The 57,671-nt window shown below is 68.5% G+C and carries 45 protein-coding genes and 1 pseudogene; 29 read left to right on the top strand and 17 right to left on the bottom strand.

Annotation, left to right across the window (positions count from 1 at the left end; translation table 11 throughout):
• Window positions 1–339 (top strand): ACT domain-containing protein (locus C6Y14_RS33345; RefSeq protein ID WP_159074355.1); only part of this gene is annotated, 339 nt, incomplete at its 5' end.
• A 201-nt stretch (window positions 340–540) separates the two neighbouring features.
• Here the strand turns inward: C6Y14_RS33345 and C6Y14_RS33350 are convergent.
• The 6 genes from C6Y14_RS33350 to C6Y14_RS33375 form a co-directional block, all read right to left on the bottom strand.
• Entirely contained in the window at window positions 541–1,392 is an 852-nt protein-coding gene (locus tag C6Y14_RS33350) for a class II fructose-bisphosphate aldolase (RefSeq protein ID WP_107020617.1), read from the bottom strand.
• 119 nt (window positions 1,393–1,511) lie between these two features.
• Entirely contained in the window at window positions 1,512–2,462 is a 951-nt protein-coding gene (locus tag C6Y14_RS33355; protein WP_107020618.1) for a DMT family transporter, read from the bottom strand.
• Entirely contained in the window at window positions 2,459–3,466 is a 1,008-nt protein-coding gene (locus tag C6Y14_RS33360; RefSeq protein ID WP_107020619.1) for a BadF/BadG/BcrA/BcrD ATPase family protein, read from the bottom strand. The genes C6Y14_RS33355 and C6Y14_RS33360 overlap by 4 nt, the downstream gene beginning before the upstream one ends.
• Window positions 3,467–3,515: 49 nt before the next feature.
• Window positions 3,516–4,676, bottom strand: a complete 1,161-nt coding sequence (locus C6Y14_RS33365; RefSeq protein WP_107020620.1) for an SIS domain-containing protein — start codon at window positions 4,674–4,676, stop codon at window positions 3,516–3,518.
• The gene (locus tag C6Y14_RS33370; RefSeq protein ID WP_107020621.1) at window positions 4,673–5,968 is read right to left on the bottom strand and encodes a D-tagatose-bisphosphate aldolase, class II, non-catalytic subunit; all 1,296 of its coding nucleotides are present in this window, start codon (window positions 5,966–5,968) and stop codon (window positions 4,673–4,675) included. The genes C6Y14_RS33365 and C6Y14_RS33370 overlap by 4 nt, the downstream gene beginning before the upstream one ends.
• A gap of 177 nt (window positions 5,969–6,145) precedes the next feature.
• Window positions 6,146–6,934 (bottom strand): GntR family transcriptional regulator, encoded by a 789-nt coding sequence (locus C6Y14_RS33375; RefSeq protein WP_199854954.1) that lies wholly within the window; start codon window positions 6,932–6,934, stop codon window positions 6,146–6,148.
• A 443-nt stretch (window positions 6,935–7,377) separates the two neighbouring features.
• Between C6Y14_RS33375 and C6Y14_RS33380 the strand changes: the two genes are divergently transcribed.
• Entirely contained in the window at window positions 7,378–9,453 is a 2,076-nt protein-coding gene (locus C6Y14_RS33380) for a glycoside hydrolase family 36 protein (protein WP_107020622.1), read from the top strand.
• A gap of 229 nt (window positions 9,454–9,682) precedes the next feature.
• Here the strand turns inward: C6Y14_RS33380 and C6Y14_RS33385 are convergent, their stop codons facing one another.
• The 3 genes from C6Y14_RS33385 to C6Y14_RS33395 form a co-directional block, all read right to left on the bottom strand.
• On the bottom strand, window positions 9,683–11,524 hold the full coding sequence (locus tag C6Y14_RS33385; protein WP_107020623.1) for a GMC family oxidoreductase: 1,842 nt from the start codon (window positions 11,522–11,524) through the stop codon (window positions 9,683–9,685).
• Window positions 11,521–12,006 (bottom strand): hypothetical protein, encoded by a 486-nt coding sequence (locus C6Y14_RS33390; protein ID WP_199854955.1) that lies wholly within the window; start codon window positions 12,004–12,006, stop codon window positions 11,521–11,523. Before C6Y14_RS33390 ends, C6Y14_RS33385 begins: the two co-directional genes overlap by 4 nt.
• Before the next feature lie 276 nt (window positions 12,007–12,282).
• Window positions 12,283–16,317, bottom strand: a complete 4,035-nt coding sequence (locus tag C6Y14_RS33395) for a non-ribosomal peptide synthetase (protein WP_225891398.1) — start codon at window positions 16,315–16,317, stop codon at window positions 12,283–12,285.
• Between the two features lie 1,303 nt (window positions 16,318–17,620).
• Between C6Y14_RS33395 and C6Y14_RS33400 the strand changes: the two genes are divergently transcribed.
• From C6Y14_RS33400 to C6Y14_RS33445, 11 genes are all read left to right on the top strand, one after another.
• Entirely contained in the window at window positions 17,621–18,829 is a 1,209-nt protein-coding gene (locus tag C6Y14_RS33400; RefSeq protein ID WP_107020624.1) for a CaiB/BaiF CoA transferase family protein, read from the top strand.
• A complete protein-coding gene (locus C6Y14_RS33405; RefSeq protein ID WP_107020625.1) occupies window positions 18,826–19,626 on the top strand; it encodes an enoyl-CoA hydratase-related protein in 801 nt (266 codons plus the stop codon). The genes C6Y14_RS33400 and C6Y14_RS33405 overlap by 4 nt, the downstream gene beginning before the upstream one ends.
• Window positions 19,627–19,706: 80 nt before the next feature.
• On the top strand, window positions 19,707–19,865 hold the full coding sequence (locus C6Y14_RS44290; protein WP_159074356.1) for a hypothetical protein: 159 nt from the start codon (window positions 19,707–19,709) through the stop codon (window positions 19,863–19,865).
• 275 nt (window positions 19,866–20,140) lie between these two features.
• Window positions 20,141–20,920 (top strand): WD40 repeat domain-containing protein, encoded by a 780-nt coding sequence (locus tag C6Y14_RS45935; RefSeq protein WP_159074376.1) that lies wholly within the window; start codon window positions 20,141–20,143, stop codon window positions 20,918–20,920.
• Window positions 20,921–20,986: 66 nt separating this feature from the next.
• Window positions 20,987–22,060, top strand: coding sequence for an adenosine deaminase (add, locus tag C6Y14_RS33415; RefSeq protein ID WP_225891399.1), 1,074 nt, complete (start codon window positions 20,987–20,989; stop codon window positions 22,058–22,060).
• A gap of 10 nt (window positions 22,061–22,070) precedes the next feature.
• Window positions 22,071–23,150 (top strand): ABC transporter substrate-binding protein, encoded by a 1,080-nt coding sequence (locus tag C6Y14_RS33420; RefSeq protein ID WP_159074357.1) that lies wholly within the window; start codon window positions 22,071–22,073, stop codon window positions 23,148–23,150.
• Window positions 23,147–23,764: a helix-turn-helix domain-containing protein gene (locus tag C6Y14_RS33425; protein WP_107020629.1), complete on the top strand. Its 618-nt coding sequence runs from the start codon at window positions 23,147–23,149 to the stop codon at window positions 23,762–23,764. Before C6Y14_RS33420 ends, C6Y14_RS33425 begins: the two co-directional genes overlap by 4 nt.
• 91 nt (window positions 23,765–23,855) lie before the next feature.
• Complete coding sequence (locus C6Y14_RS33430; protein WP_107020630.1) at window positions 23,856–24,623, top strand: ABC transporter ATP-binding protein; 768 nt, start codon at window positions 23,856–23,858, stop codon at window positions 24,621–24,623.
• Between the two features lie 211 nt (window positions 24,624–24,834).
• Window positions 24,835–26,259, top strand: coding sequence for an ABC transporter permease (locus C6Y14_RS33435; RefSeq protein WP_159074358.1), 1,425 nt, complete (start codon window positions 24,835–24,837; stop codon window positions 26,257–26,259).
• An 86-nt stretch (window positions 26,260–26,345) separates the two neighbouring features.
• Window positions 26,346–27,596, top strand: coding sequence for an ABC transporter substrate-binding protein (locus C6Y14_RS33440; protein WP_107020632.1), 1,251 nt, complete (start codon window positions 26,346–26,348; stop codon window positions 27,594–27,596).
• Window positions 27,593–28,573, top strand: coding sequence for a Gfo/Idh/MocA family protein (locus C6Y14_RS33445; RefSeq protein ID WP_107020633.1), 981 nt, complete (start codon window positions 27,593–27,595; stop codon window positions 28,571–28,573). The genes C6Y14_RS33440 and C6Y14_RS33445 overlap by 4 nt, the downstream gene beginning before the upstream one ends.
• 131 nt (window positions 28,574–28,704) lie before the next feature.
• Here the strand turns inward: C6Y14_RS33445 and dmpG are convergent, their stop codons facing one another.
• From dmpG to C6Y14_RS33480, 7 genes are all read right to left on the bottom strand, one after another.
• On the bottom strand, window positions 28,705–29,718 hold the full coding sequence (dmpG, locus tag C6Y14_RS33450) for a 4-hydroxy-2-oxovalerate aldolase (protein WP_107020634.1): 1,014 nt from the start codon (window positions 29,716–29,718) through the stop codon (window positions 28,705–28,707).
• Window positions 29,715–30,662 carry an acetaldehyde dehydrogenase (acetylating) gene (locus C6Y14_RS33455; RefSeq protein WP_107020635.1) on the bottom strand — a complete coding sequence of 316 codons (948 nt, stop codon included), beginning with the start codon at window positions 30,660–30,662 and terminating at the stop codon, window positions 29,715–29,717. Before C6Y14_RS33455 ends, dmpG begins: the two co-directional genes overlap by 4 nt.
• Window positions 30,659–31,483: a 2-keto-4-pentenoate hydratase gene (locus C6Y14_RS33460; RefSeq protein ID WP_107020636.1), complete on the bottom strand. Its 825-nt coding sequence runs from the start codon at window positions 31,481–31,483 to the stop codon at window positions 30,659–30,661. The genes C6Y14_RS33455 and C6Y14_RS33460 overlap by 4 nt, the downstream gene beginning before the upstream one ends.
• Window positions 31,484–31,576: 93 nt before the next feature.
• Complete coding sequence (locus C6Y14_RS33465) at window positions 31,577–32,341, bottom strand: IclR family transcriptional regulator (protein ID WP_225891400.1); 765 nt, start codon at window positions 32,339–32,341, stop codon at window positions 31,577–31,579.
• 271 nt (window positions 32,342–32,612) lie between these two features.
• Complete coding sequence (locus C6Y14_RS33470) at window positions 32,613–33,248, bottom strand: TetR/AcrR family transcriptional regulator (protein WP_107020638.1); 636 nt, start codon at window positions 33,246–33,248, stop codon at window positions 32,613–32,615.
• Window positions 33,249–33,341: 93 nt separating this feature from the next.
• Window positions 33,342–34,655 carry a preprotein translocase subunit SecY gene (gene secY, locus C6Y14_RS33475; RefSeq protein WP_107020639.1) on the bottom strand — a complete coding sequence of 438 codons (1,314 nt, stop codon included), beginning with the start codon at window positions 34,653–34,655 and terminating at the stop codon, window positions 33,342–33,344.
• A 311-nt stretch (window positions 34,656–34,966) separates the two neighbouring features.
• On the bottom strand, window positions 34,967–36,508 hold the full coding sequence (locus C6Y14_RS33480) for an MDR family MFS transporter (protein ID WP_107020795.1): 1,542 nt from the start codon (window positions 36,506–36,508) through the stop codon (window positions 34,967–34,969).
• Between the two features lie 444 nt (window positions 36,509–36,952).
• On the opposite strand from C6Y14_RS33480, the gene C6Y14_RS33485 reads away from it, so the two are divergent.
• The 16 genes and pseudogenes from C6Y14_RS33485 to C6Y14_RS33560 form a co-directional block, all read left to right on the top strand.
• A complete protein-coding gene (locus C6Y14_RS33485) occupies window positions 36,953–37,639 on the top strand; it encodes a chorismate mutase (protein ID WP_107020640.1) in 687 nt (228 codons plus the stop codon).
• 405 nt (window positions 37,640–38,044) lie between these two features.
• Complete coding sequence (locus C6Y14_RS33490) at window positions 38,045–38,608, top strand: hypothetical protein (RefSeq protein ID WP_107020641.1); 564 nt, start codon at window positions 38,045–38,047, stop codon at window positions 38,606–38,608.
• 1 nt (window position 38,609) lies between these two features.
• Window positions 38,610–40,049 carry a dihydrolipoyl dehydrogenase family protein gene (locus C6Y14_RS33495; protein WP_107020642.1) on the top strand — a complete coding sequence of 480 codons (1,440 nt, stop codon included), beginning with the start codon at window positions 38,610–38,612 and terminating at the stop codon, window positions 40,047–40,049.
• A gap of 136 nt (window positions 40,050–40,185) precedes the next feature.
• A complete protein-coding gene (locus C6Y14_RS33500) occupies window positions 40,186–41,163 on the top strand; it encodes an alpha/beta fold hydrolase (protein ID WP_225891401.1) in 978 nt (325 codons plus the stop codon).
• A gap of 199 nt (window positions 41,164–41,362) precedes the next feature.
• Window positions 41,363–42,964: a GMC family oxidoreductase gene (locus C6Y14_RS33505; RefSeq protein WP_107020643.1), complete on the top strand. Its 1,602-nt coding sequence runs from the start codon at window positions 41,363–41,365 to the stop codon at window positions 42,962–42,964.
• A 241-nt stretch (window positions 42,965–43,205) separates the two neighbouring features.
• Window positions 43,206–43,430 (top strand): hypothetical protein, encoded by a 225-nt coding sequence (locus tag C6Y14_RS33510; RefSeq protein WP_107020644.1) that lies wholly within the window; start codon window positions 43,206–43,208, stop codon window positions 43,428–43,430.
• Between the two features lie 156 nt (window positions 43,431–43,586).
• On the top strand, window positions 43,587–44,387 hold the full coding sequence (locus C6Y14_RS33515; RefSeq protein WP_107020645.1) for an alpha/beta fold hydrolase: 801 nt from the start codon (window positions 43,587–43,589) through the stop codon (window positions 44,385–44,387).
• Between the two features lie 301 nt (window positions 44,388–44,688).
• Window positions 44,689–45,966, top strand: a complete 1,278-nt coding sequence (locus tag C6Y14_RS33520; protein WP_225891402.1) for an MFS transporter — start codon at window positions 44,689–44,691, stop codon at window positions 45,964–45,966.
• A 117-nt stretch (window positions 45,967–46,083) separates the two neighbouring features.
• Window positions 46,084–46,872 carry an alpha/beta fold hydrolase gene (locus C6Y14_RS33525; RefSeq protein ID WP_225891403.1) on the top strand — a complete coding sequence of 263 codons (789 nt, stop codon included), beginning with the start codon at window positions 46,084–46,086 and terminating at the stop codon, window positions 46,870–46,872.
• Window positions 46,869–48,500 (top strand): FAD-dependent monooxygenase, encoded by a 1,632-nt coding sequence (locus C6Y14_RS33530; RefSeq protein WP_107020647.1) that lies wholly within the window; start codon window positions 46,869–46,871, stop codon window positions 48,498–48,500. Before C6Y14_RS33525 ends, C6Y14_RS33530 begins: the two co-directional genes overlap by 4 nt.
• Before the next feature lie 20 nt (window positions 48,501–48,520).
• Window positions 48,521–50,623 carry a hydantoinase/oxoprolinase family protein gene (locus C6Y14_RS33535; RefSeq protein WP_107020648.1) on the top strand — a complete coding sequence of 701 codons (2,103 nt, stop codon included), beginning with the start codon at window positions 48,521–48,523 and terminating at the stop codon, window positions 50,621–50,623.
• 31 nt (window positions 50,624–50,654) lie between these two features.
• The gene (locus tag C6Y14_RS33540; RefSeq protein ID WP_107020649.1) at window positions 50,655–52,982 is read left to right on the top strand and encodes a hydantoinase B/oxoprolinase family protein; all 2,328 of its coding nucleotides are present in this window, start codon (window positions 50,655–50,657) and stop codon (window positions 52,980–52,982) included.
• Between the two features lie 25 nt (window positions 52,983–53,007).
• Window positions 53,008–54,447, top strand: a complete 1,440-nt coding sequence (locus C6Y14_RS33545; RefSeq protein WP_107020650.1) for an aldehyde dehydrogenase — start codon at window positions 53,008–53,010, stop codon at window positions 54,445–54,447.
• A gap of 55 nt (window positions 54,448–54,502) precedes the next feature.
• The gene (locus tag C6Y14_RS33550) at window positions 54,503–55,309 is read left to right on the top strand and encodes an alpha/beta fold hydrolase (RefSeq protein ID WP_225891422.1); all 807 of its coding nucleotides are present in this window, start codon (window positions 54,503–54,505) and stop codon (window positions 55,307–55,309) included.
• Between the two features lie 4 nt (window positions 55,310–55,313).
• Window positions 55,314–56,183, top strand: a complete 870-nt coding sequence (locus C6Y14_RS33555) for a VOC family protein (protein WP_107020652.1) — start codon at window positions 55,314–55,316, stop codon at window positions 56,181–56,183.
• A gap of 15 nt (window positions 56,184–56,198) precedes the next feature.
• A pseudogene (locus C6Y14_RS33560) lies at window positions 56,199–56,459 on the top strand (SDR family oxidoreductase); the annotation flags it as partial.
• A 180-nt stretch (window positions 56,460–56,639) separates the two neighbouring features.
• Here the strand turns inward: C6Y14_RS33560 and C6Y14_RS33565 are convergent.
• Window positions 56,640–57,263 carry a TetR/AcrR family transcriptional regulator gene (locus tag C6Y14_RS33565; RefSeq protein WP_107020653.1) on the bottom strand — a complete coding sequence of 208 codons (624 nt, stop codon included), beginning with the start codon at window positions 57,261–57,263 and terminating at the stop codon, window positions 56,640–56,642.
• Window positions 57,264–57,671 lie beyond the last annotated feature (408 nt).

Genomic DNA, 57,671 nt, shown 5'->3' on the forward strand with positions numbered 1-57,671 from the left:
CTCGGCGACGGCCAGGAAGTCTCGGTCTCCGGCACGCTCGCCGGCCCCAAGCACCACCAGAAGATCGTCGCCGTCGGTGAGTACGACGTGGACCTGGCACTCGCCGACCACATGGTGGTGCTGCGTTACGAGGACCGTCCGGGCGTGGTCGGCACGGTTGGCCGGGTCTTCGGCGAGGCGGGGATCAACATCGCAGGTATGCAGGTGTCCCGCTCCGCGGCAGGAGGCGAGGCTTTGGCGGTCCTCACCGTCGACGACACGGTCCCGCAGGAGGCGGTGAACGAGGTCGCCGGCGAGATCGGTGCCACGTCGGCCCGGTCGGTGAACCTCGTCAAGTGAGCGGGGTCGGCCCCGGGGCCGACCGTAACGGGTTCAGGCCACTGCTGATGTCGCGGGCGACCTCGACCGGGACATCCCGGCGGACGGGCATCCCAGGACTCTGTCGAGCCCGTCCAGCCATCTGTCCGCCTCGTCGTCGCATCGTTTGTCGTGCGTGAGCTCGTCGGGCGACATCGGGTGCGGGGAAAATCTTGGCCCCGCTCAGCCACTCACCACACCGAGTAGGACCCGGACCGTCTCCGCCATCGTCTGCCGACCCTCGGCGAGGTAGGGGCGGGGGTCGGTCAGGTCGGGGCGCTCGGCCAGCGTTTCGCGGATCGCGCCGGTGAACGCGACGTTGAGAGCGGTACCAATGTTGATCTTCACGATGCCCGCCTGCACGGCTTGGCGCAGATCGTCGTCGCCGACGCCCGACGAACCGTGCAGCACCAGAGGTACGGGCACGGCCTCCCGCAGGCGTTCGATGAGCGCGTGGTCCAGGGTCGCGGAGCGTTCGGTCATCGCGTGGCTGCTGCCGACGGCGACGGCCAGGGCGTCCACGCCGGTGTCCGCGACATAGCGTGCCGCTTCCTGCGGGTCGGTGCGCACCCCGGCCGCGTGGGCGCTCGCGGGGGCGTCGGGTTTGCCGCCCACATAGCCGAGTTCGGCCTCCAGCCACAGGCCCGCACCGTGGGCCCACTCGACCGCGGCGCGGGTGGCGGCGAGGTTCTCGGCGTACGGCAGCGCCCCGGCGTCGAACATCGCGGAGGAGAACCCCGCGTCGGCCGCCGTGCGCAGCAGCCGCATGTCCGTCACATGGTCCATGTGCAGCGCGACGTCGACGTCACAGGCCTTGCCGACCTCGGCCGCTGCCCGCGCGATCGGCTCGACCCGGCCGCCGTGGAACCGTACGGCGTTCTCGCTGATCTGCAGGATCACCCCTGGGGCGCCCGCCGCGGCTGCGCCGGCGGTGATCGCCTCGGCGTGCTCCAGCGTGATCACGTTGAAGGCGGCGACGGCCCGGCCTGCGGCGGCGGCCTGCGAGACGAGTTCGCGCGTGGGAACCAGGGGCATGAGGGTGTCCCCTCGCTTTCATGTCGGTTCGGTGGGTACGGGCCGGTGTCGGCCCGTACCGCTGTGTGTTCGGCGGCCGGTACGGATATGTGGTTCGGCCGGCACGGATACGCGGGCGATCAGGATTTCTGCGGAGCCGGACTCACGTGCGCCCCGCCGTCCGCCGCCCCCGGGGCCACGGAACTCTCGCCGCTCTTCTCGTCGCTGTAGACCATGAGGGTGGAGCCGGCGAGGGCCAGCACGATGCCGAGGGTGCCCCACACGTTGGGGAGCCTCTGGTAGACCGCCAGGGACAGCACGATGGTCAGCACCGGCGCCAGTGCGTTGGTGACGGGGGCGACCACCGTGGCCTTGCCCCGGCTGAACGCCATGACCAGGAACAGCGCGCCGATCGCGTTGAGGACCTGCGTCACCGCGGTGAGTGCGGGCGCCTGCCACGGGGCGTCGGACGGGAAATCGCCCATCATCACGAACGCCACCGGCACCAGCAGCAGTCCGCTGATGGTCATCCAGCCGAAGGTCGTCGCGTCGTTGACCCCGACTACCGCGGCCTTGCGCATACAGAACGCCTGTACGCCCCAGGCGACGCAGATCAGGACGGCCATCAGCAGCCACGGGCCGTGGGAGTTCGCGTCGTCCTTGCTGCTGGGAATGCTGAACAGCACGATCGCCGCCAGCGCCGCGACGACACCTATGAGGGCGAGCCGGTTGATCCGCTCACGCAGCAGAGCCATCGCCATGAGGACGGTGACCACGGGGGAGAGCGAGACCACGGGGAAGATCAGGTACGCCGGGCCGTTGGCGAGCGCGTGGAACAGCAGCAGCTGTCCGCCGGCGCCGGTCAGTCCCGCGATCAGTCCGTACCCCGCGGCGATCGGCCGGCGGTCGAACGTGTGGCCGCGCATCGCGAAGTACGCGGGGATGAGCATCGTGCAGGCCCAGATGATGTAGATCATCTCGTTGGGATAGCCGTACCTGCTGTTCGGCTCGCTGGAGAAGGCGCCCCACACACCCCAGAACAGGACCAGTAGCGCCGCGTACACGATCCAGCTCTTCGTACCTCTGTTCATCGGTCGTCCTCTCCTGAGGCAGGGGTCCGGGAGGCCAGCCGCAGCGTGTCGAGCGCGGGCTGGTCGAGCGGGGTTCCGGCGAGTTTCGCCGCGTACAGAGCAGCACCTACGACAGGCTCGTAGAGAGGGTGTCGCAGCTCGTAGTGGGCAGGACGATTTCTCAGTCCGGAATTTCTCAGTCCGGTGGTGAACGCCTCCAGAACCAGGTGGGCGCCGAAGGTGCCGCCGGAGTAGGAGACCGGTACGGTCTCGTCCGGGCCGAACTCCAGCCGCTCGCGGGTGACGTCGACGAGCAGGGCGAGTTCCCGGCCTGCGTCGGTGAGGATCTCCGCGGCGACCGCGTCGCCCAGAGCGGCCGCCTCGGCCACCGAGCGGCTGAGCGCGGCGATCCGGCTCCGGTCGCCCTGCCACTGGTTGTGGACGACGTCGATCACGTCGAGGTCGGACGCGAGATGCAGGTGGCGCCGGAACACCTCGGCCAGGGGGCCCTCGGGGAGCCGCCCGTCGCCCATCCGCGAGAAGGCGTTGAGGCCCCGGATCGCGATCCAGTGCGCCGATCCCTCGTCGCCGAACATCTCGCTCCAGCCACCGATGCGCACGCCTCGGCCCAGCCGCTCGCCGTACGTCATCGAGCCGGTGCCGCTGATGACGTTGATGCCGTCGACCGCGCCCAGCGAACCCGCCCAGCCGCAGACCATGTCGTTGTCACAGGCGTACCGGTCGTGCCCGAGCACCGCTCGCGGGGTCGCGTTCAGGACGGGCAGATCGCGGGCCGCCTCCCCGTAGCCGGGCAGTCCGAAGAAGGCGTACTCGATGTCGGCGGGGGCCAGCCCGGCCGCCGTGCAGACCGCTTCGACGCCTTCCTTCAGCACACGTTCGACAAGCTCGATGCCGTGGGAGAAGTAGTACGAACTTGCCGCCTGCGCTCGCGCCACGACCTGTCCGGACCGGTCGACCATGCAGAATGCGGTTTTCGTACCGCCGCCGTCGACACCTAGGAACATCGTTGTACCTCCGTCCGGCGCCCTCGATCCGCGCCGTCGATGCCTTTGATCAGTGGTGCAAGGAGTGCAAGGTCACGCCCTGCACCACGCGGTTGATCTCACCCGAGGGGAACGGGTTGTCGGGCCGCAGACCTCGGGCCAGGGAGGCGCGCAGGGCGATGAGCTGGGCGTACACCACGGCGGACAGCGCCAGGGCGACATCTTCGACGCCGTCGAGGCCCGGCAGCGGCCAGGCGGCGTCTGTGCCCTCCGTTCCCGCACCGGAGTCCGCGGAGACCGTGACGACGCTGCCGGCGGGCAGATTGCCGCACAGCTCCGCGTAGATGTCCTGGTCGTACTTGCGGGTGTACGGGTCGTTCGACATGTACACCACCACGACCGAACGGTCGTTGAGAACCGCCTTGGGACCGTGCCGGAACCCCAGGGCGGACTCCGCGACGGCCATGAGCGTCCCACCGGTCAGCTCAAGCACCTTCAGCGCCGACTCCTCGGCGAGGCCCTTGAGCGGGCCGCTGCCCAGGAAGACGATCCGCTCGGGCGCGCTCTCCAGGAGAGCGCCGACGGTGCGGTCGACAGCGCTGCTCCCGGTGATCGACTCGGCTGCCCGGGCCAGGCGTTCGGCGACGCCGTCGTAGGCGCTGCCGCCCAGGGCGAGCAGCGCCGCGAGCGTCATGCAGGTGAAGCTCGACGTCATGGCGAAGCCGTGGTCGTTGGACTCGGGCGGCATCAGCAGCACGTGCGACTTCGGCAGCTTCGCGTGTTCGCGCGCCAGGCGGCCCTGCTCGTGGCAGGTGATCACGAGGTGGTGCACCTCGGTGAGAACCTGGTCGGCCAAGGCTGTGGCGGCCACGGACTCGGGACTGTCACCCGACCGCGCGAAGGAGACCAGCAGCGTGGGCACGTCCTCGGCGAGACAACCGTGGGGGTCGGCGACGAGGTCCGTGGTGGCGACCGCGTCGACGCGCCGTCCCAGCCGTCGGGCCAGGGCGGGCTGGAGCACCTGGCCGGCGAAGGCGGAGGTGCCGGCGCCGGTGAGCACCACGCGCAGGTCGCCGCGGGCGAGAAGGGGGGGCAGGAAGGCGTCCAGCGAGTCCCGGGAGGCAGCGACGATCTTGTCGACCTCGCGCCACAACGCGGGCTGCTGGGCGATCTCGCGGACGGTGTGGGCAGCGCCGTCGTCCGAGGACAGCGTGCCAAAGGGCGTGGTCACACGTGCTCCTTCTGGTGCGGGTGGGAGGCGCGGTCGTAGTCGCGCAGAACATCGCGGACGTGGTCCACGGCCAGGTCGCGCGGCCGGGCGGCGAGCTCGCCGTGGCGAACACGGGCGTACTGGAGCGGAAGATGTGCGCTGAGCAGCGGCAGGGGGACGTCCAAGGCCGAGAGGTTGTCCAGCAGCCGGGCCTGGGCCTTTTCGATCTCGGGGTCGGGCCAGTAGTAGCGCATCCGGTCGCTGTAGCTGTAGCGGCGCGCTAGGCGCTGCTCGGCGGTGCTACCCGGGTAGTAGCCCTCCCACTTGGCCGGCTCGGCGAGCATCCGCCGCTCGACGACCTCGGCAAGCTCTGACCGCTCGGCGGCCGGCACCAGTTCGTCCTCGATCGCGGCCAGGGCGAACAGTGCCTCGCGCAGGGCGAAGGTCAGCCCGGGGCCCACCTTGAGGACCGCCCAGTGGTCCTCGACCAGCGCGCTGAGTGCCTCGGCGGTCTGGTAGTCGGTCGAGTGGGCCTCGTAGACCATGGTGGGCTCGTCGTCGAGGACCTTGCGCAGTTCCTCGGTCAGCTCCCGCCGGTAGTCGACGACCTGAAGATGGTCGAACTCCACGGCCGGCTGGACGACGAGGGCCATGACACGCGGCCAGACCTCGTCTATGCCGTGTCGGGCGAACGCCTTGCGGTGCTGCTCCAGAGTGGTGCGCGCCGCCTCGGGAGTGGTCGGGACGAGGGCGCCGAGCGTTTCGTGCGCGCCGCCGGGGGTGGGCACCTCGGTACCGATGACGTACCGGATCCGCTCGGCCCGCTCGGGGCCGGCCGTCTCCTCGGCCACCCGGATCAGCCGCGCGGCACGTTCGGCCACCACGTCGTCGGTCAGCGGTGCGGGGTCACCGGCGCACGCGAAGCTGCAGTCCAGGTGGATCTTGGTGAAGTCCGCCGCCACGTAGGCGGCGACCAGGGCGTCGGCCCGCTCCATCGCCTCGTCGGGCGTCAGGGACTGCCACCGGTTCGGTCCGAGGTGGTCGCCGCCGAGGATCACGCGGTCCAGTGGCAGACCACTTTCGGCGGCGATGCCGTACACGAGGTCACGGAAGTCCGCGGGCCGCATGCCCGTGTAACCGCCGAACTGGTCGACCTGGTTCGAGGTCGCCTCCACCAGTACATGACCGCCGGTCTCCCGTGCTTGCACCACGGCTGCCTCGATGACCAGCGGGTGAGCCGAACACACCGAGGTGATGCCCTGCGGCTGTCCGGCCTTCTGGCGCCGGACCACCTCGCTCAATGGGCTCTGCATTGCCAACCCCTCACACGACGCGTATCCCAAGCCTCTGTGCCGTCATGGCCCCTGCGGCTCTTTTCGGACAGTACTGGTCTTATTTAGGGTCGTCAATAGTCTTATTCTGGTATGCATCTGGTATTGAGTGGCCGACGGTCGATCCGTGGCGATCGTTCAAGACCGGTTGGTGAGCGTTTACGTCTGGTTGGTGATGGAGGCCCGGAACCGGTAGCGGTCCCCCCGGTAGACCTGGACGGTCAGTTCGATCGGGCGTGAATCCTGGTTCGACGTCAGCTGGGTCGCGACCAGCATCGGCATGGTCTCCCCGATCTCGAACAGCTCGATCTCCCGTGGCGTCGGGTGGCGGGCCTCGACCGAATAGTCGGCGACACGGGGCAGCTGCGGCGGGTCGGCGGCGCGCAGGGTGGCGTAGAGCGAGGCCGTGGTGAAGTCGGTATCGGCCAGGGCCGGGCAGGCCGCCAGGGGGAGCCGGTTGTGCTCAAGCACGACCAGCAGACCGTCCAGGAAGCGCAGCCGGTGGAGGTCGAAGAGGTCGGCGCCCGGAGCGATCCGGAGCTGCTCGGCCTCGTACACCGTGGCCGGGCGGACGGTCGAGGAGAGCACCTTGCCGGCCGTCGTCAAACCGTTGGCCTGGGCATAATCGGCGAACCCCTGGACCTGCGGGGCCGTCGAGGCGGGCGTCACGGTCGCCTCGGGGAGCAGGCCGAGCTCGGCGACGAACCACCCGCGCGACGACGACGGCCGCACGATGCCCCGCGACTGCAATTGCGCGAGGGCCGCTCGCAGCGTCACGCGAGACACGGCGTACCGGTCGACCAGAGCCCGCTCGGAGGGCAGCCGGTCGCCGGGGCGGGCGGCAGCGGCGCGCAGGTCGTCGAGCAGCTGCGTGGCGGTGCGCTCGTACAACGGGAGGACGTCGTCCCCGAACAGGCCTCTGGGCATCGGCGTTCTCGCATCGGTCATACCAGAAACATACCAATCCGATCGGCGGCGCGAATCCTTCGTCCAAGCAGCTCACCCGTTGACATGCCACTCGAATACCACTTACGTTCTCGATGCAGACCGCCCAGTGATGAGGAACCAGCGATGAGGAAGTCGCCCCCGGGCGACCTTCCGTTTCGTCGCGCCTCGGGCACCATCCGGTGATCGAGGCAGCGTCGGCGCAGCTCACCGAAGACGGCCGCGCACTGCCGCCGGAGGCGACCCGGCACCGGGGTGCCCATTCGGACGACACGTCCTCCCCGACCCCATCCGATCCACTGCGACAACCGGTAGCGGACCAGGCATCGACCAGCCCCGCAGGCGGTCGCTTCGTAGCGAGCACGCTGCTCGACTCCGACGATCCACAACGACGGACCAAAGGCGGCTGCCCCAGGCGGGCACGCACGACCGAAAGAGAGTTCGACATGACGGACATGAACCGGCGAAGCGTACTGAAGGTGGCGCTGGGAGGTGCCGGCCTGGCCGCCTTCCCCGCCGTGACCGTGGGCGCCTCACCCGCGGCCGCCGCACCGAACTCGGACCCGGACCTCGTCGGAGTCGGCGACACCTCCATCACCCTGGAGTTCGACGACCAGCTGCGCAGCCGCGTGGCGCTGAAGGGCGTCGACCTCACTCGCTTCGACGCCGGCGAAGCCCTGCTGGTGGGCGACAGGACCATCGAGGCGTTCGCCCACCGCGGACACCGGACCCGCACCACCCGGCACACCCGCCACGGCAGGGGCGTCCGGGTGACGATCGAGGGCACGTCCAAGGAAGGCGTGCACAAGACGGTCGAGCTGACCTCCTTCGAGCGTCTGGCCGGCATGATCGTCATGAAGGTGACCTACACCAACAGGTCCTCCACCGCGCTGAAGGTCACCGGATGGCGCAACGCAGCCCACGAACTCCTGGAACATCCCGGCGGCTTCCACACCTTCTCCGGCACCACGCACACGGACCGCCGCGACTGGGTGATGCCGGTGAAGGACGGCTACGTCCAGGAGAACTCGCTGGGGATGGACTCCTCCGACTACGGCGGCGGCACCCCGCTGGCGACCGTCTGGCGCCGGGGCGCGGGCCTTTCCGTCGGACACGTCGAGCCCGTGGCGACGGTCCTGCGCATGCCGGTCCGCAGAACGGCCGCCGGAGCGAGCATCGCCATCCAGAACGACACCGCCCGCACCTTGCGGCCGGGCCGTCGGCTCAGCACCAGCAGCACGTTCTTGACCGCCCTCCCGGGCGACCACTTCGTGCCGCTCCAGCGGTACCGCGACTACATGAGCGACATCGGCCAGCGGGCCCCCGAGGTCCCCGCCTCGGCCTTCGAGCCCATCTGGTGTGCCTGGGGCTACGAGCGCGACTTCGCCACCGAGCAGATCACCGCAACCCTGCCGAAGGCGCGCGAGATCGGCCTGCGCTGGGCCGCGCTCGACGACGGCTGGCAGACCAATGAGGGTGACTGGGACATCGACACGGCGAAATTCCCGCGCGGCGAAGCGGACATGCGGGCCTTCACCAAGGAGATACGGGACGCCGGCCTGCGACCGCGCCTGTGGTGGGCCCCGCTCGCGGCGGACCCCGACAGCAACCTGATCCGGGACCACTCAGACATGCTGTTGTTGGACCGCGACGGCAACAAGCAGGACGTCACCTGGTGGGACGCGTACACGCTCTGCCCCGCCTACCAGCCGACCGTGGACTACTTCGTCGAGCAGGCGAAAAGGTTCATCGGAGACTGGGGCTACGAGGGGCTCAAGATCGACGGCCAGCACCTCAACAGCGTCGCGCCCTGCTACAACCCGAAGCACCGGCACGCCCGCCCCGAGGAATCCACCGAGGGCGTGGCCCGGTTCTGGAAGGCGATCCACGAAGCCGCGCACGGGGCGAACCCCGACGCGCTCGTCGAACTCTGCCCCTGCGGCACAGCCTTCGCCTTCCACAACCTGCCCTACGTCGACCAGTACCCCAGCTCGGACCCGGAGTCCTCCTACCAGGTCCGCAGCAAGGGCAAGTCGATGAAGGCGCTGATGGGCGCGGGCAGCAGCTACGCCGGCGACCACGTCGAACTGAGCGACAACGGCGACGACTTCGCGTCCTCCTACGGGGTCGGAGCCGTCCTGTCGACCAAGTTCACCCTCCCCGGAACCGGCGCCCCCGACAAGGCGACCGACCTCACGCCGGAGAAGGAGGTCCTGTGGCGCAAGTGGGTGTCGCTGTACGAGAAGAACATGCTGCCCACCGGCGAGTACCGCGGTGAGCTGTACGACATCGGTTTCGACAAGCCCGAGGCGCATGTCGTGGCCAAGAAGCGGACCCTTCACTACGCCTTCTACGCCGACCAGTGGGACGGGACGGTCGAGCTGCGCGGTCTGGGCCGCACCCGGTACCGCCTGACCGACCCGTTCACCGGCAGGTCGCTCGGAATGGCCACTGCTCAGCACAACATTGTGAAGCTGTCCTTCGAGCGGTTCCAGCTCATCGTGGCCGAGCCCATCGGCTGATCGCCGATCGGCCGGCTGTTCCGCACGCGCCCGGTCGCGCCGGGCGGGAACAACTGGCCGGCGAGGGCGGCTTCGCGGAAGCCGCGCCACCAGCCTTCCTGCGGGTTGAGCCAGTACGCGCGGGGTGGCGTAGGTGCGGTTGAAGGCCTCCTGCAGCAGGGCCTGTCTCCTTAGCTCCTCTTCGCGTGAGACCGGGAACCGGCGCATGCCGCCGCTCCGGAACGTGGCGTTACGAGGCGGGTGGTGCGGGATGTTCGGCGGATGTGATGCGGCGTCGGACGAGGAGGTCTCGATGCATCTCCTCACTGCTGCGCAGGGCGAGTGCCGCCATGGTCAGTGAGGGGTTGGACGTGGCCACCGTGGGCATGCTGCCGCATCCGACGGCATAGAGGTAAGGGTGGTCCCAGCAGCGTTGCCATTCGTCGACCACGGATGTGCGAGGTGAGTCGCCCATGATGTGGGTTCCGGCTCCGTGTCCGGCTGCCCTGTAGGCGTAGGGGCGGCCTTCGAACTCGAAGTAGCCGGGCCAGTCAGGCCCCTGTTCGAAACGCGTATGGTCCTCTGCGCCCAGCAGATCGAAGAGCTGGTCGGAAACCGTCTTCGCGGCGACGATGCCGCGTTTGACGTAGTCGGACAAGTCGTAGTGGATGACCGGCCGCGGAGTGCCCAGCGCGTCACGGTGACGAGGATCGAGGGTCACGCGGTTCGCTGGGTCGGCCTCCTGTTCGATCTCGAACTGGAAAGCGAACTCGCGTCCGATCTGATCGCCGAGCGCCCGCCGCAGTTCTGTACCGAAGATGCCGCGGCCGTCGGACCCTCCGGTGCCCAGGAGTTCGGCGACCCGTTGCTCGGGCGGTCCCAGGGACCAGGTCCAGCCCCAGTTGCCGATCTCCACGCGAAACGGAGCGCGCCGGGTACGCGCGGCGCCGAAGCGGAAACCCTCCAGCCCGGAGGTCGAGCCGGGACCACGATAGGCACCGACCTGCTGGGGCATCAGGCCCCACGTCAGCAGGACCGGGTGGTCCATCAGGTTGCGGCCGACCTGGTCGCTGCTGTTGGCGGCTCCGGAGACGAGGAGGAGCTTGGCGTTCTCGATCGCGTGCGCGGCCAGGACGACGAGGTCCGCGTCGACGCTGTGGGTCACTGCTTCAGTGGTGCCGTCACGGTAGGACCGGTAGTCGACACCGGCCGCCCGCCCGTCGGCTCCGATCCGGACCCGCGTGACGACCGCCCGGGTGACGAGGGTGACGGACGAGCCCCAGCGGGCCTGGGTCTTGAGGGGCGTGTACTTCGCCTGGGACGGGCAGATCGGTACGCAACTGGCGTAGCCCTGGCACAACGTTCCCTGATCCGGCTGCCCCGGTCCCGGGGCGGGCCGGTAGCCGGCGCCGTCGTCGTAGGAGGGATGGGGCAGGCCGTTGCGGGCGTGTGGTGTCGTGACGACGCGCAGAGGGACCGGATCGTCCGCCCCGGGATCCCGAATGGTCCCGCCGTCCAGGGACTTCGTCATCACCTGGTCCAGGTAGCTCTGCGGGATGGCCCGCATGGGGAACCGGTAGCCGTCCGGGAACGGCAGGCCGACTTCCGCACGCTGCTCCTCGGCGTCGCCGGCCACCCCGATCTCCCGCTCGGCCGCGCGGTAGTACGGTTCCAGGTCGTCGTAGCCGAGGGGCCAGTTGCGCCCCTGCCCGAAGTCCCCGGCGCGGAAGTCCTCCGGGTGCATCCGGGGCGCGAGACCGGTCCAGGCCAGGCCGGTGCCGCCGTTGGCCCGCAGGTATCCGCTGCCGTACGGAAGCGGGCCGTTCTGCACGAAGTACTCGCCGACATCGGCCATCGCCGGCGACGGTGCCGCGGTACTCGTCCGGTAGGGCGAGTTGGGCACCTTGAGCAGTGCTGTGCGGTACGTCTCGACCGCGTCCGCGTGCCCCCCGTCCGAGCTGGACGCGCCGTGTCCTGCCTCCAGCACCAGGACCCGCCAGCCCTGGTCGCCCAGGCGTTTGGCCACCAGGGAACCCGCGAAACCTCCACCGACCACGACCACGTCCCACCGCGGCCCCTGCGGACCGTTCATCGCGCGATCACCGACTCGGTGTCACGTGCTCCCGTGGGCGCTGCCTCGGACTGGGCGGGTGTTACCTCGGACGGGGCGTCGGCCCAGCTCCCGTGCGCCTGTGCCGCCGCGCCGGGCGCGTTCCCGCCGAACGCACGCCATACGAGACCCTGTTCATAGGCCTGGGACGAGACCACGTACGGCCCGGCCTCCGGTGTGCCCGCTCCGTTGCCCGGGGGCAGCGAATCCGGCAGGCCGGGCCATGTCCCGACGTACCAGAGGTGGGTGATCGCCCGCGCCAGCTCCCGGGCGGAATCGTCCTCGAAGCGCGGCGGGCTGTCGGGGGTCCCCGCCACCGCGTCGGCGAGCCGGTCGAGCCGCTCGGCCCCTGCCTGATCCACGACGATCTGCCGGTACGTGTGCAACATGCCGGTCTCCTGCAACTCCCTGCAGTCGAAACCGGTCAGGTCCGCCGACAGGGCGGCGAACTGGTGGAGTTCCATGCTCTCGAAATCCTTTTTTCTATGGAGTCAGACAAGTTCTTCTCGTACGCGCGCGCCCTCGCGGGAGGGTGAGCCCGCGCGGGTGGGGCTCACGCCGGATCGCTGGGGCACGGCCGACGCCCGGACCGGTACCGGCGCCGTCGCGTCAGCGGCGTTCCGCCGTGGCGGCTCCACCGGATCGGACACGGCGAACGACATTCCGCGCGGCGATCGGCGCGTCCTGTGAGCCGGGGTTGTCGGCGCCGTGTGCCCCGGGAGCCCCGTCGCACATCGCCATCACCGCTCCGGTGTGCCGGGGAGGAGCGAAGGCCGGGCCTCGGCCGGACCGGTACCGCCTCCCGGGTGGGGGCCGAACCTGTTCAGTTCGGCCGTGATGACGGCGGCGACGCGCGGCAGTTCGTCGCTCTCCAGCATGTCCCAGTGACCGCAGTCCACCGGTTCCACCACGAAGCCGCCGCCTGCGCGGCGCTGCCAGAACGCGCGCAGTCGGGCGGCTGCCTCACCGTCCTCGTCGTCCTCCACGGCCATGGCCTGCATGAGCACCACGCGGGCCCGCGAGTCGGGCACCTCGTAGGCGAGGCCAGTTGCCTGGTGGTGGTTGTACACCGTGAGGTACCGGGCGACCTGGTCGTCGTCGATGCCCGGGTACATGCCGTTGAAGCGGATCAGCTTCTGCCGGAACTCCTCCATGCCGGTCGGCGTGAACGGGGCGTGCCGTTCCGCGTCCTCGGCGCCGCGGGTGTCGAGCAGGACGGCGCTCACCCTTTCGTGCCCGGCCGCCGCCAACTGGCGGGCCATCTCGTGGGCGATCAGCCCCCCGTAGGACAGCCCGCACAGCACCAGCGCCTCGTCCGGGCGGGGACCGACGAGCCGCAGGTACTCCTGGGCGATGGCCTCCACGGTCGGCAGGGTCGACTCACCCGGATTGATCCCCGGCGCCTGCAGGCCCAGCACGCCGACATCCTCCGCGAGCGCGGTGGACAACGGCAGATAGCAGAAGGCGGTGCCGCCGGCGGGGTGGACGCACACCACGCGCTGCCGGCCGTTTCCGGCGCGGAACTCGACCAGGCTGCTGTGCTTCGCGGGTCCGGTGGTCCCGGAGAGGGCGCCGCGAACGAACTCCGCGAGCGCCTCGATCGTGGGACGCAGCATGACGTCCCGGACCGGCAACACCACGCCGAGTTCCTCCTGCACGGCGTGTGCCATCTTGATCGCCGAGATCGAGGTGCCGCCGAGCTCGAAGAAGTTGTCCGCGACCCCGACGTCCGGGTGCAGCAGCACGTGCCGCCAGATCCGGTACAGGGCCATCTCGACGTGGTCACGGGGTGCGGCCGTGTTGACCTGCCCGGCACGGGTCCCGGCGGTCGCGCTCAGCACCGCTTCCCGGTCCACCTTGCCGTTGCGGTTCAGCGGCAGCCGCGCGAACTCGGCGACGACCGCGGGGATCATGTAGTCCGGCAGCCGTTCCCCCAGCGCGAGACGCCATTCGTGGGGTGTCCGGTCGGGCCCGGGGTCGCGTCCCACGCCGGCCACCAGGTGCGGGTCGCCCGGCGTCCGGCGGTCGGCAAGGACGACTGCCTCCCGCACCCCGGGCACCGCCAGCAGAGCGGCCTCCACCTCGCCGGGCTCGATGCGGAAGCCGCGCAGCTTGAGCTGGTCGTCGCTGCGGCCGACGTACTGGGCGTTGCCGTCCGGCAGCCAGCGCGCCAGGTCGCCGGTGCGGTAGAGGCGTTCTCCCGGCACGAACGGGTCCGGCACGAACCGCTCGTCGGTGAGGTCGGGTCGGTGCAGGTATCCGCGCGCCAGGCTCGCGCCTCCCGCGTACACCTCGCCGGGAACTCCCACGGGCACCGGGCGCATGCGGTCGTCCAGCAGGTACAGACGCGTGCCGCGCAACGGCCGCCCGATGGGGCACGACCGGGAGCGGGCCTGCGGATCGGTGTACGCGGTGGTGTAGAGCGTGGCTTCGGTCGGTCCGTAGCCGTAGCAGATACGAAGGCCCGGCAGTGCCTCGCGCATGCGGTGCAGCGCGGCTTCCGGCAGGGACTCCACGCCGGTGAGGAGCTGGCGCAGGCTCAGCCCGGCCAGCCGCCGGGACGGGTCCTCGTCGATCCACATGATGTAGGAAGGGGGCAGGAAGGCCTGGGTCACCCGCCGCTCCCGCAGCCAGTCCATGAGTGCCCCGGGGTCGCCGCGCAGCTCGTCGGGGACGAGGTGGAGCACCGCTCCCGTCGTCAGCGGTACGAGGAGTTCGTGCACCGAGGCGTCGAAGCCGATGCTCGACCAGGCCGACGCGGCCTCGCCCGCGGCGTCGCCCATGAGCTCGCGCCAGTGGTCGAGGAGATTGACGACGCTGCCGTGGGTCACCGCCACGCCCTTGGGGCGGCCGGTCGACCCGGAGGTGTAGATGACGTACGCCAACCGGGCAGGGTCCGGGTCGATCCGCGGCGCGGCCTCCCGTGTGCCTTCCGCCTCGACGGCGGCCAGGTCCTGCCAGAGTCCGCCGTCGGCCGGAGGGGCGGCGTGGTCGGTCAGCACCAGTGCCGGCTCGGCATCGGCCACCATGGCCGCGAGCCGTTCGGCGGGCTGCCCGGGGTCGAGCGGGAGGTAGGCGGCCCCGGCCTTGAGGATGCCGAGGACCCCGACGACCAGTTCGAGCGTGCGCCCGGCGTGCAGGCCCACCACCTGGCCGGGGCGGACACCGCGGGCGATCAGCGCGTTCGCCAAACGGTCGGCTCGCAGGTCCAGCGCCGCGTAGGTCACTTCCGCGTCCCCGGCGACCACCGCCGGCTGTCCGGGCCGGGTCCGCACCTGTTCCGCGAAACGCTCCAGCAGGGCGGCGGACGCCGGTGTCACCGGGTCGCCTCCCCAGCTGAACGTCGACAGGATCTCTCGCTGCTCGTCCTCGTCCAGCAGGGTGAGGTCGCCGACGTCCGCCGCGGGCTGCTCGGTCATCAGCCGGAACACCCGCAGCAGTTGGCGTGCGAACCGCTCGACGGTCGTCTGGTCGAAGAGCGCGGTGGCGTACTCGATCCCGCCGACCAGGCGCCGGCCCTCGTCGGCGACGACCGCCACCAGGTCGAATTTCGCGGCGACATGTGAGTCGTCCTCACGCACCTCGACGGTCACGCCAGGAAATTCGAGCTCCTGCCGCATGGAGGGAACCCAGGCGACCATCGTCTGGAACAGGGCCGTGTAGGCCGGACTCCGCGGCGGGTTGACCAGCTCCACGACCCGTTCGAAAGGCAGGTCCACATGGGCGAGGTCTTCACGCAGCCGCCGGTTCACGCGCTTCAGCGCCTCCCCGACGGTCGGTGAGCCGGACAGGTCGGCGCGCACGGCAAGGGTGTTGGCCAAGAAGCCGATGAGGCCACCGACATCGCCCTGTCGTCGGTTGGCCGTTGGGGTGCCGACAACGATGTCCTCCTGCCCGGAGAGCAGGGACAGCAGCAGCGACCAGCCGGTCAGGACCGTCGCGTACAAGGAGACCCCGTGCTGCTTCGCCAGGGCTCGCAGCGCCTGGGTGAGGTCCTCGTCGACGACCAGGGCCGCCCTGCCGCCCCGGAAATCCTGCTCGGGCGGACGGGTCCGGTCCGTGGGCAGGGGGAGCACGGCCGGGACCCCGCTCAGCGCACCGGTCCAGTACTCGGCGTGCGCGGCGGCCTCCTCTCCCGCCATCCAGTCCCACTGCCAGCGGGTGTAGTCGCTGTACTGCCACCGCAGTTCCGGCAGCGACACTTCCTGTCCTTCGTGCAGCGCGGCGTACATCGTGCTCAGCTCCCGCAGCAGCAGGGACTGGGACCAGCCGTCGAAGATGAGGTGGTGGGCCGTGAGCAGAAGGACGTGGTGGTCCTCACCCAGCACGACCAGGCGGCCGCGCGTCATGGCTTCCTCCCCGAGGCGGAAGGGAGTGCTGCCCACCGCCCGCTGGGCCTGTGCGAGGCGCTCGTCCGCGTCCGGCAGCCCTCTCAGATCCTCGACGGTGACGGGGAAGCCCGTCTCCGGGGGATCGACGACCTGAAGTGCCGAGCCCTCGGCCGGCACCAGCCGGGTGCGGAGCGCTTCGTGCCGGGCGGCGAGCAGGTGCAGCGCCTGGACGAGCAGGTTCGCGTCCAGCGGCCCCTTGAGATCGAAGTTCATGAGCCCGTGGTACGCGGCGCTGGCCTCTCCACCCATCCGCGCCAGGACCCACAACCGCTCCTGTGCCAAGGACAGGGGTGCAGGGTCGGACGCGGGGATGCCGGCGGGGCCTGATGTCGATGAGGCCGACAGGGTGGACGGGAGAATTCGGGGGGTGGCAATGCGGGGCACAAAGTCTCCTTCATGAGAAAGGAAGACGGCGAAACAGGCGTGGGACGCGGCGCGGGGACGGCCTGTGTCCGGTCGGCTGCACCGGCGACCGGGAGCATCGCGAGGGCGGCAGCTGAATGCGTGGTGGCTGCGTCGGGCCTCGGCGTGCCGGGCAGGATTCCGAGGCGCCCGTCCGGCGGCGGGCTTTCGTCGTGACTCAGGAACTTTTATCGGCGCGTCACCGGAGACGTGACGTCAGGGGTATCGGTCTCAAGTAACTGGACTAGCAATGCGTATGGCTAATCTTGAATTAATCGTTCGTCACGCAAAAGTACATCCCAGACCGCTTTAAAGGTCAACAGTGACGCAGGTCACACAAGTTCCTGGGGGTGAAATGTTTGGATCCGTCATGTCTCGAAAAAGGTTAAGGCGGCAATTCTGTCAAATATCACCACCCTTCCGTCATGAGGAACTGGGTGAGAGAAGTCCGATGCGCGCCGAAAAGGCATGCGGTCCGGCGATGTCGAATCTCCCGCCCTTGTCGCGGCTTGTCGAAACCCGTGCGCCCTCCGGCCCGTCCATACGCGGTGGGCTGCACCGTTTCGCCGGACTGAAGCCTTGACGGGGCGTAGATCTTCAATACGCTGAAGCGGCTTGAGATTCACGGAGGCGCTTATGGGCAAGGCCCGAACCGGTGCGGTCGCGGGTGCGGCAGCATCTCACGCGTCCCCTGTGGTGGACGTGTGGGCGCGTGTCGTGTTCCTGCGATTGCGCCTCGCGGGGACTGGACATCACTACCGGGGGAGAGGCCCGGTCGTCGCCGGCGGGCCGGGAGAGGGGCGGCCGACGCGGCGTACACCGGGCAGGTCCGGCGGGCGCATGCCTTCGACATTCCGGCGGGTCGGCTGTTCGGCATCACCCCAAGGGGCCAGCGGATTCCGGCGCCCCGGCAGAGTAAAAGGCGCCGTCCATAAAAGCGTCGCCCCCGGAGGGAGAGCGGAAATTTTCATCTCCGACTGAATGTATATCGGTCCGTACGGGTTCGTCCCGAAGGAGTCCGGCCGACTCTGCGGCGATTTCTGCTCCCCATGCGAGTTCCCACCGTCGGCAGCGGTTCACCGTCCGGGAAGCCGCCCTTGAGCACATCAGGCTCCGACCGCCCGGGCATGCACCGGCCCGGGTGTTGCCGCTTCTTCACGCACCACACACCGTTACGGATTCCCGGCCGATCCGGGCAACCCGGTAGAGGCTCCCGCATGAGTGTCCGCCGAGACCGAAAGGTCACACCCCAGTCCGTGAGGACCGCGGAAAGGACGTTACTTCGATGAGTACCGACACTTTGACGAGCACCGACGGCCTGCCCTTGGACGGCGTGACCGTCCTCGACTTCACCCAGGTCTTCATGGGTCCCAGCTGCACCCAGATGCTGGGTGACTACGGCGCCGACGTGATCAAGATCGAGCGCCCCGGAACCGGCGACCTCTCCCGGACGTCCTTCCCGGACCGGGACGGGCTGGACGGGCCGATCTTCCTCGCCATCAACCGGAACAAGCGCAGCGTCTGCGTCGATGTCCGCGCACCCGAAGGCAAGGAAGTGATTCTGAGCCTGGTCCGCACGGCAGACGTGGTGGTGAGCAACTTCCGCGGTGGTGTGATGGAACGGCTCGGTTTCGGCTACGAGGACCTGCGGACGATCAACCCTCGTCTCATCTGGGCCTCCGGCACCGGTTTCGGAAGCGCCGGCCCGTACAGCCACAAGGGCGGCCAGGATGTGATCAGCCAGGCCTACTCCGGGGTGATGTGGCGCCGCGAGTCCCCCGACCTGCCGCTGTCCGTCTACCCCACACCACTGGGCGACTACACCACCGGCATGCATCTGCTGCAGGGCATATTGCTCGCGCTGTTCACCCGGACCAGGACCGGGGAGGGCCAGAAGGTCGAAGTCAGCATGTACGACTCGATGCTGCACATGCAGATGCAGGAGGCCTGCGCGCAGCTGAACCGCGGCTACGAGGTCAACTGGGCCAGCATGCCGCTCAGCGGTGTCTTCCCGACCATGGACGGCGCGGTCTGCATGGTCGGAGCGTTCAAGGAGAACCCGCTACGCGCGGTCTGTGCAGCCCTGGGGATCGACGAGGACCTCTCGCTGCGTGAGGAGTACTCCACCATGGAGGCGCAGTTCCAACGACGCCCGCAACTCCAGGCGATCTTCCGGGAGCGGTACGCCGGCAACGTCACGGATCACTGGATCCGACGACTGGAGGAGCAGGACATCCTCTGCGCCCCCGTGCGCACTCTGGAAGAGGCCCTCGCGGACGAGCAGACCGCGGTCAACGGCATGATCGTCGATATGAACCACCCGGTGGCCGGCAAGGTCAGGGCGGTCGCCGCACCCATCCTCCTCTCCGGCGCCCGCATGGCCGTCCGCCACTGCCCCCCGCAGCTCGGTGAGCACAGTTCCGAAGTCCTCAGGGAACACGGCTTCGACGACGCCCGGATCGCTGCGCTGGTGGAGAGCGGTGTACTGCGGTGACCGCAACGCCCTCCGCGGACGAAGTGCGCCTGGAGATCGACCAGCACGTCGCCCGTGTGACCATCGACCGACCCCACGTGCTCAACGCCGTCGGCGCCAAGACGCTTCAGCACCTCAACGAGGCTTGGGAACGCATCGAGTCGGACCCCGAGGTCCGTGTGGTCGTCGTGACCGGCGAAGGCGACCGGGCCTTCTGCACCGGCGCCGACATGTCCGCCGAAGAGACCGGCAGGACCGGCTTGGAGTACTGGGACGCTCTCGACCCCAACGGTTTCGGCGGCCTGTCCCTGCGCACCACCCTCGACGTCCCGGTGATCGCCCGGGTGAACGGGTACGCCCTCGGCGGTGGCATGGAGATGGTCCTGGGCTGCGACATCGTGGTCGCGGCCGAGCACGCCCAGTTCGGGCTCACCGAGCCCCGTGTCGGACGCGTCCCACTCGACGGGGGAGTCACCCAACTTGTCCGCCGTCTGCCCCACACCCAGGCGATGAGCCTGCTGCTCACCGGGCGGCGGGCGAGCGCGGCCGAGCTCGCCGGGATGGGACTGGTCAACGAGGTGGTTCCGGCCGAGCAGTTGGACGAGGCGGTCGGCCGCTGGGTCGCCGGTGTTCTCGCGTGCGCTCCGACCTCGCTGCGCGCCATCAAGCAGATGGTGCAGCGCACCGCGCACCTGACCAGTCAGGAGGCGCGGGCGACCCGTCTGCCGGCGCTGATGGCAGCCCTGGACAGCGAGGACAGCCGGGAGGGCGTCCGAGCCTTCAGGGAGAAACGCCCACCGAACTGGCCCGGGCACTGAACCGCCGGCGATCAGCGGCAGACCACTGTGGGGGGGGGCGCCCGACTCTGCTCATAGTTTTCGCAGCTCACCGCGAGCCCGTGTTCCGTGCCGTGCTCACGCCGGACGAGAACACGCTCGCGACGGCCATTGCGGACCGGACCGTGCGGTTGCGGGACATCTCCGACCCTCGCTCTCCGCAGCGGGTCGCCGAATCGGCCGGGCACTCGGCGACGGTGGGTACGCCGGTACTGAGCTAAGGGCTGTCCCGTAACTCCCGGCGGGCGCACGACGACAGCTACGGCACCTCGCGGCGTTGCCGGATCGCCCGAATACACCCGGTATGAGGGCGACCCGGCGCCTTGCGATGTCCCGCATCTGACGCCGCGCGCTGATCCACCGGGAGTTACGGGACAGCCCTTAGGCCGGGCGAACCCCGGCGACCGGATCCGACGACGGACGCACCTTTCTGCGGCGGGTGAGCGATCCACGGCGGCCACGGCTGTTGACCCGTCCGCCAACCCGGGTGGGCGCCGTGTCCGGTGTCGTCCTGCGCGGTCACGTGGGCGGAATCCAGGGTGTCGCCTTCTCCTCGGACGGAGACCTGCTGGCGACCGCCGGTCAGGACGGCACGGCGCGTCTGTGGAGTGTCAGCGGGACCCGGGCCGCCGAGCCGTATGCGGTACTCACCGGTCATGGCGACAGAGTGCACGCCGTGGTGTTCGCCTCCGACGGGGTGACACTGCTGACCTCACGTCAGGACCGCACGTCGCGTCTGTGGCCTATCCGCCCGGAGCGGGCCGCCGCGCGGATCTGTGAGTGGGTGGGTCCGCGGATCGTTCGCATCGAACTTCCTTACCCCAGTGTCCAGTTGTGCTTAACCGCCGACTGTGGAACGCAGTGGCTTGTTTTGCCGCCACACCACGGCGTTCCGATCGCGGCGCCTCGAACCGCGCCACCGTCGGCGGGCGCGAACCGAGGACCGCATCCACGTCGAGCGAGCCACTGGCATCCGTGCGGCCCGCCCTGTCACCGCGCCGCGCCGCACGGCGCGAAAGCCGGTCGGATCGGGCGCTGGATCGCCGGCCCGTCCTGGCCTGCCCGCACGGATGCCACTGCGCGCCGCGACCGGTCAAGGTTGCGGACGGGAGACCGCGAGCACACAGGTCCGCGTCCTCCGAATCAGCGCCGCCCTGGCGACCACCTGGCCATTCTCGGGCTCCCACAGCCCTACGCCGCCACGGGCGGCTCCTCCGGACGTCTGTGCAGGACACGGTCCCAGCCAGGGCAAACGACCGCTGGGCCGAATATTTGAAACGTTCCATTGACACGCAGTTCAGTGTGTCTTAATTTCGTTCCATCTCGACGAGGAGTAGATGACGTGAGCGCAGAGAGCAACCCGACAGCATCGCCCACTCGGCAGCGTCTGAGCGCGGAGTACCTCCGCGCGCTGCCGAAGGCAGAGGTGCACTGTCACCTCGAAGGATGCGTGCCTCCGGAGACGGCTCGCCGTCTGGCCGAGGGTCACGGCGTCACCCTTCCTGCCGGAGCGCGCGACGGGGGTGACCGGTACCTCTTCCGCAACTTCGACGAGGGGCTTGAAATCTATGTCGCGGTATCGAAGTCGATGCAGACGCAGGACGACTTCAGGGCGGTCACCTACGACAGCCTTCTCACCGGCGCCGAAGGAGGGCTCCGGTACCGCGAGATCGCCTTCAATCCGCAGAACCACCCCGAACTGACCTACGCAGAGATGATGGACGGGATTCTCGCCGGCGTGCGTGAGGCCCGGGCGAAGGTGGGCGTCGAATCACGGATCGTCGTCGCGATCAATCGCGAACTGGGTGGCGAGGCGGCGCTCGAACTTGTCCGCGAGGTGCTCGCGCATCCCCACGACGAGGTGGTGGCGATCGGCCTCGACTCGAACGAACTGGCAGGACGGCCGTCCGAGTTCGTGGCCGCGTACGACCTGGCCCGCGAGGCGGGCCTCAAGCTGACGGCGCACGCGGGAGAGCACGGCGACTCCACCGAGATGGTGGAGTGCCTGGACCTTCTCCGGGTGGATCGCATCGACCACGGATACGCTGCGCTGCTCGACCCCGAGTTGCTCTCGCGCACCGTCGCTTCGCAGATCCCCTACTCGGCGTGCTGGTTCATCGACTATCCCGAGCTGGAGGTGGAGGGTCGACGCCGCGATGTCGCGGCGATGGCTGCAGCAGGTCTGAACATGTGTCTCAACTCCGACGATCCGGCGCTCATCGGGCCGGAGCTCCATGAGGACTTCATCGACGCGGCCGTGCATCTGGGATGGACCGTCGAGGACGCCGAGAAGTACGCGCTGGCCGGTCTCGACGCCTGCTTCGCGGACGATGTCACCGTCGCCCGCCTTCGCGCCGAGTTCACTGCCGAACTTGAGCGACTCCGCCCGGTCGCCTACAGATCAGACGACAAGTAAGGACAAGACCATGACCGATCAGCGGAATGGCCCCGGTGGCACGATGTCCCGCCGCGGGCTGCTGGGGCTCGGCCTTTCCACCACGGCGGGCTTCGCGCTCGCCGGTTGTGGAGCATCGACGGACACCGGGTCGGGCACCCGGACGGGCGGCGGTCTGGGTCAGCTCGACTACGCCTTCTCCTGGCTGTACGACGTGACACAGGCCGGTCCGTACATCGCAGACACGAGGGGGTACTACAAGAAGGTCGGCTTCCCGTCGGTCAAGTTCATTCCGGGCGGCCCGTCAGCGGTCTCCGTGCTGACCCAACTGGCAAATGGAACCGCGCAGTTCGGTGTCTCGTCACCGACGGAAATCGTCGCGGCGAACCAGAACGGTGCATCGTTCCGGGTCATCGGCGCGCTCTACCAGAAGACGCCGTCCTGCATCGTGTCGCTGCAGAGCAACCCCATCACGACGCCGGCCGGCCTGAAGGGGAAGACGATCGCCGTCGCCAACGCGGACAAGCCCGCGGTGGAGGCGTTCCTCGCAGTCAACGGCCTCAAGGCCTCGGACATGAAGATCGTGCCCTTCCAGTACGACCCCGCCCCCTTGGTCGCCGGTCAGGTGGACGGGATCATGGACTACTCGACGAACTCTCCCATCAGTCTCAAGCAGTCCGGTCACGATCCGGCCGTGATGATGTTCGCCGACTTCAACTACGCCACCATCACCCAGACCTATGTCGCCTCCACGGATCAGATTTCCAAGAACCGGAAGATGCTGAAGGCGGCTCTCCGTGCCGACATCATGGGCTGGAGAGCCAACATCGCGGACCCCGAGGAGGGCGCGACTCTGGCCGTGAAGAAGTACGGCAAGTCGCTGAAGTACTCGCTGGAGAACCAGCTGGCCTGCAACAAGGCGGAGATCGTCCTGATCAGGACCCCCGACACCGAGAAGAACGGCGTCCTGACGGTCACCGAGGCACTCCAGAAGGAGACGGTGGCAACGCTCGGACTCACGGGCGTCGACACGACCACGGACAAGCTGTTCGACATGTCCCTGCTGGCCGAGGTCTACGAGGAACACCCGGAATTGAGGAAGCTGACGTGACTGAACGCAAGAGCATCGGCGAGCAGGTCGAAGCGACAGCAGCGGCAGCCGAGGCCGACAACTTCGCGCGCGACGTCGGAGCGGCGGTACGTCATCGACGGCAGGAGCTGGGAATGGCGAGCAAGAAGCTCGCCGCCCAACTGGGGGTGTCGGCGTCCTTCATCACCCAGCTGGAGCAGGGTCAGTCCTCCATCAGCCTCCCTCGGCTTTACCGACTTGCCGAGTTGCTGGGCACCACACCGAACGGTCTGCTACCCGTCAGCTCCACCTCGATCCTGATCACCAGAGCCGGCACAGGTCAGGAGATGCAAGCGGCGAATCGCAAGGATGCCCAGCGGCCGCGGCTCCTGACCCGAGGTGGCTCGGGGCTGTCACTGAAGGCGCACCGCTATCTCATCGAACAGGCGGACCCGCCGCAGGACTGGTTCGAACACGAGGGTGAGGACTTCGTGTATGTGATCCGCGGGCATCTACGTGTCGAATTCCTGCGAGGCCGCCCGGTCGATCTCGGCCCAGGCGACGCGCTGAACCACGACGGTGACGTCCCCCACCGATGGGGACTCGGCAGCGACGAGCCCGCCGAAGTCCTCATCGTCAACAACTTCCAACACTGAGAGTGAGGGAGCCCGAATGCCTGCGCAGGTAGATCAATCGCATGCGAAAACGCCCGCTGGAATCGAGCTTCACGACGTCACGAAGACCTTCATGGCGAAGCGGCGGCGCGTCGACGCTCTCGGCGGCGTGAGTCTCACAGTGGACCGAAACCAGTTCGTCAGCCTGATCGGCCGATCGGGGTGCGGGAAGTCGACCGTGCTGCGCCTGCTCGCCGATCTGGACCGTCCGACCGACGGCACCGTATCGATCCATGGCCAGAGCCCCTCGGTCGCCCGTAGGAGCGGGCGCCTGGGAGTCGCGTTCCAGGACTCCGCGCTGCTGCCGTGGCGCACCGTCACGGACAACATACGGCTGCCGCTCGAAGTGGCGGGCCGGCGCCCCGACCAGTCAACCATCCAGGATGTTGTCGAGTTGGTGGGGCTGCGCGGTTTCGAGGGAGCGCGGCCGAACCAGCTGTCCGGCGGGATGCGGCAGAGGGTCTCGATCGCGAGGGCTCTCGCCTTCGAACCGGACGTCCTCCTGCTTGACGAACCCTTCGGCGCACTCGACGACATGACCCGGCAGCGGATGAACCTCGAACTCCAGCGGATCTGGACGAAGAGACCGGCCACCACACTGCTCGTCACCCATGGGATCTCCGAAGCGATCTTCCTCTCGGACGTGGTCGTCGTGATGACGCCGCGACCCGGCCGCATCCTGCGCACGGTCACGATCGACCTGCCGCGACCCCGGGTGCCGGAGATGACGCGGAGCCCGGAGTTCGGCCGTCTCGTCGACGAGCTGAGTGAGCTGCTCTTCGAGGAAGAGACGGCCGCTCGGGTCGACGCGGCCGAACCGCCTGCCGAGCGGAGCGCCTGAGATGACCTCGACGGACACACCTCATGGGCTCGCGGTGGCACCCGCGGGGCCGCCGCCGACGCGGCGGCCCGCCAAGGGGCCCCGGCGCGTAGAACGCGAGGTCCCGGGTGCCGTGTGGACACTGGGAGGAATCGCGCTCGCAGTCGGGCTCTGGTGGCTGGTCGCGGTCTCCGGGCTCCTCCCGTCCGGCTCGGTGCCATCGCCGCCGAGCGTGGCCGAGGACCTGATCGAGAATCTCTCGTTCTACCTCACCAATGCCGCCCCCACCCTCGTGACGGCGCTTGAGGGCTTCGCGATCGCTGTTGTCATCAGCCTCGTGTTCGGTGCTGTCGGATCGTTGACCGGGCTTCTTGAGCGCTCGGTCTCCCGCGTCGCTCTTGCGGTCTACTGCCTGCCGCTGCCGGCACTCCTTCCGTTGATTTCGAGCCTTGCGGGCGCGGGCCAGCCTACGAGGATCACGATGGCGGTCCTGTTCTCGTTCTTCCCGATGCTCATCGGGGTGATCGCGGGTCTGCGTGCGACGCCGGCGGACATGGCCGCGATCGTGCACTGCGCGGGGGGTGGCCGTCTGCAGATCCTCCGCAAGGTCGGACTCAGGGCGGCGCTTCCGAACATCGTGGCCGGCATGCGTATCGCCGGCCCGGGAGCGTTCCTGGGAGCGCTCGTGGCCGAGTTCAGCGGCGCCGACGACGGCCTTGGCGTGGTGCTCGTCGTCAGCCAGCAGAAGCTGCAGACCGCGCAGACCTGGGGCGTCGCCATCGTCGCCACCGTGATCGGCGGGCTCCTCTATGTGGCGATCACGGCCATGGGCCGCTGGCTGCACGTGGACCCCGTCGAGTCCCAAACCTCGTTCGGGGCGGTGCCCGGCGCCGGCCTTCTGCAGCGTGTGGCCGAGTTCCTCACGCCCGCCGTCGCGCTGATCGTGATCTGGGTCGCGATCATCCAGTTCGGGGGTGTGAGTCCCCTCGTGTTCAAGTCCCCACTCGACGTGCTGGACTACCTGGTCGGCAATCCGGCTGCGGCCACGCACCGCAGCGCGTTGACGACGGACTGGCTGGTCACCATGCGCGACATGGGCATGATCTTCGGAGTCGGCATGGCCGCAGCGATCATTGCCGGATGCGTCCTGGTGAGCTTTCCCGCCCTGCTGCGCCTGGGTCTTCCGCTGCTCCTCGCGTCGCAGTGCGTTCCGCAGATCGCCTTCATCCCGCTACTGGTCGCCATCTGCGGTCGAGGAACCGCGTTCATCATCGTCACGGGGCTTCTGGTGGTCTTCTTCCCAGCAATGATCGTCATCGTCACAGCGCTGGAGGAACGGTCGCGATCCACCCTTGACCTGGTCAGCGTCTACGGCGGTGGCCGCTGGGCGATCCTCCGGTTCGTCAGGATCCCCGGAGCCGTTCCGGGAATCCTGAACGCCGGGCGGATCAGCATCCCGCTCGCGCTTTTCGGCGCGGTCGTCGCCGAGTGGCTCGTCACCGGGAACGGGATCTCGGAGGCCATGACGACCGCCACGACGACCTTCGACTACACCCGGCTCTGGGCAGACGTGGTCGTCGTGACCGTGACCGTGATCGTGCTTTACGAGGTCGTCGCCGTCCTCCACGAACGTGCGCGCCGACGGTTCTCGGTCTGACGACACCCGTGTGCCCGGCGCCTTCCACCCCCGCCCGGCCGCACTTCGGCCCGTAGGCCGAGGCATCGCTAAGGAGACATCACAGAATGGTCCGTTTCATCGGCCCCGACAACGACGCGTACGTCGCGAGCGTCACGAAGCACATCAAAGAGTACGAGGAACTCACCGGCGAGAGCGTGACACTGGAGATCATCCCCGAGACGGATTACGTGACGAACAGCCTCGACGCGCTGCGCGGCCGGCTTCGCGGTGAGTCCGCGCCGGATGTGTTCGTGTCGGGACCCGTCTCGATGTGGAAGCTCGCAGGCGAGGGCATCGTCGAACCACTCGACGCGTATCTCGACAAGTGCGGCGACGACTACCGGCCGGAGGACTTCCTGCCGTCCTTGCTGGCTGCCAACCGCTGGTCGGGGGTGCGGGGGGACGCCCTCGGAACAGGTCCCCTGCTGGAGATCCCGGTCAACTGGGAGACGTACAACCTGGCGTACCTGCCGGATGTGCTGGAGCGAGCGGGTCTCAGCGAGCCGCCGTCGACGTGGGAGGAGTACTTCGCCGCGGCAGCGCGGATCGCGGAGAGCGTGCCCGGCGTCCGCGGTTTCGCCCAGCGAGGCACCGACACCTGGCACACCATGTACACCGGATACGCGACCCAGGTCTGGTCGTACGGTGCGACCGACTTCGACGACGCGGGCCGCAGCGCACTCGCCAGTCCGGCGATGCTCGCGGCGACCCGTGACTTCCTCGCGGCGGCGCATGTGTCGGGGCCGACACGGTTCCCCGGCGGGCACTGGCTCGAAGTCGCCCGCGACTTCGCGGCGGGCCGGTACGGCATGATCGTCGACTCGGACCACTACGTCGCCTTCTTCGAGGGAGCCGACTCGGCCGTTCGCGGGCGGGTCGCCTACACCAGGCCGCCGCTGGGGCCCGGTGGAGGGCGAGAGGCGAACATGTGGACCTGGTCGCTCGCGATGAACAGCGCCTCGAACGACAAGACCGGCGCGTGGAGGTTCATCGAGTGGGCCAGCTCGCCGGCCTTCCTCGCCCGGGCGGCGCTGGAGGGCAACATGAACCCGACCCGGCAGAGCACGTGGGACGACGACGCGTTCCGTGCCGCGGCCTCCGGGTGGAACGGCTTCGGTGACAACAGCCTGGAGATTCTCCGGACGACCGCCCGAGTGCTGCCGACTCCCATGCCGGAGTACCTCGATGTCGCGAGCATGTGGTCGGCGGCCATCGTGGAGGCGTACAGGCAGCCGGATGCCCTTGAACGTGTCTTCAGTGAGACCGCGAGCCGCATCGATCGGTTCCTGGGCGGGGATCGGACGAGCGCGTCGTGAGGGTCGGTGTGGTGGGCGCGGGCCGGCACGCGAACAGCGCCCTCTACCCGTCGATCCTTGAGGCCGGTCTTGATCCCGTCGCTGTCTGTGCCCGGACGCCGGAGCACGCCGCAAGCACTGCCCGACGTTGGGGCGCCGATGCCCACCACACCTCGGTCGAGGACATGCTCGCGGCCGGTGGTCTCGACGGGGTAGTGGTCGCCGTCCCGCCGAGCGCCTACCGGCCGATCCTCGCCCAGTGCATCGAGGCTCGGATCCCGGTCTTCTGTGAGAAGCCGGGCGGGCGATCCGCGGCGGAACTCCGGGAACTTGCCGGCCTCGCCGCCCGGGCACAGACCGAGGTCGTCGTCGGATACATGAAGCGGTTCGCGCCGGCGTACCGGAGTGCTCGGGAGGTGATCAGCTCCGACGAGTTCGGCTCACCCACTCTCGCGCATTTCACGTTCGCGATGGGGCGTGTCGACGAGTACCTCGCCGATCTTCATCACTATTTGATCGACAACCCGGTGCACATGATCGACCTGGCACGGTACCTGGTGGGAGAGATCGGCGAGATTTCCGCGGTCCTGAACGTCGTGCCGGCTGTCGGTCTCAGCGTGAGTGTCGTCGCCCGGGCGGAGGGAGGTGCGGCGTGCTCGTTCGACTTCTGCACCACCGCCTCCTTCGCACACCGGGGTGAGTTCGTCGAGGTCTACGGACAGGGAGACGCAGTCCAGGTCGACAACGTCGACACCTGCACGTACCGTCCCGCCGACGGTCCGGCGGAGGTCCGGCGTCCCAACTACACCCTGCCGACGCCGTCGAACTCCGGCTGGACCGTGATGGGGTTCGTCCCCGCGCTGCAGCATTTCCGCGATGTCGTGGCGGGCCTCGCCGACAACCGGTCCGATCTGGCGAGCGCCGCGCGGACGCTCGAAACCACCGAAGCCGTCTGGCATCGGCTGGAGCCGGCCTGGTCGGCACTGCGGGTCGAGTGACGGCGTTCGCGCCTTCTACCGGTCGATGACGCGCCGCTGGAGGCAGGGTTCCCCTCGGACCAGCAACCAAGCCGCAGAGACAGGGCAGGGCCGGGAGTCACCGCCCTCCCGGCCGTGCGTCGTGCGCGATGTCAGCTCGCCTGTACGAGCCCCAGCGCCACGTCCACGATCATGTCCTCCTGGCCGCCGACGAGCCCGCGCCTGCCGACCTCGACGAGGATCGTGCGGACGTCGACGCCGTAGCGCTCGGCCGCCGCCTCCGCGTGCCGCAGGAAGGAGCCGTAGACCCCGGCGTAGCCGAGAGTGAGCGTCTCGCGGTCGACACGGACCGGCCGGTCCTGCAGCGGGCGTACGAGATCCTCGGCCGCGTCCTGGAGCGCGAAGAGATCGCAGCCGTGCTTCCAGCCGTTGAGGTCGGCGACCGCGATGAACGGTTCGATGGGGCAGTTGCCCGCGCCCGCGCCCTGACCGGCGAGGGAGGCGTCCACGCGGGTCACGCCCTCCTCGACCGCGATCATGGAGTTGGCGACCGAGAGGGAGAGGTTCTCGTGGGCGTGGATGCCGATCTCGGTGGCGGGGTCAAGCACGTCGCGGTAGGCGCGCATCCGCTCGCGCACGCCGTCCATCATCAGCCGGCCGCCGGAGTCGGTGACGTAGACGCAGTGGGCGCCGTACGACTCCATGAGCTTGGCCTGCCCGGCCAGCGTCCTGGCGTCGGCCATGTGGCTCATCATCAGGAAGCCGGACACGTCCATGCCCAACTCGCGTGCGGTGGCGATGTGCTGGGCCGAGACGTCAGCCTCGGTGCAGTGCGTGGCGACCCGCACCGATCGCACCCCGAGCGCGTACGCCTGCTTGAGCTCCTCGATGGTGCCGATACCGGGCAGCAGGAGGGTGGTGAGACGGGCGTTCTTGACGTGAGCGGCCGCCGCCTCGATCCACTCCCAGTCGGTGTGGCTGCCGGGGCCGTAGTTGAGCGAGCCGCCGGCGAGGCCGTCGCCGTGGGACACCTCGATGCCGTCGACGCCGGCCGCGTCGAGCGCGGCCACGATCCGGCCCACCTGCTCGGGCTCGATGCGATGCCGGATGGCGTGCATGCCGTCCCGCAGGGTGACGTCCTGGATGAACAGCTTGTCGGTGCTCATGCGCCGGCTCCCTGAAGTTCGGTGGCGCGGGCGGCCATGGCCTCGGCCATCCGCAGGGCCGCGCTGGTCATGATGTCGAGGTTCCCGGCGTAGGCGGGGAGATAGTGGGCTGCGCCCTCGACCTCCAGGAACACGGACACCTGGTGGGTGGCCGCGGCCTGGGTGAGGGTGTGCACCGGCTGGTCCGCGGGGACGGGGGTGATCTGCACCTGTTGCTTGAGGCGGTAGCCCGGCACGTACGCCGACACCTCGTCGACCCGCTGCGCGACGGCTGCGCGGATCGCCTCGTGGGCCGCCTCGTCGGGCGCGTCCACGAGCGCGAGCACGGTGTCGCGCATGATCAGCGGCGGCTCGGCCGGGTTGAGGATGATGACCGCCTTGCCGCGCTCGGCGCCGCCGACCGTCTCGATGGCGTGGCTGGTCGTCTCGGTGAACTCGTCGATGTTGGCGCGGGTGCCGGGACCGGCGCTCTTCGAGGCGATCGAGGCGACGATCTCCGCGTACGGGACCGGCGCCACCCGGGAGATCGCGGCGACGATCGGAATGGTGGCCTGGCCGCCGCACGTCACCATGTTCACGTTGTCCGCGGCGACGTGGTCGGCGAGGTTCACCGCGGGGATCACCATCGGGCCGATGGCGGCGGGGGTGAGGTCGATGAGCTGCTTGCCGTACGGGGCGAGCGCGTGCGCGTTGGCGATGTGCGCCTTCGCGGACGTCGCGTCGAAGACGATCCTGATGTCCTCGAAGCCGTCCATGGCGATCAGGCCCTGGACGCCCTGGGCGGTCACGGGGACCCCGAGCCGCTCGGCGCGGGCGAGCCCGTCGGAGGCGGGGTCGATGCCGACCATCGCGCCCATCTCCAGGCTTTCCGACAGGCGCAGCACCTTGATCATCAGGTCGGTGCCGATGTTGCCCGAGCCGATGACGGCAACCTTGGTCTTCATGCGGAGGCTCCTTCGTCGCCGGAGGCGTGGAAGCGGACGGAGACGGAGCCGAGACCGGTGATCTCGGCGCTGAACACGTCTCCGGCCGCGGCGGGCACCATAGGACCGAGCGCGCCGGACAGCACGACCTGGCCCGCGCGCAGCGGATCGCCGACGTCACGCGCGGTGCGGGCGAGCCAGGCCAGGGCGGCCAGCGGATCGCCCAGACAGGCCACGCCGCTGCCCGTGGAGACGGTTTCTCCGCCCCGGTCGAGGGTCATGGCGGCCTCCACCGGCTCGAAGTCGGTGAGCGGCTTGGCCGGTGTGCCGAGGACGTAGAGCGCGGAGGATCCGTTGTCCGCGACGGTGTCGCCGAAGGTGATGTCCCAGCCGGCGATCCGGCTGTCCACGATCTCCAGGGCGGGGACGGCGTGCGCCACGGCGGCCCGGATCTGCGCGGCGTCGAGCGGCCCCTCGGAGAGGTCGGCGCCCAGGACGAACGCGATCTCCGCCTCGACCTTCGGCTGGAGCAGCGCGCCGACCGGTACGGACGCCCCGTCCGCGACGCTCATGTCCGCGAACAGCACGCCGAAGTCCGGCTGGTCGACACCCAGTTGGCGCTGGACGGCGGGGGAGGTGAGGCCGATCTTGCGGCCCGTGACGCTGCCGCCCGCTTCGAGGCGGCGCGCGGTCAGCAGCTCCTGGACGGCGTAGGCCGCCTTCACGTCGTCGCTGCCGATCAGATCGCGCACCGGGGGACAGGGAACACGGTCGGCGGCGGCGCGCAGCAGACGATCGGCCGCCTGCGCCACGGCGTCGTCGCCGGGAGAGAAGTCGTTCATGCCCACAGCTTGAACATGGGGGCCGTCCTGCGCCCAGCGATGAGTTCTGCCTCGCGGAACCGGTCCGCCGATCGGTGGACGCGCGGCAGCCGGTCAGTGCTCGCGCAGCTCCGCGCGGCGGCCGAGCGTCGCGGAGATCCCCGCCGCGGCTGCCCGCACACTGGTGGCGTGCCGGACGGGCTGGAACCGGTGCACCGGGCCCGTCACACTGACCGCCGCCACGATGTCGTCCGACGGCCCGAAGATCCCGGCGGCCACGCAGACGATGCCGACCGCCGACTCCTCGTACTCGAAGGCCACCCCCTTGGTCACGACGTCGGACAACTGGCGCGTCAGTACGTCGACGTTGGTGATCGTCCGGGGCGCCTTGCGCTCCAGGGGCCCGCGCAGCGCACTCTCCCGCACGTCGGCCGGGGCATGGCTCAGGAGCACCTTCCCGAGGGCCGTCGCGTGCAAGGGCATGCGCCCGCCGAGCCGCGACGGGGAGGGGGCCTGTTGGTGGCCGCCCATCTTCGCGACGTAGACGACCTCCGTTCCCTCACGGGTGCCCAGGTGGACGAGTTCGTGCGTGCGCTCGTACAGGTCCTCAAGAAAAGGAGTGGCCACTTCGAGCAGCCCGCGCTCGACCGACGCGCGCATCCCCAGCTCGAAGACGAGTCCCGACAGGCGGTAACGCTCCTGCACCCGGTCCAGGAGCCGGGCCGCCACAAGGTCGCCGAGCACCCGGTGCAGGGTGCTTTTCGCGAACCCCGTACGCTGCCGCAGTTCGGTGAAGCTCAGAGTGGTGTCCTCAATGCTGAAGGCCTGCAGCACGGCGAGGGCTTTGCTCAGGACGCCGCTCGGCGCGTCGTTGCTCACGAGGGTCTTCTTTCCGGGGCAGCGCGACGATCCGACTGTACGGGACCACGAACACCCCTCGCGGTTGCGCTGCGCAGCCAGCATCGCTTGATCAGGGGACGCGTACGCGCGCCCCGTGCGCCCTCTCGGCGCGGCTGGGTGTTGCGGCCCGCCGCGGAGCCGGCGCCCGCCTGATCGAGAGGTACTGACTGGCGGCGGGTGCAACGACGTTCGGGTACGGTGCGAGCCGTCGAAGAGACGTACGGCGAGCCCTGGTCGTCGAGATCCGGCTCTATGCCTTCTCGCGGCCCTGTCGGTCCGCCAGGCCGCGGATCAGGGACACGAACGGTGCGACGTGCGAGCTGTAGCTCATACCGTCGAAGCTGTTCGTCAGCGACAGTCCGTCGGTCATGGCCCGTCCCAGAACAGCCAGCTCCTCGATGAAAGCCTTGTCGCCCGCGACGTCGCCCGGTGCGAAGACAGGCGTCAGGACGTCCACCCATGAAGCGTGGGCGAAGTCGCGGATGCGGCGCACGGTAGCCCTCACGACCTCGTCGTCCTTCTGCGGTCCCACGCTGATCGCCAGCAGAAGGCGGAGGTAGTCGGGCCGCTCGTCGAGGGAGGCGCACGCGGCGGTGAACCAGGCCTCGAACCGGTCGAGGGGTTCGAGGCCGTCGAAGGAGGACGGATGGGCGAACAGCGCGTGCAGCTCGTTGAAAGTGCGGTCGAGCAACGCGGCCAGGACGCCCAGTTTGTTGCCGAAGTGGTAGTAGATGGAGCTGGCGGGCAACCCGGACTGCGCGGAAAGGTCCGAGATGGCCATGCCGTCATACCCTCGACTTGACACGAGGCTACGGGCCGCATCGAGGATGAGATCACGGCTGCTCAACCCGGCAGCGGCCGATACGGAGTTGTTTCCCTTCACCATGGGCCCATGATAGGTGCCGCGCGTTGTGTGGACGGACAGGCGTGCGGCTGGGCAGACCGTTGCCTGCACCGCCTCCTCGGCGGCCGAGGCGTCTCAGCGCAAGAAGCCCTCATAGTTGCGCTGTTGCAGCTGGCTCTCGATCTGCCTCACCGTCTCCAGGCCCACACCGACGATGATCAGAATGCTGGTTCCGCCGAACGGGAAGTTCTGACCCGCGCCCGTCACGGCCAGCGCGATGGTGGGGACAAGAGCGATCAGCCCCAGATAGAGCGCGCCCGGCCAAGTGATCCGGGTGAGCACGTAGTGCAGGTACTGGGCGGTCGGCCGCCCGGCTCTGATTCCCGGTATGAAGCCTCCGTACTGCTTCATGTTTCCGGCGACCTCGTCCGGGTTGAAGGTGATCGCGACATAGAAGAACGCGAAGAACACGATCAGCGCGGAGTACGTCGCTATGTAGACCGGGTGATCGCTCTTCGAGAGGTTCTGGGTGACCCAGGCCTTCCACCCTGAGTCGCTTTGTGAGAACTGGGCCACCAGAGAGGGCACATAGAGAAGTGACGAGGCGAAGATCACTGGGATGACACCCGCCTGGTTCAGCTTCAGCGGTATGTAGGTGGAGGTGCCGCCGTAGGAGCGGCGACCGATCATGCGCTTCGCGTACTGCACCGGGATACGACGCTGGGCCTGTTCCACGAACACCACCAGGCCGACCAGGGCCAGAGCGACGAGGATGACTCCACCGAACTCGATCCATCCGTCGGCCAGGGTGCCCTGCTTCTTGATCGCCCACAGGGCGGCGGGGGTCGTGGAAGCGATCGAGATGAACATCAGGATCGACATGCCGTTTCCGATGCCACGGTCGGTGATCAGCTCGCCGAGCCACATGACGACCGCTGTGCCGGCGGTCATGGTGATGACCATGGTCACGGTCACGAAGACGGAGCGGTCCGGAACGATCAGGCCGGCCGCTGAGCAGTTCTGGAACAGCGAGCCGTTGCGGGCGGTGGCCACCAGACCGGTGCCCTGAAGAACGGCGAGCGCCACGGTCAGGTAGCGCGTGTACTGGGTGATCTTCGCCGTGCCGGCCTGGCCCTCCTTCTTCAGGGCTTCCAGGCGGGGGATGACCACGGTCAGCAGTTGCAGGATGATGCTGGCGGTGATGTAAGGAAGGACGCCGAGGGCGAAGATGGTGATCTGCAGCAAAGCGCCGCCACTGAACAGGTTGACCAGCCCGAACAGTCCCTCGCTGCCCGAGGTTTGATCGATGCACTGCTGGACCGCTCGGTAGTTGACGCCAGGGATCGGTACATGGGTACCTATCCGGTACACCACGATGACGCCGAGGGTGAAGAGCAACCTCCTGCGCAGGTCAGGCGTTTTGAACGCGTGGGCTAGCGCGACGAACACGGTGCCTCCCGCGACCCTACGTGCTGGTGCCGTAATGCGGGTCAGAGATTTTCGAAGTACAACGGCACGTCGACGACCGCTACCGCTGTGGTGATGGGACCGACCGTCCGAAGAGGAGGGTGGTCTCGGCGCGCGCTGTCCTTTCCCTGCCGCAGCGCCGTGCGACCCGTAGGCCAGGGGTCGAATGAACGTTCTGCCTCGCAGCATTGTCAAGTCCTGCCGGATGCCTGTCAAGACTGAACGTTCTGTCTGAACTGGTGAGGAGTGTGTCCGAGATGCACTCGGCGCCGACCTCGCAGCCCGGAACGCGGTCAGGGCGTGCGGTCTGCCTCCGTGGCGGCCCGGACCAGACCGCTGGACGCGCTGAGTGGTACCTCCTTGATGAACAGGGTGACAAGGAAGGCGATCAGGGCGATCGGGGAGACGTACAGGAAGATGTCGCCGATGCCATGGCCGTAGGCGCCCTCCAGCCAGGTACGGACAGGGGTCGGCAGGGCGGCGAGGTCGGGCAGTCGGCCGCTGCCGGACGCCTTCGCCGCGGTGGCCTGGTCCTGCGGGCTGAGCCGGGCGATGGTGTCGAGGGCGTGATGCCCGATGCGGGTCGTGAGGACCGAGCCGAGCACCGAGACGCCCACCGCGCCGCCGAGTGAGCGGAAGAAGGTCACGGTGGAGGATGCGGCGCCGAGGTCGCCGGGGGAGACCTGGTTCTGTGTGCACAGCACGAGGTTCTGCAGGGTCATACCGACGCCGAGGCCTATGAGTGCCATGCAGGTGGCCGTGTACAGGTAGGGGGTGTCGTAGCGGAGTGCGCCGAGCAGGGCCAGGCCCGCAGTCATCAGAACGCCGCCGGCCAGAAGCCAGCCCTTCCACTTGCCGGTGCGGGTGATGATCCGGCCGGAGACGGTGGAGGAGATGAACAGGCCCGCGATGAGCGGGATCGTCATGATGCCCGACATGGTCGGGGACTCGCCCCGTGCGAGCTGGAAGTACTGGCTGAAGAAGACGGTGCCCGCGAACAGGGCGATACCGACGAACAGAGAGGCGAGGGAGGCGAGGGTGATGGTGGGGTTGCGGAACAGTCGAAGCGGGATGATCGGTTCCGCGGCCCTGCTCTCGACCGCGACGAACAGCAGTGTCAGCACGCCGGCCGCTCCGACCAGCGTGTATGTCTGCCAGGACAACCAGTCGTACTTGTTGTCGGCGAAGGTGACCCAGATCAGCAGGGTGCATACGGCGGCGGTGACGAGGAAGGCGCCGGCCCAGTCGACCTTCACCTGACGTTTGACCAGCGGCAGGTTCAGTGTGCGTTGCAGCACGACCAGTGCGACGAGGGCGAACGGGATGCCGACGAACAGGCACCAGCGCCAGCCGAGCCACGAGGTGTCGGTGATGACGCCGCCGAGCAGCGGGCCGCCGACGGTGGCGACGGCGAAGGTGGCACCCAGGTAACCGGAGTAACGGCCGCGCTCCCGGGGGGAGATCATCGCGGCGAGCACGACCTGCCCCAGGGCGGACAGGCCGCCTCCGCCCAGGCCCTGGATGACCCGGGCGGTGATCAGTGTGGTGGGGTTCTGGGCGAAGCCGGCGACCACGGAACCGAGGACGAAGATCACCAGTGCCGACTGGACCAGGATCTTCTTGCTGAACTGGTCGGCGAGCTTGCCCCACAGGGGTGTTGACGCGGTCACCGCGAGAAGGGACGAGGTGACGACCCAGGTGTACGCGCTCTGGCCGCCGCCGAGGTCGCTGATGATCCTGGGCAGGGCGTTGGTGGCGACGGTCGAGGACAGGATGGCGCAGAACAGGCCGAGGAGTAGTCCCGACAGGGCGCGCATGATCTGTGCATGGGTCATCGGCTCATCGGTGAATCCTCCCTCGTGGAGGGCGGGTGACTGCGCACCTGCGTTGGGGATGGTTGTCATGGACGGCGATTCCTTTACGGGGGTGATGGGTGTTCAGGGCCGGGGTACGGGCGGCGCCCAGCCGGTGCGTACGACCTCGTGCGAGGCGTGCTCGGGAATGGCTGGTCTCCAGCGCCGTTGCTTGGGGCAACCATGTGGTCGCGAGATCGCGCCGGACCGTGTTGTGAGTAGGCTAGCAGACGCCAAGATAGAACGTTCGGTATTGACAAAGTGCTCGCGTGAGGCCTAAATAGGAGGACCGAACGTTCTCCCAGGGTTCCTTGCGTCGGCATCGCCGAACGTGCTCTCGGGCTGTCCGGCGGCGGCCGTCCAGTCATGGCCGGTGGGCGAACTCGTCGCGCGTACGCCAGGAAATCTTGGGAGCCCCGAGAGCGGATGCCTCTCGGCTCCCTGACCGACTCCGTAAAAGAACTACTTGAGAACGAGGACGCTTTGACCTTCCGTCACCAGGTGAATCGTTGTGCCACGGTCACCGGACTACTCTTCGCCACCGCACTGCTGACAGCCCCTCAGGCTCTGGCATCCACCGCCCCCGTGCATACGGATTCTTCGAGCGATGCGGTGGCAACGGCTGAGTCGCTCGGCAGGCTCGGCCCACTGACCGACCTCATCATCGAGCGGCTCCAGATCGGTGACGACGTGGCAGCGTCCAAGTTCGGAACCAACTCGCCCATTGAGGACCCGGTGCGTGAGCGGCAGGTATTGGAGCAGGTTCGGGTGAAGGCTGCAGCCCTGGGGGTGAACCCGGATGCGGCGGCTGCCTTCTTCCAGGATCAGATCACGGCGAGCAAGATCGTCCAGAGAGGGTTGTTCGCCCGCTGGACCGCGCACCCCGAGGAAGCTCCTACGACACGTCCCGACCTCGGTCCGATCCGTGAGCGGCTCGATCAATTGACCACGGAATTGCTGCAGGAACTCAAAGGCACTGAGCAACTGCGTGACAAGCCCGTCACGTGCGCGGTGCAACTCTCGTTGGCCGCCGGTTCCGGGGCGGTACTGGAACGACTGGACGCGCTCCACCGCCAGGCACTCAGGACCGGGACGCACTCCGTGTGCCGTTAGGGAGCCGGTCGATCAAGTCCCGTGCTGCGGGGGGAATGAGCATCGCTCGCCCCCCGCAGCGCATGTGCAACGGCGGTCGTGGCAGGTCCGACCCGCGCGCGTAGCGAAGGCTCGCGGCGCCGGCCCCGGCCGTACGCACGGTGGCCCTGAGCCGGTTGCGGAAGTCCGGCAATGACGGGCACACATAGAGGTAGAACGTTCGGTCTTGACATCGTGCGACTCGGTTGCCATGATGATGAGACAGAACATTCAGTCCCGCAGAAAGCGTGTCCGTGGCTTCGCCGTCGGCAGCCGTCCGGCACACCACACCATTCAGCGGACCGATGTCATCCACCTGGTCGAAGCGGCCGGCAGCACTGCGTGCTGAACCCGCTTCACCTTCCCGTACCAATCGAAAGGTTCGTTGTGAGCACTGTTGCTGCTGCTCCGTCCGGTGTCGCCGGGACCGCTTCTGCTCTGCGGCGGTTGTACTTCGTCCGGTTCGCGTTCGCGATCGTCTGGGCTGCGGTGCTGCTTCCGATGGCATCGAAGATCAACCCGGCGGTGGCGACGCTTCTCGTGCTGTACCCGCTGTTCGATGTGGGCGCGGCCGTGTACGACGCGAAGGTTTCGAAGGGCACGGGGTCACCTGTGCTGCTGTATGTGAACGTCGCGGTCAGTTCCGCCACGGCGATCGGCCTGGCCGTAGCGAGTGCGTCGGGTATTCCGGCGGTGCTGCGCGTGTGGGGTCTGTGGGCGGTGGTGGCCGGACTGGTCCAGCTGATCGTGGCTGTTCCGCGCCGCAAGATGGGTGGCCAGTGGCCGATGATCCTCAGCGGCGGCATCTCGGTCCTGGCGGGCGGGTCGTTCATCGCCTCGGCCGGCGCCGACGACCCCTCGCTGTCCGGCGCGATCGGCTACGCCATTCCGGGCGCGATCTTCTTCCTCGTCTCGGCCCTGCGTCTGGGCCGCGCCTCGAAGGGTGAATGACATGGGCGAGAACGTCTATGACGTCATCGTGATCGGCGCCGGACCGGTGGGAGAGAACGTCGCCGACCGGGTGGTGCAGGGCGGACTGAGTGCCGCCGTCGTCGAGCGCGAACTGGTCGGCGGTGAGTGTTCGTACTGGGCCTGCATGCCGACCAAGGCGCTGCTGCGGAGCACGAGTGCGCTCCGGGCCGCCCGGCAGGTGCCGGGGGCGCGTGAGGCAGTGAGCGGTGAGGTGGATGTCGCGGCCGTGCTGCGCCGCCGGGACTCCTTCGCCTCGCAGTGGAAGGACGACGGACAGGCGTCCTGGCTCAGCTCGGCGGGCATCGCGCTGTACCGCGGTCAGGGACGGATCAGTGGCGAGCGAGCCGTCGAGGTGGTCGCCGAGGACGGTACGACGACGGCGTTGACCGCGCGCCACGCGGTGGTGATCGCGACGGGAACCGCCGCGCTGCTGCCGGACATCGACGGTCTGCGCGAGGCGGCGCCGTGGAGCAGCCGGGAGGCCGCTGCCGCGAGCGAGGTGCCCGGGCGGCTCGCTGTGATCGGCGGCGGTGTGGTGGCCTCGGAGATGGCGACGGCGTTCGCCGGGCTGGGCTCGTCGGTGACGGTGCTGGCGCGTGACGGTGTGCTGCCGCTCGCGGAACCGTTCGCCGGTGAACGGGTCACCGCGGCACTTCGGGAGGCCGGTGTCGATGTGCGTCTTGGCGCGGAGGCCGTGTCCGTGAAGCGTGACGGTGACGGTTCGGTGCACATCACGCTCGCCACCGGTGAGACCGTCGAAGCCGACGAGGTTCTCGTCGCGATCGGCCGTACGCCCAACACGCAGGACATCGGCCTGGGAGCGGTCGGCCTGAGGCCGGGCTCCTGGCTCGCCGTGGACGACACACTGCGGGTGATCGGGGAGGCTGGGGAGGCGTCGGCCGACGGCTGGCTGTATGCGGCCGGTGATGTCAACCGGCGTGTGCTGCTGACGCATCAGGGCAAGTACCAGGCTCGCGCCGTCGGCGATGTCATCGTGGCGCGCGCCAAGGGCGAAGCGGTTCAGGACGAGCCGTGGGGCAGGCACGTGGCCACCGCGGACGAGCGTGCGGTGCCGCAGGTGGTGTTCACCGAACCGGAGATCGCGTCGGTGGGCCTGACCGCGGCTGCCGCCGAGACGGCCGGCCTGCGGATCCGTGTCGTCGACCACGACCTGGGCGCTGTCGCGGGCTCGGCTCTGCATGCCGAGGGCTACCAGGGACACGCCCGTATGGTCATCGATGAGGACCGCAAGGTGATCGTCGGATTCACCCTCGTCGGCCCCGATGTGGCGGAACTGCTGCACGCCGCGACGATCGCGGTCGTCGGCGAGGTGCCGCTGGATCGCCTCTGGCACGCGGTTCCGGCGTTTCCCACCGTCAGCGAGGTCTGGCTGCGGCTGCTGGAAGCGTACGGGCGCTGACCAACCCGTCCCGTCGTGTCCTGTCCTCCCCGTCCCTCCCCGTCACGACCACGACGGGACGGGGAGGGACGGCCCCACCAGAGGGCAGCGCACGGCATGAGCCCAAGATCATCTCACGATGCAATGGAGTGACCTCATGGAAGCGGAACTCACGGGTCAGTTCGAGGACGACGACTCGGCACGGCTCACATCCGGGCGACGAGCGGTGAGCGGCGGTGCCAGCGTCTCCAAGGGCAAAGAAATGGAGTTGCTGCACCTCGGGGAGGGCCGTGTCCTTGAGTTCACAGTGCGAGGACCGGAGGACGGGCCGGTCGTTCTCTTCCACCACGGCATGCCGGGTTCCGCGGTTCCGATGGACTCCGTCCTCGACTCGGTAACCGGCAAGGGGTATCGCGTCGTGACCTACTCCCGCCCGGGCTATGGCGCGTCGACCGCGTCCCCGGGTCGCACGGTTGCCGACACCGCGGAGACGTGCCGCCTTCTCATGGATCATCTGGGCGTCCACGAGTACTGGGTGGCGGGGTGGTCCGCGGGTGGTCCGTACGCACTGGCCTCCGCCGTCGCCGACTCCGAACGGGTCTCCGGTGTGCTGTTGATCGCCTCGTTCGCACCGTATGACGGCGAAGGCCTCGACTTCGTGGAGGGCATGGGTGTGCAGAACCATGTCCTTTTCGGGAGCGGGGCCCGCGGAGAGCAGGAACAGCGCGCGATCGTGTCGCAGATGGCGGCGATCGTACGCGACAGCGATCCCGCCGAGCTCGCGGCCGGGATGGCGAGTCTGCTCCCCAAGGTGGACGCAGCCGAGCTCATCGGCGCCTACGGCGTGGACAACGCCGCGCACATGAACCACGGACTCGCGGTGGGGGAGGACGGCTGGCTGGAGGACCTGCGGGCCTTGACGGCTCCGTGGGGGTTCGACCCGGCCGACATCACCGTGCCCGTCGAATTGTGGCACGGTGCCCTCGATCAGATGGTGCCGGTCGCGCACGGGCAGTGGCTGACCCGGCGGTTGCCGACCGTCCATGGCCATATCGAGGGTGGCCACGGCCACATCTCGCTCGGTGTCGGAAGACTGGGACACAAGCTCGACCGGCTTCGATCCAGGACGTCCTGACCGCACTTCCCAGGACGTCCTGACCGCACCTCGACGTGACGCGCACCGCGAAGTCACGACATGTGGCTGTGCCGGTCGCGACCGATGAGCACCGGGGACTCACGAGGTGTGCACCTTCCGTGCTGCACGTGACTGCCAAGGCCGCGGCCGCAGGTTCTCTCCGCGGCGCCTCTCGATCCCGAGCCCGTAGGGAGCTGTTGTGTCATCCAAGAACGTTGCGGACTACATCATTGTCGGCGGCGGGCCCGCGGGATGGGCGTTGGCCCACCAACTCGGGGCGAATCCGCAGAACCGGGTTCTGGTGATCGAGGCCGGCGGCGGTTCCGATCTGAGTCCACGGCGTCCGGGCCCCACAGACTTCGTGCGGGCGTCGAGCAGCGGTCCGCAGTACATGAGGCAGTACGCCCACCGGCCGTTCGCAACCGAACGGATGGAACAGGGGCGCTCGGAGCGGGTCATGGACGGTCCGACGTCGGCTCACGGCCTGATCTGGGACCGGGGGAGAGAGGCCGACTACGAGACGTGGGAAGCAGCCGGCGTCGTCGGCTGGAACCGGTCCCGTTTCGAGCAGGCCTTCACCGCCATCGAGAAACGCGTCGCCGGTGTCACCGGAGGGCGCGATGTCGAAGGCCCCCAAAGGTCCGAGGCGCCGAACACGCCGGACATGGCGAGCGCATGGTGGATCGACGCTTTGTCGCGGCACGGCATTCAGGCGGCCGAAGACCTGAACGTACGTCACGAGCAGGCCGCCTATGCGTCGCTGTCGACCTGGAACGGCGCCCGCACAAGCGCACCCCGCTCGTTGCTGGGCAAGTACGGCCGACGGTCGAACGTCCGTGTCCGCACACACTGCGAAGTCCGTCGGATCCTTTTCGACGGCACGACCGCGATTGGTGTCGAGGCGAAAACCTCCCGAGGAACGGTCCGGTTCACTGCCCGCCGTGAGGTCGTTCTCTGCGCCGGAACGACGGGGAGTCCGCTGCTGCTCGAACGCAGTGGTGTAGGGGATCCGGAGGTGCTCACCACAGCCGGTGTGCACCTCGTCGCGGCGAATCCGGCCGTCGGCGACAACCTGCGGCAGCGCCGTGGAGCCGTCGTGGCAATCCGACTGAACGGTCTGTCAGGACGTGACCGACAGCCGGGGGCATCGGCCGCACGACCGTGGTCACCGTTCACACACCGCGTACGGCGATCCAGTGAGTCGATGGACAACGGCACCAGGGTTGTGGCAGCGCTGAGTTCGGACCGCGGGGCGTCGGATCCAGACATGACTCTGCTGTTCACACCGGCCCCGGTGACGGCGCACGACGGAATGCCGACCGGTACGGCCGGCGCGACCGTGGCTTTCTACCCGCACTCGCCCACCAGCACCGGGACCATCCACATCACAGGGCCGACCCTTGAAGACCCGCCAAGGCTCCTACCGGGTCACCTCTCCACCGGTCATGACAGAGAACTGACCTTCGCGGCCTTCGCCCGAGTACGTGAGATTCTGGCCACCGAACCGTTCGCCTCCGCCACGACCGAAACGCTACCCGGGCCAGGAGTCGTCGCCACGGCGGACATCCTGCGGTACGTGCTCGACCAGGGGTTCACCGGGAATCACGAGGTCGGAACATGCGCGCTGGGTCCCGCCGGGGTGGTGGACGACGCACTCCAGGTGCGCGGGACCCATCGGCTGCGAGTCGCTGACGCATCGGTGATGCCGACGCTCACCACCGGGGACACGACGGCACCGAGCATGGCGGTCGGCTGGATCGCGGGGGACATCCTGAGGAACGCGAATACACAAGGCAGATAGAGCAGATACACAAGCCAGATAGAGCAGACAGATACGCCTACCCTGGCCACCGCACCCGGTGGCCAGGGTAGGCGTATCTGTCTGCGCCTGACGCCTGACACCGCCTCTGATTGAGTGCGCCCGCTCTGCCTTGGTCACCGCCAGGCATGAGAGGTAGAACGTTCGGTCTTGACAATGTGCGGGACGGTCCTCTTTAATCAAGGGGACCGAACGTTCTCCCTGCTTGTTGGGTGTGTCCCTCATGACTCTGCGTCCCGAGATCCTTTTCTCGGGTGCGGCCCTGGCCCTCGTGGCCGGCGTCGCAGCCGTTCTGCCGGTTGTCGCACCTCAGCCGGCTCCGGCCCCTGTGACGGCCGTGGTGAAGTTGGCGGCCGGTGACCGGCTGACCGTGATGCCGGCTCCCGGCGCTGAAACCGACTCGGCGAGTCCGAACGACGTGATTCGGCGGCTGCTGCGGTTCCAGTGACTGGTGCGGGTCGCCCTTGAGTGACGTAATTCCGGCCGTATGCAATGCAGTTGCCGGTGTCCCACCCGAACGAAGCATGGATCGGTCGGCCCGGTGCAGCGCCGCTGACAAGCCGCGCCGACCTGCCCTGATCTCCTCATCCTGTAAGGACACATCATGCGAATCCGTATCTCACGTCGCGTCGCCCTCGCGGTCGGCGCACTTGCCCTGCTGGGCGCCGCCACGGCTCCGGGTACGGCGTTGGCGACCGGTGGCCGGTCCACCGACACTCCGAAGCCGACCGTCGTCCTCGTGCACGGAGCGTGGGCGGACTCCTCCAGTTGGGCACCCGTCATGGAGAGGCTGCGCAAGGACGGCTATCCCGTGCGGGCCATTGCCAATCCCCTGCAGGGGCTCACCGGCGACACGGCCTACGTTTCCAGCTACCTGGCAAGGATCTCCGGCCCCGTAGTCCTGGTCGGCCACTCCTACGGGGGCGCCGTGATCACCAACGCGGCCGCTTCCGACCCCGATGTGAAGGCTCTCGTCTACATCGCCGGTTTCATCCCCGCGAAGGGGGAGACGGTGGGTGAGCTGGCGGCGAAGTCGTCACCGCCCATCCCGCTGATCTCGACTCCCGTTCCGGACGGTACGGATGTGTCCATCGACCCGGATCACTTCCGGGAAGCTTTCGCGGCCGACGTCGACAGGACCACGGCCGCCGACCTGGCGGCGGCCCAGCGGCCCGCCAACACGAAAGCCGTCACCGATGCCAGTGCGGAGGAGGCGTTCCGCACCGTGCCCTCCTGGAGCCTGATCACTCGTCAGGATCACGCGATCGCTCCCGACGTGCAGCGCTTCATGTCCGAGCGAGCCGGTTCGCACACCGAGGAGGTCAACGCCTCCCACGCCGTGATGATCAGCCGACCCGGCGCGGTCACGCACGTGATCGAGGACGCTGCCCGCAGCACCCGTTGACGAAGCAGCGGCGCCGCCTCGTCGCCCGGACGTGTGGCGAGGGGTCGGACGGTGTCGGCCGGCGGACGCCTGACGGAAATCTAGCCAGCGCACCCCGTCGTCTGTAGAGTGAGCGTTACATACAGGCGAAGGTCATGAAACAAGTGCGCGCATCAGCACGCTTTCGCCCAGCTCAGAGGGCCGTCCGACAGGCCCTCATCAAGCGTCGCAACGAAGCGAGGTTTCCATGAGCATTCTTGAGCACGTCAAAAACGCGCCAATGAGCCGCGTGCAGATCCAAGCAGTCGTGTTGTGCCTTGCAATGAATCTGCTCGACGGGTTCGACCTCCTGGCGACCTCGTTCGTCGGTCCGGCGATCACTCGTGAATGGGGCCTGTCCCCGTCACAGGTCGGCGTCCTGCTCAGCAGTGGCCTGGCGGGTATGGCGGTCGGGGCGCTCTTCCTCGCCCCGCTCGCCGACCGTGTCGGTCGCCGCCGCCTGACCCTCGCCGGTCTTGCGATGGCCTCGGTGGGCATGCTGGGCGCCGCTGTCTCACAGAACTTCGGCCAGCTCCTCGCCTGCCGGCTGGTGACCGGCGCGGCCGTGGGAGTCATGGCGGCCAGCTTGCCCGTGCTCGCCTCCGAATACGCGAACCACAGACGCAGAGGGCTGGTCGTCGCGCTGATCACGACCGGCTACGGTCTGGGCGCGGTCGCGGCCGGTCTTGCGACGAGCTTGCTGCTCAGCCCGTACGGATGGCGATCGGTGTTCGTCTTCGGAGGCGTCGCCACGGCAGCCCTCTTCGCCCTCGGCCTGCGCTTCCTCCCCGAGTCCATGGACTACCTCATCGCGTGCCGCCCCCGGGACGCGATGACCAGACTCAACCGGATCCTCGTCTCCATGGGCCATTCCCGGGTCGACGAACTGCCCCAAAAGGCCACGGTGTCGCGGAAGGCGGCGGTCGAATCCTTGTTCCGTGGGCACAACGCCCTGCGCACGGTGCTGATATGGGTCGCTTTCACCGCGGCGATGACGGCTTTCTACTTCGCGAGTTCGTGGACCCCCACTCTGCTGCTGAAGGCCGGTATGTCCAATCAGCAAGGGATCAACGGCGGAGTGCTGTTCAGTCTCGGCGGGGTGATCGGCGCGGCGTCGCTCGGGATATTGGTGTCCCGGATCGAGCCTCGACGGCTGACTGCCGCCTACTTCTTCGTCGCGGCAATCGCACTCGTACTCTTTTCGATGACGCTCGGCTCCCTGGGCGGTGCACTCGTGGTCGCCGTGCTCGTCGGATTTCTCCTCAACGGCTCGGTGTCGGGCATCAACGTCATCATCCCGACCCTCTATCCCGCCGAGTCCCGCGCCACGGCGCTCGGCATGGCTGTCGCGGTGAGCAGGCTCGGTGCCGTGCTGGCCCCACTGCTCGCGGGATTCCTGCTGGACGCCGGATGGGCTCCCGGTTCCATGTTCCGTGTCTTCGCGATACCGGCCCTGGTCGGTGCGTTCGCGACCGTTCTCCTTCTGCGCGCAGACAGGATTCGCGGCAATGCGGAAGCCCCGTCGACCACACCCGAAGTCCCCAAAGGTGTGACGGCGTGAAGAGAGTGGGCCTTCCCGGAACGGAGGTCCGCGACCGTATGAGACGTAACGTGAGAGCAATACAGGAGGCGGTCGATGTCGGCCATGTCGAATAAAGCTGCCCCATCGAATGAGAATGTGAATTCGAATGCGGACTTTGACGCGGGACCCGGCACCGCACTCATCCTGCTGCACGGAGGCGGACCGGGCGTGGACGCCCGGAGCAACTGGGCCACGGTCCGTTCCAGGCTCTCGGCCGCGTTCCACTGCGTCGCTCCCGACCTGCTCGGTTTCGGAACACACATCTCCGCCGGCGAGGCGGCCGACGGCAGGATCCAGGGGCCGCACGCCTGGGCACGGGCAAGGGCCCGGCAGATCCTCTCGGTGCTCGACGACCACGAGCTGGAGCGGGTCCATGTCCTCGGAAACTCGGCCGCCGGCGGAGCCGCGGCACTGGCCCTCATGGCCGAGGCGCCCGAACGGGTCGACCGCGCAGTCCTCATGGGCGGGGCGGGCACCGGACCTCTGCCCCGGGCCATCCCCTTCTACGACCGACCGACGAGGGAGTCCATGCGTGCCACCCTGAGCCGCCTGGTGGCGGACGAGGAAGACCACCGCGACCACCTCGACGACCTCTCCCTCCTGAGGCTGGAGCAAGCCCTGCGCCCCGGCGCCGAAGAAGCCTTCCGCTCCATGTTCACCGAGGCGGCCGAGGGGCCGCCCCCCGTCGACCTCACCACGATCCGCACCCCGGTCCTCGCCTTGCACGGGGAGCTCGACCGGGTCTCACCGGTCGCCGTCTCCGAACGCCTTGTCGAAGCCCTGCCCTCAGGACGCCTCAAGGTCGTGCCGGGAGCCGGCCACTGGATCCATGTCGACCGACCGGACGAGTTCTGCACCCTGGTAGGGGAGTTCCTGAACGCATGAACCGACACAGCCTTCACCAGGAGGACCCGCCCGCTGTCCTCATCGTCGGGGCCGGGCCCGCGGGCCTCACCCTCGCGATCGATCTCGCCCGCCGCGGCGTGGCGTGCCACATCGTGGAGGCGACCGAGCACCGTGCCGTCAATCCCCGGTGCAACACGACCTCCGCGCGGTCGATGGAGATCTTCCGACGGCTGGGCCTCGCGGACGAGATCCGGCAGGCCGGTCTCCCCAAGGACTATCCGACATCCATCCAGTACCGGACGACGCTGGTGGGCGAAGAGATCTTCCGTATCGATCTGCCTTCCGCGGGCGACGTGCTGGCCGGCGCGGGCAAGGACAGCTGGCCCACGCCGGAGCCGCAGCACAGGGTCTCGCAGCTCTACCTGGAACCCGCCCTGGAACGGCACGCGAGCACCCTGCCCGGGGTGACCATCGAGCGCGGAACACGCCTGGTCGAACTGCGGCAGCACGAGGACCACGTCGAGGCGGTCGTGGACTCCGGCGGCACCACCCGGGCGCTTCACTGCGCCTACGTGGTGGGCTGCGACGGGGCCCACAGCACGGTCCGCCGCCAACTCGGCATTCGCTACGAGGGCGTCGACGCCATCCAGAATTTCGTCTCGACCTTCGTCCGCTCTCCCGAACTCGGGCGGCTGGCCGCACGGGATCGCGCGTGGACGTACTGGACCTACGGGCGCCGGATCGCTTCGCTGATCGCCATCGACGGGGGCGAGTTGTGGCTCAACCACGTCGCTTTCCCGCCGGACCACGACACCGGCCAGGAGGACCCCGAACAGCTCCTACGGGAGTCGGTGGGGGCACCCGTCGAGCACGAAGTGCTGGGAGTGGTCCGCTGGACCGGTCGCCGCCTCGTCGCACAGAAGTACGGCGCGGGGCGTGTCTTCCTGGCCGGCGACGCCGCCCACATCTGGATCCCCGTCGGCGGGTTCGGGATGAACGCAGGCATCCAGGACGCGGCAACGCTGGGCTGGATGCTGGCCGCGGTCCATCACGGGTGGGCGCCCCCGGACCTGCTGAACGCGTACGAGCTGGAGCGCAAGCCGGTGGGTGAGCAGTTCGCCGGCGCGGTGGGGGCGGCGGCGCGCAGTTCGTTCGCGGACTTCTCGCCCGACATCCATCTGCCGGGTCCGGAGGGTGAGCGGGCGCGTGCGGAGTTCGCCGGCCGACTCGCGGACACGGAACCGAACCGGTATTCGCCCGACGGCTTCAGTTTCGGTTACCACTACGCCGACTCACCGCTGGTGATCGGAGCGGAGGACCAGGCCGCGATCACCATGGGCTCCTACCAGGAACGGGCACAGCCCGGCTTTCGGCTCCCGCACGTATGGCTCGATGACGGGCGGTCGGTGCTCGACCTGCTCGGGCCCGAATTCACCCTGCTGCGGACCGACCCCGGCGCCGACGTGCGGCCCTGGACCGACGCGGCGCGTGAGCGGGCGATCCCTCTCACCGTCGTCGACCTGCCCGGGCACTGGTCCGACCGCTATCCCACGGCACTCCTGCTCGTACGTCCGGACCAGCACGTCGCCTGGATGGGCGACGCGGACGCGGTTCCCGAAGAGCTTCTGCACACAGCCACCGGGCGGGTCGCCGCCCACCAGCAGTAGAGATCACCAGGAGAAGGCACATGTCATACGCACTGGGCATCGACGTGGGCGGCACGTTCACCGACGCCGTCGCCTCGGACGGTGCCGGCCGGATCGTCTCGGCCAAGACACCGACGACTCCGCCGCACCGCGAAGTCGGTGTCATGCGCGCGATCGAGGAGATCGCGGGGGAGTTGGGCATCGACATCGGTGAACTGCTCTCGCAGACCGACTACATCGCCCACGGCACGACCGCGTCCATCAACGCTCTGGTCCAGGGGACGGTGGCCGATGTCGGGCTCATCGCCACCAAGGGACACCGGGACTCGATCTACATCATGAACGCCGAGGGGCGCACGCTCGGACGGTCCGCCCACGAGATCCAGGACACCCTGCGACAGCGCAAACCCGCGCCGCTGATTCCGAAACACCGGGCACTTGAGGTCACCGAACGCATCGACCATGCCGGAAAGGTGCTGGTCCCCCTCGACGAGGATGAGGTACGCGATGTCGCACGATCCCTCGTGGACCAGGGCGTCGAGGCGATCGCGGTCTGTCTGCTGTGGTCGTTCAAGAACGCGTCCCACGAGCAGCGCATCCGCGAACTGATCCACGAGATCGCCCCGGACATGTACGTGACCCTGTCGTCGGAGGTGAGTCCGCGCATCCGTGAGTTCGCCCGGACCTCCACCACGATCATGAACGCGCAGATCGGACCGCGGCTGCGCATGTACTTGACCCCCCTGCAGAAGCAGTTGGAGGACCACGGGCTCAAGGGACCGCTCCTGGTCATGCAGAGCGAGGGCGGCACGATCACGGCCGACCGGGCACCGGAGCACGCCATCACCACGGTCGGAAGCGTCCTGTCCGGTGGTGTCATCGGTGGCATGCGCATGGCCGAGCAGCTGGGTCACCGCAATGTCATCACGACCGACGTCGGCGGGACGACCTTCCTGGCAGGGCTGATCGTCGACGGGGAGCCGGTGATGGCGCCGGGTTCCGTCGTCAACCAGTTCCCGATCAATGCCGCGACCATCCGCGTGCACACGATCGGGTCAGGCGGCGGGGCGCTCGCCTCCGTGGACGCCGGCGGCAACCTGAGGCTGGGCCCGCAGAGCGCCGAGGCCGTCCCAGGACCCGCCTGCTACGGCAACGGCGGAACCCGCCCCACCAACACCGACGCGAACCTGGTCCTCGGCATCCTCAGCCCGCACGGGCTGCTCGGCGGCCGGAAGCCGCTGCGGATGGACCTGGCGCGGGAGGCGATCCGCGAGCACGTGGCCGACCCGCTCGGCCTCACCGTCGAAGAGGCCGCCATCGCCATCCACGAGGTGCAGAACGCGCAGGCGGGCGACCTCCTGCGCCGGTCCGTCGTACAGGCGGGCTACGACCCCCGTGACTTCGTGGCCTACGCCTTCGGCGGTGCCGGACCCGCCCACTGCGCCGGTTACTGCCAGGACCTGGGAGTACGCGAGGTCGTCGTGCCGCTCGGCCCCGTCGCCTCGGCCTTCTCCGCCTACGGGCTCGCGGCCTCGGACATCGTCCTGAGCGCCGAACTCTCCGACCCCTCGTCCTTCCCGGTCGACCACACGGTCCTGGAATCCCACTACGCCCGCCTGGAAGCCGATCTGCAGCGCGCGCTCGACCGGCAGAAGGTGAAGTTCCAGGAAGTGGTCATGCAGCGCGAGATCGACCTGCGCTATTCGATGCAGGTCAACGAACTCGCGACCACCATCCCCGACAACGGGTTCACCGAACGCACCGGTGACGAGATCCTGGAACGCTTCGAGGAGCAGTACGAGCGCATCAACGGCAGCGGCGCCGGCTACCGCGAAGCCGGCGTGCAGGCCATCACCTACCGCGCGCGTGCCAAGGCGAGCCTCGACTTCCCCGTCGTACTGCCCGACATCGCACCGGCGAGCACCTCCGACCCCGCCGAGGCACTGCGGGAGGAACGGCACGTCTGTCTCGACTCGCAGACCGGTTACGTGCCCACCCCCGTCTACGACTACGCCCGGCTGCGCGCAGGGCACGAGATCACCGGTCCGGCGATCGTCGACGTACCGACCACCGTGGTCGTGGTTCCCGCCGGCGTGACCGGTCGCGTCGACCGTCTCGGCAACCTCGTGCTCAGTTACCAGTAGTCGCCAGTTGTCACGAGTAAGGACAGCTCTCATGCCATCGAAGATCCCCGGGGCGGACGAGTTCACCAGCCGTCCCCTTCCGCGCGAGGAACTGCTGCGGCAGATCTCGCCCTCCCTGCAACTGCACCAACTCGACGGCGAACAGGCCGACCAGGTCAACGCCCTGACCTACGAAGTCGTCCGGCACCGCCTGTGGGCCATCACCCAGGAGATGGGGGAGACACTGCGGCGGATGTCGGGCTCCCATGTCGTCACCGAGTCCAACGACTTCAACTTCTCCATCTGTGACGAACTCGGCGAACAGGTCCAGGTCGGCGCCTACAACGTGGGCCTCATCGGATCCATGGACCTGGCCATCGTCTGGACGCTGCGCAACCGCAGTGACAACCCGGGCATCGAAGAGGGCGACATGTTCCTCTGCAACGACCCGTGGATCGGCGGCGGACTCCACCAGAACGACGCCGCCGTCCTGGCCCCGATCTTCCACGAGGGCAAGCTGTTCGGCTGGACCTCGGCCATCGCCCACCAGGTCGACCTCGGGGGGCCGCGGCCGGGATCCTTCAGCCCGTCGGCCCAGGACGTGTTCGGAGAGGCTGTTCCCACACCGCCGATCAAGGTGGTCCGGGGCGGGGTGCTGCAGCGCGATGTCGCCGACGCCTGGGTCCGCAGGTCACGGCTTCCCCACATGGTGGGCCTCGACCTGCGTGCCAAGATCGCCGCCAACAAGAACGCGGCGGAGCAGATCCTCCGGCTCATCGCCAAGTACGGTGCCGACACCGTCAAAGCCGTGATGCGCCGCATGATGGACGACGCCGAACGCCGACTGAGGGCCAAGCTGGAAACCCTGCCCGACGGAACCTGGACCGCGATCGGCTACCAGGAACAGTCGCAGACCGGGGACCGGGACCTGCACGCCATCAAGGTCGCGATGACCAAGGAGGCCGACCGGCTGGTCTTCGACTTCCGGGGAACGGCCGAGCAGACCGGCATCATCAACTGCCCCTACCCCGGACTGCGGGCCGGGATCGTCTTCACCATGCTGCCCCTGCTGGCCGGGACCATCCCCTGGGCGGCGGGCGGACTGATGCGCTGCTTCGAGATCATCACGGACGAGGACACCATCACCAACGCCTCGTTCCCGGCAGCCGTCGGGAAGGGGCCCTTCGGGCCGGCGTGGGGATCGGGCAACCTGGTCGCCGAGGTCATCGCCAAGATGCTGGACGCCGAACCCGACCACCGCAGCGACGTGCAGTCGATCTGCAACGGCACCACCGACCTGTGCGTGGTGTCCGGCGTCGACGTCCGCGGAGGCGGCAGCAAGGGCTTCGTGTCGCCCATCTTCGACGTCATGGCCGGCGGCTACGGGGCGCAGGTGCACCACGACGGCGTCGACACCGGCGGCCGGCTCATCATCCCCTCCGCGCGGGCACCCGACGTCGAGATGACCGAGTACCTGTACCCCCTGGTCGCCCTGTGGCGACGGGAGCAGACCGACTCCGGCGGGCCGGGCCGGCAGCGGGGCGGCATGAGCGGCTCGGTCTGCTATGTGCAGCATCCGGACCAGAGCGGGACCATGTCTCTGGTCATCTCCGGCACCGGCAAGGTCGCGAACCAGAACGTCGGCCTGGCCGGGGGATACCCCGGCAACTCCCAACTCGACCTGGTGGTACGAGGTATCGGCGCGCCCCAGCTCGCCGGGGCGACGGCCATCCCCGCCGACCTGGACGCGCTCGGCGGTGACATCGAGGTGCTGCCCTGTGAGGGGGAGTCGAACCTAGGCCCGGACGACGCGCTGTATCTGCACTGGCAGGCGGGCGGCGGCTACGGCGACCCGCTGCTCCGCCCGGCCGAGGGCGTCCGCGACGACGTACTGCAGGTACGGGTGTCGGCACACGCCGCACGAGACATCTACGGCGTCGCCTTCCACGAGGACGGTGAAGTGGATGTGCGTGCCACCGACGAGATCCGCGCGAAGCTGCGCCACCGCCGCGCCGCCGATGCCGGCCTGCCCGACGCCCGGCTCGAACCGATCGGCACGCCGGACCTGAGCGAGCTGCGCCGGCTCGACGACAACCTCGCGGTCCGGACGTCGTCCGACGGCACCGGGACGGTGGTGTGCGCCCACTGCACCACCGACATCGGACCGCTGGCCGAAGGCGTGTTCATCGAGGGGCTGGCCCGCCGCGACTCCGCACCGGCCGAGGCCGGTCCGCACATCTGGCACGACCCGTCGGTCTACGTCGACGCGGAGATCGTCTTCCGCCAGCTGTTCTGCCCCGGCTGCCTGACCACGGTCAGCTCCCGGGTCGTACCAGTCGACCATCCGCTGCCCTACGACGACTACCGGCGCTGGGCCTGAGAGCACCGGCAGAAGGAGACAGAACGTGAACCCGCACCACCATTCCCTCTTCATAGGGGGCCAGTGGGTGACCCCCGCGTCCGAGGAAAGGATCACCGTCCTCGACGCGAGCACCGAGGACGTTCTCGGCAGCGTTCCGAACGGCAGCGAAAAGGACATGGACGCGGCCGTGGCCGCCGCACGCGCGGCCTTCGACGATCCAGACGGCTGGGCCGCCTGGGAACCGGCACGCCGGGCGGACGCCCTCCACCGTCTTGCCGAGGCACTGGAGCGACGCGCCGAGGCCATCACACGCATCGTCAGCGCCCAGAACGGTATGACGATCTCGCTCTCCGAGCAGGTCGAGGGCGCCCTGCCGACCGTCCTGCTGCGCTACTACGCCGATCTCATCCGCGACGACACGGGCGAAGAGGTCCGCGACGGCATGCTCGGCGCGCCCGTCCACGTGCGCCGTGAACCCCTCGGCGTGGTCGCCGCCATCGTCCCCTGGAACGCTCCGCAACTCCTGTCCGCGACGAAATACGCGCCCGGCCTGGCCGCGGGATGCACCTTCGTGCTCAAACCGTCCCCGGAGACCGTGCTCGACGCGGTCCTCTTCGCGGAGGCCGTCGAGGAAGCGGGTCTGCCGCCCGGCGTCGTCAACGTCGTCCCGGCCGGCCGCGAAGTCGGCGCGTACCTCGTCTCGCATCCCGGTGTCGACAAGGTCGCCTTCACCGGTTCCACCGGGGCGGGCCGCCAGATCGGCGCGGCCTGCGGCACCCTCCTGCGTCCGGTGACGCTGGAACTCGGCGGCAAGTCGGCGGCCGTCATCCTCGACGACGTCGACCTCGGTTCGGCGATCGCCGAACCGTTCTTCCAGGCGACGCTGCTGGCGAACGGCCAGGCCTGCTTCGCCAGCACCCGCGTACTCGCGCCGCGGAGCCGTTACGACGAGGTCGTCGACGCCGTGTCGTCGCTGGTCGGCGGCCTGACGGTCGGAAGTCCTCTGGATCCCACAACGCAGATCGGTCCCATGGCGACCGCACGCCAGCGCGACCGGGTCGAGGGGTTCATCAGTCAGGGCAGGGCGGAAGGCGCCCGGCTCGTCGTCGGCGGTTCACGCCCCGACTTCGAAAAGGGCTTCTACGTCACACCGACCGTGTTCGCCGATGTGGACAACGCGCAGGTCATCGCACGCGAGGAGATCTTCGGCCCGGTGCTGTCCGTCATCGCGTACACCGACGAGGACGACGCGGTGCGCATCGCCAACGACTCGGAGTACGGGCTGGGCGGCTCCGTGTGGACGGACGACGACGAGCGCGGTATGCGCGTCGCGCGCCGGATGCAGACGGGAACGGTCGGTCTGAACCACTACACGGTCGACCCGGCGGCACCGTTCGGTGGGATCAAGGCCAGCGGACTGGGCCGGGAATTCGGCCCCGAGGCATTGCGCAACTACCAGCAGATCAAGTCGATCTACCGATGAGTCGTTCAGGGTCACATATCGAGCGTTACAGAGAGGTGGGATCGGCGTGACGAGCATGATGGACGTCGGAGACACGCGACTGGCCTACACCGACGTCGGTACCGGCAGCCCCATCGTGTGGCTGCACGGCTCGGGGCCGGGTGCCACGGGCATGAGCAACTTCGGCGGCAACCTGGCAGCCTTCGGGGACCACCGCAACATCGTGGTGGACCTCCCCGGCTGGGGACGTTCCACCAGGCCCACGACGGACGAGCCGCTGATCTTCCATGCGGCGGAACGAGTATGTGACGCCATGACGGCGCTCGGGATCGAGCGTGCCCACCTGGTGGGCAACTCCTACGGTGGCGCCGTCGCGATGCGCATGGCGATGCGTCATCCCGAGCGTGTGGACCGGCTGGTGCTCATGGCTCCGGGAGGAGTCCTGCCCGCCGATGCCCCACCGTGGCCGAAGGGGCTTGAGCACCTCTTCGCCTACATGGCGGACGAGAAGCCCTCACGGCAGGCCATGGCCGAGTTCGTGCGGCTGATGGTGTTCGACGAGTCGCTGGCGACCGAGTCCCTCATCGACGAGCGGTACGAGTCGAGCCTGAGGGCGCACCCCGAGCTGCCGATTCCCCCGAACTTCGGCGATCTGACTCCCGACCTGCATCGTGTCGCCGCCCCCACCCTGCTCGTCTGGGGACGGGAGGACCAGACCGTGCCGCTTGCCTGGGCGTCGAAGATCCTGGAGGGCATACCTGACGCGGAGCTGCGCGTTCTGCCCCACTGCCGGCACTGGGTGCAGTACGAGCGTGCAGACGAGTTCAACCACATCGTCAGCGAGTTCCTGCGAGGCGGAGCGTCCGCCGCAGTGGAGGGATGAGGCCGTGGGTATCCGCAAACTGGGTTACGTCGGACTCAACGTCACCGACGTGGACGCCTGGACGAGTCTGCTCGGACACACACTGGGCATCGGCGTCACCACAGAGAAGTTCGGCACCGACGAGGTCGCCCTCGCCGAACTGGACGTGTTCAAGTACCGCGTGGCTCTCCACCCGTCCACGGAGGACGGTCCACGCGAACTGGGCTGGATCGTCGACACTCCGAGCGAGCTCGACAGGCTCACCCGGAGGCTCACCGACGCGGGCTTCACCGTCAGGGACGGCTCGCCGGAGGAGACACGGCTGCGCGGCGCGACCATGCTGCGCTGGTTCACCGATCCGGTCGGATACCGGGTCGAGCTGGCGGTCGGCGAGACCAAGGCGCGCACCAGTGTCGCGCGCCCGGACGGCACGAGCCCGGGTGCCACCGGCCTCGGCCACTTCGTACTGGCCAGTCCCAAGCTCGACGAACTCCGCGAACTCTACGAGTCCGTGCTGGAGTTCAAGCTGACCGACTACCGTGCCCCCGGTCTGTACTTCTTCCGTTGCAATACGGCCCACCACAGCATCGCGCTCGCGCGAGCGGAGGCGCCGTCGATCCACCACCTTGAGTTCGAGTACGACTCGCTCGACGACGTGGGACGGGCCTACGACCGCGCCAAGGCCAACGGTGCGCCGGTCTCCATCAGTCTCGGCCAGCACATGAACGACAAGGCGATCTCGTTCTATGTGCAGAACCCCAGCGGGTTCCACCTGGAGATCGGCTGTGGCGGAATCGAAGTCGGGGACGATTGGGTGCCGCACGACTTCGGTGTCCCGGATGTGTGGGGGCACCACCACACCAGTGCCAATCCCTTCGCGTCGCCGACGTCATGACGGGCACGCACCGGGGCCCTGGGGGTGATCAGCAACTGGGTGTGTCCCGGATAGGTGCGAACCCCACTGGTGGAGAAGCAACTGGCGGACCAGGTGACGGTGCACGGACTGAGCACCGATCAGGCGGTCTCGGACGTGCTGCCGGCGCGATCGGCACTCAAGCGGTTGAGAGAGCCCGATGAGGTTGCCGGCGCGGTGGCCTTCCTCTGTTCACCGGAGGCGATGTCCGTCACCGGGACGGAGCTGATCCTCGACGGACGGTGGAGCACGTCCTGACAACGATGGTGTCGCTGTTGGTGCCGTGACGCAGGAGGCACCGGTGTGGATGAGCGGACTGCCGCCCGCGACGGTACGCGCGTCGCCCTGTGACGGTACCGATGGCTCAGTTGTCGGGGGAGGGGCGCTGCCAGAAGTTGCAAAGCCCGAACCGTCGGTTCGGGCTTTGGCTGGTCGGGGTCATGGCGTGGCGGTGGTGCGGGAGGTGAGCTCCGGGATGGTGCGGGCTTTGAGGATGCCTTCGACGCCGTGGAGGAAGGTGTCGGAGATCAGCTTCGGGTCGAAGAGGCAGCCGGCTGACATGGCGCCGTCGCGGAGCATGATGAAGTGACGCCCCGCGGCGTCGGCCGTCGTCTCGCTGGTCTGCGCCAGCAGGTCGGTGACGGTGGTCAGGAACCATTGCCGGTGAGCCAGGACGGTCTGGTGGATCGGATGGGCGGGGTCGGAGTACTCGGCCGCCGCGTTGAGGAAGGCACATCCGCGGAACCCAGTGGACTGGATACCGTCGGTGATGGATTTGGCCACCGCCCGGACCTGGTCGTTCGGGGACGGGCTGCTGGCCTGTGCGGCGGCGACCTGTCCCCGGATGGCCTGGTCGGCCTGCGCGAGATAGGCCAGGATGAGGTCTTCCTTGCTCGCGAAGTGCCGGTACAACGTGGCCCGGGTCACCTGCGCCTCCGCGACGATCCGGTCGATGCCGACGGAATGGATCCCCTCGGTGTAGAAGATCCGGGTTGCTGTGTTGAGCAGCCGGGTACGTGCCTCAGACACCACGCCGCTGCCACCTTCAGTACTGCGGCTCATATGCTCCCTAACCAGATCTTGACGAGATAGAACGTTCGATTTCCACTATAGTACGCCGGGCCCCATGTAGGTAACGGACAATGGTGTGGCAGGGCTGGCTCAGGCGTCTGTTCTGCCCGGCCCAGCGTATTTGCGTGAGGCGTCCCACTCGGTCGGGGGCGATGAAGTCACCCCCCCCGGGGGACCAGCGTCACGCTACCGTGACAGAGAGGGCAACCGGAGCGTTGCCGCGAGTCACATTGGAGTACGCCTTTACGACAGCAGCAGAGCCGGAGATCGGGATCTGCTGGCGGGCCGCTGCGCCGCCGTCGTCGGCCGAGACGACGAGGTTGGGGCGCTAGGGCCTGTCTGACAATTCCCGTCGTCGCCCGGCAGACGGGAATTGTCAGACAGGCCCTAGGCGGCGGT

The sequence above is a fragment of the Streptomyces dioscori genome, assembly GCF_003024195.1.
Taxonomy (GTDB): domain Bacteria; phylum Actinomycetota; class Actinomycetes; order Streptomycetales; family Streptomycetaceae; genus Streptomyces; species Streptomyces dioscori.

Coding starts and splice junctions, on each gene's coding strand:
- C6Y14_RS33350 (WP_107020617.1), bottom strand. CDS start 1,392: ATGCCCCTGGTTCCCACGCGCGAACTCGTCTCGCAGGCCGCCGCCGCA.
- C6Y14_RS33355 (WP_107020618.1), bottom strand. CDS start 2,462: ATGAACAGAGGTACGAAGAGCTGGATCGTGTACGCGGCGCTACTGGTC.
- C6Y14_RS33360 (WP_107020619.1), bottom strand. CDS start 3,466: ATGTTCCTAGGTGTCGACGGCGGCGGTACGAAAACCGCATTCTGCATG.
- C6Y14_RS33370 (WP_107020621.1), bottom strand. CDS start 5,968: ATGCAGAGCCCATTGAGCGAGGTGGTCCGGCGCCAGAAGGCCGGACAG.
- C6Y14_RS33375 (WP_199854954.1), bottom strand. CDS start 6,934: ATGACCGATGCGAGAACGCCGATGCCCAGAGGCCTGTTCGGGGACGAC.
- C6Y14_RS33380 (WP_107020622.1), top strand. CDS start 7,378: ATGACGGACATGAACCGGCGAAGCGTACTGAAGGTGGCGCTGGGAGGT.
- C6Y14_RS33385 (WP_107020623.1), bottom strand. CDS start 11,524: ATGAACGGTCCGCAGGGGCCGCGGTGGGACGTGGTCGTGGTCGGTGGA.
- C6Y14_RS33390 (WP_199854955.1), bottom strand. CDS start 12,006: ATGGAACTCCACCAGTTCGCCGCCCTGTCGGCGGACCTGACCGGTTTC.
- C6Y14_RS33400 (WP_107020624.1), top strand. CDS start 17,621: ATGAGTACCGACACTTTGACGAGCACCGACGGCCTGCCCTTGGACGGC.
- C6Y14_RS33420 (WP_159074357.1), top strand. CDS start 22,071: ATGACCGATCAGCGGAATGGCCCCGGTGGCACGATGTCCCGCCGCGGG.
- C6Y14_RS33430 (WP_107020630.1), top strand. CDS start 23,856: ATGGCGAAGCGGCGGCGCGTCGACGCTCTCGGCGGCGTGAGTCTCACA.
- C6Y14_RS33440 (WP_107020632.1), top strand. CDS start 26,346: ATGGTCCGTTTCATCGGCCCCGACAACGACGCGTACGTCGCGAGCGTC.
- dmpG (WP_107020634.1), bottom strand. CDS start 29,718: ATGAGCACCGACAAGCTGTTCATCCAGGACGTCACCCTGCGGGACGGC.
- C6Y14_RS33455 (WP_107020635.1), bottom strand. CDS start 30,662: ATGAAGACCAAGGTTGCCGTCATCGGCTCGGGCAACATCGGCACCGAC.
- C6Y14_RS33460 (WP_107020636.1), bottom strand. CDS start 31,483: ATGAACGACTTCTCTCCCGGCGACGACGCCGTGGCGCAGGCGGCCGAT.
- C6Y14_RS33470 (WP_107020638.1), bottom strand. CDS start 33,248: ATGGTGAAGGGAAACAACTCCGTATCGGCCGCTGCCGGGTTGAGCAGC.
- C6Y14_RS33480 (WP_107020795.1), bottom strand. CDS start 36,508: ATGACCCATGCACAGATCATGCGCGCCCTGTCGGGACTACTCCTCGGC.
- C6Y14_RS33485 (WP_107020640.1), top strand. CDS start 36,953: ATGCCTCTCGGCTCCCTGACCGACTCCGTAAAAGAACTACTTGAGAAC.
- C6Y14_RS33495 (WP_107020642.1), top strand. CDS start 38,610: ATGGGCGAGAACGTCTATGACGTCATCGTGATCGGCGCCGGACCGGTG.
- C6Y14_RS33500 (WP_225891401.1), top strand. CDS start 40,186: ATGGAAGCGGAACTCACGGGTCAGTTCGAGGACGACGACTCGGCACGG.
- C6Y14_RS33510 (WP_107020644.1), top strand. CDS start 43,206: ATGACTCTGCGTCCCGAGATCCTTTTCTCGGGTGCGGCCCTGGCCCTC.
- C6Y14_RS33515 (WP_107020645.1), top strand. CDS start 43,587: ATGCGAATCCGTATCTCACGTCGCGTCGCCCTCGCGGTCGGCGCACTT.
- C6Y14_RS33520 (WP_225891402.1), top strand. CDS start 44,689: ATGAATCTGCTCGACGGGTTCGACCTCCTGGCGACCTCGTTCGTCGGT.
- C6Y14_RS33530 (WP_107020647.1), top strand. CDS start 46,869: ATGAACCGACACAGCCTTCACCAGGAGGACCCGCCCGCTGTCCTCATC.
- C6Y14_RS33535 (WP_107020648.1), top strand. CDS start 48,521: ATGTCATACGCACTGGGCATCGACGTGGGCGGCACGTTCACCGACGCC.
- C6Y14_RS33540 (WP_107020649.1), top strand. CDS start 50,655: ATGCCATCGAAGATCCCCGGGGCGGACGAGTTCACCAGCCGTCCCCTT.
- C6Y14_RS33550 (WP_225891422.1), top strand. CDS start 54,503: ATGATGGACGTCGGAGACACGCGACTGGCCTACACCGACGTCGGTACC.
- C6Y14_RS33565 (WP_107020653.1), bottom strand. CDS start 57,263: ATGAGCCGCAGTACTGAAGGTGGCAGCGGCGTGGTGTCTGAGGCACGT.